The organism is Neobacillus mesonae, assembly GCF_001636315.1.
GTDB classification, from domain to species: Bacteria; Bacillota; Bacilli; order Bacillales; family Cytobacillaceae; genus Neobacillus; species Neobacillus mesonae.
On record NZ_KV440949.1, the window covers coordinates 284045 to 333702 of the forward strand.

Consider the following 49658-nt stretch of genomic DNA (forward strand, 5'->3'; position numbering starts at 1 on the left):
TCTGTAATTCCGCTTAATATCTGGGGATTTTTTAATATTTATCAGCGAGTCCACCCATTATATCTGCGGCTTTGCACCATATATCTGCGAGTTGAACCAATATATCTGCGACTTCCTGCGATATATCTGCGAATCTATTGTTCAACCATTTATCAATCAACGAGATGCAATGTCATCAGCTATTTTTCTTATAATTTCGTTGTTATCGCGGCGGATCCTAAGTGCCTCTTCTAAACTGACAGCAACAAATTTTACTTTTTCATTTGTCTTGATTTGCGCCATCCGATTTAGATCCGTGCTGATTACGGTTGCAACCGTCGCATAGCCGCCTCCGGTTACCGCATCATGTAACAAGACAATCGGCTCCACTCCGTCCGGCACTTGAATTGAACCAATCGGATAGCCAAGGTCAGTTACGTTGGACGGGTTGCTGCCAGCACCAAACGGCTGCTCCCGTTCAACAAACCGTAAGCGCTGCCCTTTATGGCGGTAGCCAATCCGATTCGCCTCAGGGGTAACCGTCCATTCTGTTTCCAGAAAGGCTTGCTTACTCTCCTCGGTTAAACGATAACTGCATAATCCTACAATCACACGGATTTCATGGGTCTTGCCGTAAGAAGGAATCAACGACTTATGAATCGCGGTCCCAGCTGGTACCCGGTGTTCCAGTAAGTCTCCAGTTTTTAACACATCCCCTGCCGCTAATGCTCTCCCTTCAAAACCGCCAATTCCAATCAAGGTATAGGTCGACCGTGAATTCATCACGAGCGGGACATCGATTCCGCCTTCTACAGCTAAATACGTCCGTGCTCCTGACCTTACGAAATCAAAAGACAGGACATCTCCGGCCCTGACCTGGAGAGTCTCCCACATAGGAACTGGATCCCCGTTAATTTTAGGCGGAATATTCCCGCCGGTTAAGCTGATTTGAGTATCCTGTTCAAATAACAGCTCCGAACCGATATACGTCATTTCCAGAACAGCCGCATTCGGATGGTTGCCTACAAGCAAATTCGCTGCCCGGAAAGCAAACTGATCCATGGCCCCTGAGGGAGGCATGCCGATTTCATATAATCCGCGTCTTCCTTGGTCTTGAACGGTTGTTTGCAGCCCTGGCTTCAGCACCTTAATCATGGTATAACCTCCTTAACACCATATCCGAAAACTTTTCCGGATTTTCCAGCACTTCTTGAGGGGTGAAGGTGATGTCTTTTTTTCGATAGATAAATGTTCCAGCTTCCACTTCAGCACGAATACCATCGTATTCCTCTCTCGTTATACTGCGGTAACGAAAAATATCACCCTGCTTCGGAAACACAATCGAGTCTTGGAAATCAGGCAAAGTCTGTTCCTTCTGATAGATTGGCGCCGGTGCTATCCCATACATTTGATAGCCGCCTGCTCCCTGGACAGGGTAAATAACAGCAAATGCCCCGCCAAAGCCAAAGGTGCGTTCCGGGGTAAACGTTCTCGGACGCACGTATTTGGGTACTTCGATTTGCTTTTCCTGTCTGACAATCTGGAAGCACCACGGCAGCCCCGGGACAAAGCCAATCATCGAGACAATGAAAGGAGAAGCATCAATTGCCTGAATAAATTCTTCCTTGCTGTTGTAACCGTTAATTCTGGCGCTATATTCCAGGTCCGTCGAATCCGGATCCTGATGGCGGTCGCGGAACCGCATCACCGCCTCATGTGTCCACGGGTCTTCAAACAACACAGGCACATCCACGATTCGCGAGGAAATTTCAATATCCAATCCTTCTATACTGTCTTCAATGACCTTCAATTCACGAATCAACTCATCCGGATGTAAGATGTCAGGATCAACCCGGACCATATAGGACGCATTGGATGGGCAAATATCAATAATGCCTTCCAGATTCCGTTCCTTCAGCTTTCTTGTAATCGCCATTCCTTTAAAATTTGCCTCTAAACTCATAGCTTCAGACAGCTGGACAAACACAAATTCATCCCCGCCATATTCATAGCGGGTAGTTAACGATGAGTTAGTCAATCTCTTTCACCTCTTAAATATATTGATTAGGGATTTCCCTTTTGAAAGGATACCCTTCAATTCTTATCAACTTGGATTCTCGACTGCCATTTGTAATTTTTTATGAATAAACGGTCGGTTTTTTAAGAATCCGCCTTGATGTCCGGTGCGAAAAGCAGTAATTTCCGATATAATGCTCAGGCTGATCTCTTCCGGTGTTTCCGCTCCAATATCAAGACCAATCGGGCTGAATAATTTAGTTAATTGCTTTGGTGAAAAAACAATTTCTTCCTCTTTAAGATGGCTTAAAAGCCTCTGGGTTCTTGTCCTCGGCCCTAAAATCCCGATATACGGGGCATCCGATTTTAATGCGAAAGCAAGTGATGCCGCATCACGTTCGAGATGATGATTCATAATCACGATATATGTTTGAGAATCCACGTTAATTTGACTAGAATCTTCTACAAGAAAATGGGCCGTTGGAAAGCGTTCCTTTGTGTTATAAGCTGGTCTCGAGTCAATCACAGTTGTTTCAAATCCAGTCGTTGTACTGATTCTTGCAAGCGGAACGGCATCATGCCCGGCACCGAAAATAAGCAACTTGGGCGGCGGCAGATGCACATCAAAGAAGACGATTTCCTCTTTGCTGTTTCTCGTTTCAAAATGAATGCTTTCGGATTGAGCTGTCTGTCGGGTCAATTTCTGTCGGGCAATCCGCACCACATGATCCCGCAAATATTCGTCAGAAAAGCTTCCAAACACGCTCTCTTTTGTGACAAGCAATGGGAGGCAAACGGAATCATCATCCTTAAGAATTTTGCACACCACCATTGCCTCTTGGTTGGCATAATGATCTGCTATCCGCTGCCATAAATCAGAGGAATCAATCGGCTCCATTAGGATTTCAACCGTTCCCGGGCACCCTAAACCAAGACCCCAGACAAGATCCTCATCCAGTTCATATTTTTTCACGATCGTTTTTCCGGTTCTGTAGATGTATTCGGCACTCGCGGCGACATCTGATTCCAAGCAGCCGCCGGAAATCATCCCATGATAATCACCAGTCGCTTCAACGATCATTTTGGCTCCTTCTCGCTTGTATGCAGACCCTTGAACAGTTACCACCGTAGCCAAAACCCCAGTATCATGATTTTTTATTTTCCCGGATAACAACTTGGTTACCTGCTGGTTCGATAGCATGAGATCTAACCTACTTTCTTTATATAAAAATGAAAAAAAGCCTAACCACCATGCCGGAAACATTGCTTTTTCTTGGTGATTTGGCTCTTGTTGTTTTTCCATATATTGATTCGCTGATATACGGTGTAAAATTGCTAATATAACTCGTAATTTCAGTAATACATTATATTAGTACAGCCCGTAACGCTCGCTCCGTATATACCTGACATAAATGCTTGCGGTATTCACTCGAAGCGAACGTATCTTCGCCCATCTCCGCATCGTCCGCAGCTAACAATGCCGCCTCTGTAATAATTTCCGGAACTGCCTTTTTCCCTAAAAGAAATTTTTCAACGCTCTCTGCCCGATAAGCACAATCACCCGATCCGGTTATTCCTATCCGGATGTGGTTTATCGTCCCGTCCACCGTTTTTCTTGCCACTGCGGCTACGCCAACAACAGCATAGCCTGAAGCTGGGTGGAAATATTTCAAATAAGAGCTTTTCCCTTCCGTCGGCGGGATGGCGAATGAGATTGCGGTGACAAGGCTTGTTTCCGGTAAGGCTGTGATGAATGGTCCAAACAAAAACTCCTGAATTGGGATCTTCTCATCTCCATCTTCGCCGGTGATATAAACAAATGCATCTAGTGCCAATGCCAGTGCCGGAAGGTCTGCCGCAGGGTCGGCATGAGCAATATTTCCGCCGATGGTCCCTTTATTACGGACCTGCAAATCGCCTATCTGCTTGATCGCATCCGCTAAAACTGGAATATGCGTGCTAATCAGCGGGTCCTCTAAAGCTTCTGCATAGGTGGTTAAGGCCCCAATAACCAGGCGGCCGCCTTCTTTTTTAACACCCTTCAATTCTTGAATTTTACTAATATCAATTAATGTGCCGGGACTTGTAATACGAAACTTCATTAATGGGACAAGACTGTGTCCGCCTGCAATAATTTTTCCCTCACCCTTACAATTCTTCAACAGTTGAATCGCTTCCGGTACCGATGCAGCCCGAACATAATCAAAGTTCGTTGGAATCATTAGCCCTTCCTCCCATCATGAATCGCTCTCCATACCTTTTCAGGTGTCAGCGGCATTTCCAAATCCTTTACCCCAAATGGCGCCAATGCATCCATTACAGCATTCACAATGGCGGATGGTGCTGCGGTTGTACCTGTTTCTCCAACCCCTTTTGCTCCCAGCTGGTTGACAGGACTTGGCGATTCCACAAAGCTTGATTCAAATTTCGGGAAAAACTTCGCCTTTGGCATCGTGTAATCCATGAATGTGCCTGATAAAAGCTGGCCTTTATCGGAGTAAACAGACTGCTCCCATAATGCCTGACCGATTCCCTGCGCTAATCCTCCGTGTACCTGTCCTTCGACGATCATCGGGTTAATAATCCGGCCGACATCGTCCACACTGACATATCGCTTCAATTCCACAACACCTGTGTCTGGGTCCACTTCAACGACACAAATATGCGCCCCAAATGGATAGACAAAATCGGGCGGATCAAAGAAGCACTGCCCTTCTAATGCTGGTTCCATTCCATCAGGGAGATTCCACGCATTATTGGCAGACCAGGCAATTTCTTTAAACGTTCGATGCTTCTCCGGCTGTCCTTTAACAGAAAAGACCCCATCGCTAAAGTCAAGATCATCAACAGTGACTTCCAATTCATGCGCCGCGATCAGCTTTGCCTTTTCTACAATGCGGTCCGCCGCAATCGCCAATGCCCCGCCGGCGACCGGCGTTGTCCGTGACCCGTACGTTCCCCAGCCCATGGAAATCATCAGCGTATCCCCGCTGACAAGCTCTATATCTTCAACTGGGATGCCAAACTTTTCGGCGACCACTTGGGCAAATGTTGTGCCTTCACCCTGACCGTGCGGGGAAGCCCCAGTAAATACCGTCACCTTGCCGCTTGGGTGCACCCGTATGGTGCTGTTTTCCCATAAACCGCCGCCAAATCCAATTGCTCCGGCAACCTTCGATGGACCTAGACCGCAAAGTTCTACATAGGTTGAGATGCCAATTCCTAACAGCCGGCCATTGTTCCGTGCATCTTCCTGTTCTTTTCGTAAAGCAGCATAATCAATGGTCTCTAAAGCTTTGGCTAGCGTACCGTGATAATCGCCACTGTCATAGTTACAGCCCATGGCATTCGTATAAGGCACTTTTGCCACGAGGTTTTTCTTACGGACCTCGATCGGATCCATACCGATTTTATCTGCATACAAATTGATGATTCTTTCAATCTGAAATGAGGCTTCCGGCTTTCCAGCACCCCGATATGCATCCGTCGGAGTGGTATTTGTATAGACCCCGATGGTTTCCGCCGCCGCATGAGGGATATCATAAGCCCCGGTAATCATTAATCCAAAATCGATGGTAGGAACGCCGGCACCCATTGTAGATAAATAGGCTCCAAGATTGGCAATGTTTTTTGCCCGGACTGCGAGAATTTTTCCATCCTTTGTTCCAGCAAGTTCTGTTGTAATCACTTGGTCGCGGGCATGACTTGTCGCCAGAAAATGCTCCTGGCGGTCCTCGATCCATTTAACCGGCTGGTTTAATTCCATTGCCGCGAGAGCGACTACAGCTTCCTCTGTATAGACCGCAATTTTCGCTCCAAAGCCACCACCCATATCGGGAGCAATAATCCGCAATTTTGTTTCCGGCACCCCAAGCGCATCGGCGTACGTCATCCGGTGAATATGGGGATTTTGCGTGGTGCACCAAATGGTTAAATCACCGCTGCCAGGATTATACTGGGCAACTGCTCCCCTTGTTTCCATCGGATTCGCGATTACGCGCTGCTCTACAAGACGCTGATTAACCACCACCTCGGCATTTGCAAAAACTTCTTCAGGAACCTCCCCCGCTTTCCAGGTAAAGGCGATGTTTTGGGGAACATCTTCATAAATAATGGGGGCTGATTCCGCCAGTGCTGCTTCTTGATGGACAACAGCCGGAAGCTCTTCATACTCCACTTCAATCAGGTCCAAAGCATCCCTCGCAACATAACGTGACTCGGCAATGACCATCGCTACTGCTTCGCCGGCATAGTTTACTTTATCAACCGCAAGCGGGACACGATCCTTCGGGATTAAATCACAGCCCGGTACTAGCCAAATCGAACGAATTGGCTTGATCTTATCTTGAACATCCTTTCCTGTATACACGGCAACAACGCCGGGATGATTTAACGCTTGATCGGTATTGATCGTTTTAATTTTCGCATGTGCCAGGCCGCTTCGCTTCATTGCAGCAAAGAGCATTCCCGGCAATTTGATGTCATCGGTAAATTGGCCATGTCCGGTAATAAGCTTAGGGTCTTCCTTTCTTTTAATTGGCTTGCCTAAAACTTTGGCCATTATACATCCCCTCCTGCTGTCACATTTTCAAGTGAAGATGTCTGCTTTTGCTGCTCCCGGATCAATTCTGCGGCATGCTGTACGGCTTCCACAATGAATTGATATCCGGTGCAGCGGCAAATGACACCATCAAGCGCATCGCGGATCTCTTCCTCTGTCGGATTTACATTTTCCTGTAATAAACCCGCTGCCGCCATCATCACCCCAGGTGTACAAAAACCGCATTGCAGCCCGTGTTTTTCCCAAAATCCCTGCTGGACAGGGTGCAGTTCTTCCTTTGATCCTAAACCCTCAACGGTTGTAATTTCTGCCCCGTCCGCCTGAAGGGCCAAAACCGTACACGATTTCACCGCTCTTCCGTCCAACATGACTGTACAGGCACCGCATTGGCTTGTATCGCAGCCAATATGCGTTCCAGTTAAATTGAACTCATCACGTAAAAGGTGGGCAAGCAAAAGACGCGGTTCGACCTCCGCGGATTTTTCCTTGCCATTTACCTTCACCTGAACAGGATATTTTTTCCCCACCAAAGAAAGCCCCCTTATACTCGATTCATTTCCTTTATCATTTCTTTTTCAGCAGCTTTGAAGAATTGGCTTAAGATAATTTTAGCGACACCCCCCATTACGCGCTGACCAACAGAAGCTAATACACCTGTTACCTGGACATCTGCCACACACGTAACTTGCGCACCATCTCCCGCCTCTTTAATGAACATGTCTGCGGTCGCATCAACATCCCCAGGTTTCCCTTTCCCTCTTACAATCAGCCTGTAGGAAGACGGCGGAATTTGATTCGTTTGCTTAACCTCCGTCGTAAACAAGCCTTTGATCGGCCCAACATTCAGACCCATTTCTGCCAGATACACCCCATCCGACCGTTCTTCAAAGGATTGACAGCCTGGAAGCGCACTTCTGAGGACTTGAGAATCCTGTATGTACTTCCAAACCACTTCTCTCGGTAATTTAAAAGAATACTTATGCTCGATTTTCAAAATTTCCCCTCCTGCTAATTAATGGAACTAAAAACCGTAACTGGTTTTGTACACTTATCCTATCTTTACTAAATCTTTCAGCCTATTATTACTAACACGTTTACAAATTATAAAGATTTTTTCTGAAGGTAAGATATACTTTAGGTAAGCAGTAAAGAAGTCAGTTTTTTACCTATTATTTTTTTCTAGTTAATAAGTAAAGAAGGAGATTATATGGCTAAAAAGAAAAAAAGTGTAAAAAAACATTGGGAGAGTTCCTTAGAATTTATTCCATTACATAAACAATTGGCTTTTTTACGAGAGAATAAACGGAAAATCAAGGCGGATCAGGAACTCTATTACAATGAAAGGCAAAATCAGATTGATGTAAAACAGTATTATCAATCTGTGACAGCTGTAAATGCTACTGGAATTGAATTATTTTATGAATATAGTAGTCTGCTAGAAAAAACGCATAAAAATCCAATTCCCTATTTTATCAGTAAAGATTTGTATTTATATACATGGGTGGATCTTTATCCAGATGGGGCGGTTAAAAGTATTTATTCGGGAGAGAGAAAAAATCCTGAAACCTTAATTATTCAAGATTTTGCAATGATTAATCAAAAATACGAAGACTTTCAACATTATCTGGAAGAGATTGAACGAAAGGAATTTGATTTATTAAAGCAATTAAAGGCATGTGAACGAAGGTTAAAACTAAATACGGAGCACATTGTCCCACAGTCCTGGTTTAGCGGTATTGAACCGATGAAGGGAGATTTACATCACCTGTTTGTTTGTGACCCCGAGTGCAATATTGTCCGCTCTAATTTTCCTTATGAGGATTTTCTTTTTTACCAGCCTGAATCTCCGGATGAACCCATTGATAATCACTGCGGATTGGCTGCTGAAGGCAAATTTGAACCGGAGTTTGGGAAAGGAGCGGCGGCAAGAGCAATGCTATACTTTATCATGCGGTATCCGAGGGCAATAAAGAAAGTGTATCTAATGCAAATTGATGTTTCCTTACTTATACGCTGGCATCGGGAGTTTCCTATCAGCTTATATGAAAAGCATCGCAATCAAGCAATCTATCGGATTCAGGGAAATCGCAATCCGTTTATTGATGTACCTGCTATAACCGAAATTATAGATTTTCCCTTCCGTAAGTAATGGCGCACTATGAATAATTTCATAGTGCGCCAATTTTTTTTTCCGTTTAAGCTGTTCCAAGATGGACTCCTAGCTCCTTCAAATATTGCCGGTATGCGATACTAACACGGTCACATACAAGTGAGAGTTCAATTTGTAAATCAAGCGGCAGTTCCTCTGGCTTCTGATTCTCAACGACCGGTTTATCTTGAGCGAAAATCGCATCTTGGTAAGCAATGACTTCTTCATCCGTGTTATCCGTATGATAGCTGAAGGACATGATGCCATAAGCAATCGATTTGTTTTCATCTACCGGACGAATAGTTAATAATATCGTAAAATATTGGTCTTTTTCTTTATCCTTTTTCGTAAAACGCACCGTAAAAGGACGCAGGATTTCATACGTATAGTAAACATATTTCGCTTCTCCAGAACCATCAGGATCCGGCTGGAAGATTGGTATTTCATCGGAATAGATTCGGCCATCCTCCCAATTCATATGATAATCGGCAATTTCCCGGTGGCTGTTTGTCCCTAATGAACCCTCATGAACAATTGCCAGGTGACCCACATCCAAGAAATTTTCAACAATTCTTGGCGGCTTGGCGTTTACTTCCTGCGGTCCCCAGATAATATTACGATAGTCTTCCGCTTCAAATTCAGGATAAGAGAACATTTCAGGCTCGTTACCTGCTAGATTTACCCAAATGAAACCGTACTTTTCCATGCAGGCAAATTTATAAGCCTTCGCTTTTTTGGGAATGGCTCGTCCCTCAGGCAGCTGTGGAATCGAAACACATTCACCGTTCGTGTTATACTCCCAGGCATGGTAGGGACAAACAAGGCAATCATTTTTTACCTCTCCTAGTGATAGGGCAGCCCCTCTGTGAATACATAAATCCCTAAATGCATGGACCCCTTCGCTCGTTCTGAAAAGAACAATTCTTTCCCCCATTAGCATCACCTGCACCGGCTTTTCGCCTACTTCACTTGCCGGACAGGCGACCAGCCAATCTTCTAATAACACTTTATCTTCAATCATGCAATGTACGCCTCCTAATCTTATCTTCCTTCATTTTATTTATCTATGATAGAAAGGTCAACTCCATTTACGAATATAATTTTATTTTTTTAAAATAATATTCGGTTTTTATGTACATTTCTTTCATTTTCAATTATAATCCTAGTGAAAATATCTAAAATGCGAACGAAGGGGATGCGGAGCTTGAATAGAAAGAATAATATCCTAATAGGGGTAGACGACAAAATTAGTTTCGGTAAGGCCCTGCTTTTAGGAGCACAGCACGTATTAGCAATGGACTTATACATTGCACCAATTATTATTGCCGGGCTGCTTTCCTTAAGTACAGAAAACACGTCCTTTTTTATCCAAATGTGCTTTTTGGCGACGGGGATTGCCACATTAATTCAAACGGGGATTGGCATTAAGCTTCCTGTCGTACAGGGTCCTTCCTATGTCCCTGTTGGCGCCATCGCAGCCATTGGCGGCAAACTTGGATTAGGGGCCATTGCCGGAAGCCTGATCCCAGGTGCCATCATCATTGCCATTTTAGGCTTTCCATTAAAGTGGTTTGCAAAGGCCGTAAGAAAATTTATTCCACCGCTTGTTGGCGGGACTGTTATTATTATTGTCGGTATCTCGTTAATGCCGATTGGTATGAATAACATTTATTATGCTGAAGGAAAAATTGGCACGAACATTTTAATTGCGGCGATTTCCGCTGGTGTACTTGTAATCTGTATGATGCTTGGCCGAAAAATGCACGGCGTTGGAACATTCTTCCGCTTGGTTTCCGTTTTACTTGCGATTGCCGTTGGAACGATTGCAGCCAGCTTTTTAGGTGCTGTAGATTTTTCACCTGTAAAAGAAGCAGCTTGGTTCTCATTGCCATCGTTATTCCCATTTGGAAAACCAGTGTTTGACCTGAGTGCTATTTTGACGATTACTTTTGTTTATTTCATTATTTTAATTGAAACAACTGGTACATGGTTTGTTGTTTCTTCTGTAACAGGCAAAGAACTAGATGAAAAACGTTTGAACCGTGCCTCATTTGGTGAAGGGCTAGGCTGTTTAATCGGTTCTCTTTTCGGCAGCACGCCGATGACAGGGTACTCCTCCAACGCAGGCTTACTTGCGATTACCGGGGTTGCCAGCAGGATGGCGATTATGGCAGGCGGCGGAATCTTAATCTGCCTTGGACTTGTGCCAAAATTATCTACAATGATTACTTGTATTCCTGAACCTGTCATCAATGGAATTTTTGGAATTGTGTGTGTAGCGATTGTGACGAACGGAATGAAGGTTATACAGCCAATTTATATTAATGACCGAAATATGATGATTATAGGCTTACCTATTCTATTAACAATTGCAGTAACAATTTTACCAAAGGATGTTTTGGCAGGTGCACCTGACTGGGCTAGCTATCTTCTTTCTTCTAGTATGACGATTGGTGCGTTGGCAACCTTGATCTTGAATTTAATTATTCGGGAGGAGAAAGAAGAGCAGGAATTTACGAATGATGCAGTGGCGGCGGGGAAATGATACAAGGATTAAAAGACCAAGTGCATGCACTTGGTCTTTTAAAAAAATTATTCTTTAGATGAAATGAATTCCTTAAAAGTAGCTTTTTCAGAAAGAAACTTATGAACTTTTCGACTAATAGATATTCCATTTTCAATTGCCCCATCCTATAAATCCAGCCCAGCCGTTTGCATAGGTTGTAATCGCTGAAAGGACTGAATTTTCAGGATCCAAAAAAATTTCATCCTCTGTAGGATAGGCTGCAGATTTTTTTCTACATTTATAGATTATTCCCCTGTTACTTGCACCAGGAATTTTTTTGTTCTTTCTTCCTTTGGATGATTGAAAATTTCCTCGGGAGCTCCCTCCTCTACGACGACTCCGCCATCCATAAAAACAATGCGGTCAGCGACATCTTTAGCAAATCTCATTTCATGTGTGACGACAACCATTGTCATTCCTTCTTTTGCAAGATCCTTCATAACCTGCAGCACTTCCCGAACCAACTCTGGATCCAAAGCGGAGGTCGGTTCATCGTATAGCATTACCATGGGTTTCATCGCAAGAGCCCTTGCGATTGCAACCCTCTGTTTTTGTCCCCCTGAAAGCTGCGATGGATAATGATTACAACGTTCCTCGAGTCCTACCTTTTCAAGCAGCTTTTGAGCTAATTCCCTTGCTTCTTCCATTTTTACTCCTTTGACAACGATTGGCCTTCCATGACATTTTCGATAGCTGTTTTGTGAGGAAAAAGATTAAACTTGAAGATAGTATTCCCGTCCCTTTTCAATCATTTACAAAGGAATTTGTATATTATTTATAGAATTAATTTATTTATCGTTTCGAAATTTTGTGTAATTTAGCTGTATTAAATTATTTATTTTCCAGTCTAAAATTATTATAAAAGGAGGCGATCGATTTTGCTTGTACTAAATGAAAAAGATATAAAGAGTGCAGTGTCGATGAGAGATCTCATTGATGCCATTGAGGAGGCTTATGTACTCTATGAGGATAACGAATTTCAGATGCCACTAAGGAGTCATGTTCAAGATAACGACAATATCCTTTTGCTGATGCCCTGTGTGGTCAAAAATTCAGTTGGAACGAAGCTCGTCACCGTTGCTCCGAATAATCGGGAGCAGCCTGTGACGCAAGCTATAGTCGTACTGAATGAACGGGATACTGGGACACCAAAAGCAATTTTGAACGGAACCTTACTGACGGGATTAAAAACAGGTGCTGTCGGCGGTGCGGCAATGAAACATTTAGCACGCGAAAATGCCCACTCCGTGGGCTTGATTGGCACCGGCTATCAAGGTTTATATCAATTAGCGGCTGCTTGTTCTGTTCGTGATATCAAAGATATTTATCTATTTAATCGGACTGCATCAAAACTACCCAGCTTTATAGATTCGCTTAAACAGGTAATTCCAGTAGAGGTAGAAATTCATATTACCAAAAATCCATTGGAATTAGTGGAAAAGTCCGAAATTATCATTACCTCTACCACATCGAATAGACCGGTTTTACCGGATGACGAAATTGCTTATAATGGTAAACTTATTATTGGAATCGGCTCCTATCAACCTCATATGCGAGAGTTCTCACACGCAATTTATAGAAATCTCGAAATCTTATATGTTGATACGCAAGACGCCATTCAAGAATCCGGTGATATCATTGATCCCCTCCAAAATAAATGGATGGACGAGTCACAAATTATCCCCTTTTCAAAGGTAATTACAAAAAAAATCACACCGATCTTCTCAAATGATCGGCCTGCCGTATTTAAATCCACGGGGATGGCACTTTTTGACCTTATTGTCGCCCATACCATTTTCGAGCGGGCGTCAGAAAAAAGGATAGGACAAATTATTCAATTATAATAAGTCTTACATCAAAAAGACATTCAACATTGAGTGTCTTTTTGATATTTTTCTGAATCATTGTACAACTCATAAAAAATCGCTACAATAAAACAAAAAATAGATATTTAATAAGATAGTTTCCTTACATAGAATCAAAAGGAAAGGAGTTACTGCACATGAAAATTCTTGAGCACATCGCCCAGGATATCGTCGAAAAAGCGAGTGGAATTTTACACTATCCTATCAGCATAACCGACAACGAAGGGATTATCATTGGCTCCACCGACAAAAGCCGGATTGGCATTTTTCATCAACCTTCACTTGAAGTAATTAAGAAAAATGTCATGGTATATTGTAAAAGTAAAATTGAAAAGAGAGTCCTGCCGGGGGTTTCTGCTCCCCTAAAGTTTAACAATAAAGTCATTGGTGTACTGGGGATTGTTGGAGAGCCAAGAGAGGTCGAGAAATACGTTCAGCTTGTAAAAAATCAAGTAGAAATGATGTGCCAGGAAGCCTTTCGAAAAGAAATGGTGGAATTAAAGGAAAAAATGATAGAAATGTTTGTCCATCAGATGATTCACTTTAACGAAAACGAGAGTCACGTAATTGACCAAATCTATCAGTCTGCAAAGCTTCTAGAATTTAACATTGATACAGATCGGGTATGCCTGTTAATCGATATAAAAAACTTTTCAAATAGATTATCGGCAAATAAGGAGGGCGACGATTTATTTGAAAGGTTCCCATTACAATATTTCCAACCGGAGGTCTTGAGTTTTTTACAGTTAATTTTTAAAGAGAATAAAGATGATATTGTTTCGTTTTTGAGCCTGGAGCGATTTATCGTCATTAAGTCTCTCCCCTACCCCCGCTCGTTTTCAGCTTTAATGGAAAGCTTGGAGGAAAAACTGCAGAAAATTAACACATTTCTAGAGACAAAATACTGGGTATCCGCAATTATTGCAGCTGGAGATGTCAGTAGCTGTTTAAGCGGTATATCAGAATCCTATCGTAATGCAGTAAAAGCGATGAGTATAGGCTTGAGATTCGAGCCTGATGCCGCGATCCATCTTTATAATAATCGGGAAATATTACTTAGAATGCTTCCAAAAGAACTGTCAAACGATTACCAGAATAAACTATTAAAGCTGGCCCACCCTTTAATCCAACAAGACAACTATGATGTTTTGGCGTCCACCTTTATCGGCTTTTGTAAATATAATATGAATTTAAGCGAAGCATCCAGAAATTTGTATATCCACCGAAACACCATCATCTACAGACTTGAAAAAATAAGTGAAATCACTTCCCTAAATATAAGCAGCTTTGAACATTGCATGCTCTTATACACAGGCATTCAGTGCTATGAGGAATGGAAAGCGGAATCCAATTTTTAAATCAGGTTCTTTTTTCTTTCCTTTTTTAGGAATAATAGATGGCTTAGCATAATCATAAACTACTTTTAATAGAAAAACTTTGTTAAAACTGCAAGAAAACAGCAAATTCTTTTGTGGTTTTTTTGTTAATTTTGCACATAGAAAGTATTTTTTTTATTGAATATAATTAAATTGTTGGATTTTTTAGAATAGTAACTTAATCCTTGAAAAGGAGGCACTGAATTAATGTAAACGCTTTCCTTAGTCAACACATTTTTCAAATCTTAAAATTATACGAAGGGATTGAGGTTATGAAAGATAATCAAGTCATTTGGTCTTCCAGGATCGGTTTTATTTTAGCTGCCATGGGTATGGCTGTTGGCACAGGGAATATCTGGAGATTCCCGCGGATGGTTGCTGAGCATGGCGGCGGATCGTTTCTTATCGGCTGGGCCGTATTTCTATTTCTTTGGTCACTCCCTTTAATTATGGTTGAAATTTTTATCGGAAGAAGAACGCGAATGGGGACAATCGGTTCATTCCGGAAGTTTGTCGGCGAAAAGTTTGCCTGGTTCGGTCCATTTATTACCATCGTTCTAATCGGAATCACCTTCTATTATTCTGTTGTTGTAGGCTGGACTTTTAAATATTTCTTCTTAGCGTTAAAAGGTACTTTTACTAGTAAAGTAAACTCCCATGAAATTTGGGACGGTTTTATCGCCAGCCCGTTAGAGACCGTCTTTTATCACTTCCTTGCCATCAGTGTTTGCGGACTTATTGTATACATGGGGGTAACAAAAGGAATCGAAAGAATGTCAAAAATATTCCTTCCATTATTATTCCTGCTAATGATTTTTACAGCCATCCGGGCAATTACCCTCCCAGGAGCGATGGAAGGTTTGTCCTATATGTTTACACCACAATGGGATTATTTAGCGAAGGCATCGACTTGGATTCAAGCTTTGTCACAATCGGCCTGGTCGGTTGGAGCCGGTTGGGGATTATATGCGACATATGCGATTTATACGAAAAAGCGCGACGATATTGCCCAAAACTCACTTACTGCAGGCCTTGGAAATAACACAGTAGAATTATTAGCCGGGATGACAATCATTCCAGCGATCTTTGCTCTAGCCCCATCGCCTGAATTTATTTCACAGGCAACCAGCTCCGGTAATACAGGGATTACCTTTATTTATATGGTCGATTTAATTAATGTCATGCCGCAAAAATATCTCTTTGGCGTCGCGTTCTTTGCCGCACTTGCCTTTGCTGCCTTTACTTCACTTGTAGCTATGGTTGAATTGGTGACAAGAAATATATCCGACCATGGCGTGAAACGCAGTAAAGCTATTGTTTTCACCGTGATAGCCATCTTCCTTGGAGGAGTTCCTTCCGCCGTTAATATGTCCTTCTTTAACAATCAGGACTGGGTTTGGGGAGTGGCCCTTTTAATTTCTTGTTTCTTATATGCCTTTACCGCTATTAAGTATGGTGTTGAAAAAATGAAGGAAGAAATTAATGAAGTAAGCTTTATTAAGATAGGAAACTGGTGGGTTTATTCTATCAAATATTTTATTCCGACTCTATTTATCATCGTTATCGGCTGGTGGTTATATCAAGCAACAACTTGGTATCCGGATACTTGGTGGAAACCATTCGAAGAAGCGAATGTAGGGACCATTGTTTTCCAGCTAATTATCGCTTTTCTTATCATTCCTTTAATGCTTCGATTAAAGCATAAATATAGAAGTTCAGTTATTGAGGAAGGTTTGAGTGAATCGGAAACTTTTACAACTTTACCTTCCCAGGATATTAAGGAGGGAATGTAAATGGGCGCATCAGCGATTATTATGATGATCCTAACATTAGGTATCTTTATGGGCGGCTTTTCAGTAATGATTTATCGAACTTTAACAGCCAAGTATGATAATAATAACTAAGGAGGAACAAAAACAGTTCAAAAATAGCTAGAAAATAATAAGCTGACCAGGAAGAGTCGTAAATCAACGACCTTTTGAGTCAGCCTATTGTTTTCTGGCTGTTTCTTTATCATAAACATTCATTAATTCATATTATTTATTGCATGTTTTATCCATCCCACTATTACACCTAAGCTGCAAGATAACAAATTCCAGCAGAGAATTAAATTAGAAGATCCCATCCACTCATATTTTTCCTCCTAAACACGAAAATGTAAATTATTTTCCTTTTGGGAATTTCTTCATACACCTCCATACAACTGCTCTTCTACCTCACTTGGTCTTATAATTAAGCACTTCATGCGGAGTTGAATTATCTATGTTAGAATTAACTACCCTAGGAAGATTAATTATCTAAGAGTTAGTATTGGGTGATTGGGGGACATATCCAATAGGACTACCTAATATTTATCTATTTTTTGTATGTGTTCAAAAAAGAATGTTAGTAAGTTCTCCTTGACTAACATTCTTCAAACAATTGCCTTTTTAAAATACTTCCCCTATATTTCAATCTGAAAAAGTAGTTTATTTATTGTAAAATGATTAAAAAACACCATAATAAGGCCTTTGACTTGTCGCATGATGAACCCATCTTATCATGGTAATAAAATCATACACTGGAAGCCTAACTGCCTTTTGTACATCTGCAGCATATGGGGGCATATCACTGCACTCCAGCAGGATCGCTCCAATGTCAGAGTTATCTTCAACTAAGGTGATAGCTGCCTTTACTACCTCCTGTCTGACTTTTTCATTATCAAATGACCCCCTGTTTTCAAGTATTGCGGAAAATTCTGGCTCTTGACTTAAATCTGATATGATTAAATTACTCGTGTCAGTGATCCCGCAGCTGCTAAATAAGCTTTCAGTTAATCCAGCTGCATAAGCGGTTAATATACCGATTTTTTGGCCAGGTTTTAATCCTGTTTTGATCCAAGGAACTTGAATCATACTTGAAAGATACACAGGTATGGCAACAGCTGTTGCTACTTTATCCTGGAAGTTTCCAAAAAAACCGCATGCTGCGCAAATAGCCCGCGCACCTTCGTCCTCTAATTCCTTAGCTGCTTTAATAATACTTTCTAACAAAGCTAAGTCCCCTGAAAGAAGATTTGACGTATGGCAATCTGGCACTACTTTTAATCTCACAGGAAAGTCATAGGTTTCAAGATTGGCAACGTTCCCAGGAATGACAGGATACCAGCAAGCATCCAAATATAAAATTCCAACTGAATAACCAGTAACATATTGGCCTTTTTTCTGGATAATAATATTACTATTCTTTTTTTCTGACCCAATATAATTGTATTCCAATTTTGAATCCCTTTTTTTTGTAGTCAATTCTACTCATCTCCTTTTTTAAAACTTCAACTAATAAATAGCATCCTCAATAATAAGTTGTTTTTCTGCAAAGCGCTCTACCCTTAATGGTGTTAAATCAATTGTTTCATATTTACCCGTACGAATAAGTTCTGAAAGACACTTTCCGACAGCAGGGGCCTGTTGCATTCCATGGCCGCTGAATCCGAAGGCAACAAAATATCCTTTCATGTTTGGATATTCACCTAAAATTGCATTATGGTCTACTGTGTTAAAATCGTATAAGCCTGACCATCCTCTTTCAATTTTAGCATTCTCAAAGTTTTTAATTCGGTTGGCAAGTACCGGCCAAATATGTTCAACAAATGCAGATCTCCTCCATTTAAAATCGATTCCCGGCTCAATTTCCTCCGCATAGCCTGAAATAAACTTCTCACCTTCATGCCGAAAATATACCCCTGTTGGGTCCATCGTCAATGGGAGATACTTTTTTAGTGGTTGTTTAATATCAAACTGAAAGATTTGTCTTGGAAGTGGTACAACGGGCAGGGGAAGACCAGCCTTCTCACTTAAAATAGAAGCCCAGGCACCGGCGCAATTCACTATAATCGGAGCAAAATATTCAGTTCCATCAATCAGTCTTGCCCCTTTAATAATATCTTGTTCGGTAATGAGGCTGTCAATTCCTTGATATATATACTCCGCTCCTAAATTTTTGGCATTTTTAATATAACCCTGCATAACGGAATAAGGGTCTAAATAGCCACTTTCAGCACAATAAAGTCCTCCGGCTAGATCTGTAATATTCAGTTCAGGGATAATATTTAATAAATCATTGTTTTGTAATAGCTGGGAATTGATCCCGTTCTTATTTTGCAGCTTTAAATGATTTTCAAATTTCCCCATCATTTTTTCTGTTGCCAGAAATAGGTAACCTCTCTGTTTAAAGTCAATTTCAACTTCTTCCCCGTCCATTGCCATGGTTTTAGAAAAATCCTTATAGATTTGCAAACTATATTTGCTAAGCTGCATATTGATTTCGGTTGTATATAGTTGTCTGAACCCACCTGCACTCCTTGGTGTTGAAGCAAATTCATAAAGACCATCCTTTTCGAAAACCAAAATTTTACCGGTAAAACCATCCTTTAACAGATGATATGCAATACTGGACCCTATAACCCCTCCGCCAATAATGATGATTTCTGCCCTATTTGACATCATGATTCCCCTTTCTATATTTTTATATTTCTATATTAAATGTACAAATTTCACTTATGGTTAGCTATGTGAATTTTTTACGGTAATTTGAATATTTTGAACTGTAATAATAGTTAATTTTCACAAGGGATTTTTCAATTATTAGAGAATTTATTATTAATGCCATTTCTTTTCGAAAGGAATTGAATTATATGGTCTTTTTAGAGAATATATCTCAGGCAATTGTAGAAAATACGACTAAAATTATCGGTTATCCTATAAGTATTACGGATGAGAATGGAACAATAATTGGATCAAATGACTTAAACCGTTTAGGAAGTTTTCATAAGGCCTCCATTGATGTGTTAAAGAGAAAAGAAACCATTTGCTACGAGTATGATGATGTAAGGAACCTCGAAAATGTCCTGCCTGGCATAGCAACTCCAATTATTATTAATGATGAACCTATTGGGGTACTTGGGATTGTTGGAAACCCGAGAGAAGTTAAAAAATATGCACTACTTGTTAAAAGCCATGTAGAATTAATGTGTCACGAATATTTAAAAAAGGAAATGAGGGTTCTAGAATCAAAAACACTTGATAATTTAATACATTATTTGTTGAATCCAACAACTACGGCTGACACTGAACAAATTATTAGATATGGTAAAATGCTTGGATATAATCTAGACTTGGATGTAAACCGAGTTTGTTATTTAATAGAAATCGTTATGCTTACGAATCATTTTTCCAGTCCAAATAATCCGATTCCCGAAAAATTATCCTGGCAATTTTTTCAGAATTTTTCTATTGATATATTACGAAATTTTTTGATAGAAAATAAGGAGGATTTACTTTCCTTTTTAACGTTAGAACAATTTATTTTAATCAAAACTATCAATCGTACTGAAACTGAAGATTTTTTTATCAAAAGAATGGAATATAATATAAACAGGATGACGCAATATTTACAAACTAAATATCAATTAACAGCCAGAATTTCCATGGGGAGCATTAAAAATGGTATTGACGGAATAAGATACTCCTATCAAGACTCTTTAAAGGTGCTTTCCGCCGGAAAGAAAACGAATATTTCTCCAGAAATTTATTATTATACTGACTGGGATATCATTCTCGAGCTTGTTGGGAATGAATTAACTCCCTACATAAAAAAAAGACTTTCAGAAAAAATGACTAAATTTATCCAACACCCTAATTTTCAAACCCTGTCAAGTACGTTTATAACCTATTGCAAATGCAATCTAAACATTAGTGAGACTGCCAGAATTTTATTTTTACATCGGAATTCATTAGTTTACCGGCTTGAAAAAATTAGTGAACTGACCTCTTTAGATATTACGAACTTTGAGCATTGTCTTCTTCTATACTTTGCAATTAAAAATTCCGGATTTAAGGATAAAACCACAAAACCTAAATGCTTATGAAGAACATATCTCGCCTTAGATTCCTATTTGAAAACTTAAAAGCATCTAAAATGCCGCTCAAGCTGTCGAAAAACACTCGACAGCCTTTAAATTCATTTACTCGCTTTAACAATTTTCTGCGGTAATTTTATTAATAACAACAATCCTGAAGGGATACTTTTGGAGAATACAAAGAAGATGTAAGATTAAATCGTTTTTCTAATAAAGAAAAATGATTTATAAATTTAGAAAAGAAAATTAAGCTAAGCTTACAAGACTTAAAAGAACTGGACCGCTTCACTATTTTAGGTATTACTATAGGAAGAAGAAAAAAAGAACCCAATAAATACTTGGGTTCACAGATTGTCAAGAAAGAGGTATTTTTTCTCGGCATTCTTTTTAATATTAAGTAAAATCGAGGTAAGATTTTATAGCATGAGTAATTTAAGAAAGATTGCTTCACATACGTTATCCTAGCTAGTTGTATGCAATATTTTACATCTTCCGGTAAGTTGCAGTTTACGTTAGAATGTCCATTCGCTTTTTATGACCACCGTAACCGTCCTTAGTTTATATACACCACCTCGGCATTTTTCGTTATGTTAGTCCTATCGGATATATGGATGCATTAACTTCAATTAATCGTGGTCCCTTTTCATTTACTGCCTCATTTAAAACTTGATCGATTTGCTCATTTGATTGAATTCTCCAAGCTTTCAATCCCATACCTTCGGCTACCTTGGCAAAATTCACATCGCCTAAATCCGTGCCGAAAGCTCTGTTCGGAAATTGTTTTTCTTGATGAGCCCGAATCGTTCCATAAATGCTGTTATTGATTACGACGATGACGGCGTCCAGATTGTTTCGTTTAAAGGTTTCCAAATCCCCAATTGTCATCATCGCTCCCCCATCTCCAGCAAATGCCCACACTGGCCGCTCTAGCAAGCTGGTTTTCGCCCCAAGAGCGGAAGCAATGCCGTAACCCATTGCACCGTTCACTGGCCCAAGGTATACACGGTCATCTGCAAACGAAATATAGCGAAGCAGCCAGTGGGAGAAATTCCCCGCGTCACTTGTAACAATTGCGTTGTTCCCGATCATTTCATTTAACTTGATAAAAACCATATTCAAGCTTGTCTTTTCAGCATTTCCCGCTTCTACCGTGAACCTGTTTTCAAATAAATTTCTTAAGTGTTTAGTGCGTGTTAAATTTTTCTCCCGAATGTTATTTCCTAATGCGCTATTTTCCTGGCAGATTTGTACCAAGGAGTGAAGCACTGCTAATTCAGAAGCAATATACCCGTTAAAAGCTGCATCGCCGCTTCTTCTAACGCTACCGCTATCAATATTTTTAGCTACTTGAATCCATCCATTTTACAATGTATTGTCCGGCAGTCATTAGGGAAGTCATGAAATTCACTTCAAATTTAAAAAATATACAATTAACCTGCTTCCCTTTCAGTTAAAGCTAACATGCTAGGAAATACAGGTTAATCGCTCCACTTATTTCAGTTTGAATTAATAGTTATCAATCTGCGCCCTTTGTAGCTTTCCGCTGTAATCCACGTAAATGGATTTCCATTCTGTAAAGACATCCAGCGAGGCGGTGCCGGAATCTCTGTGGCCGTTGCCTGTTCCTTTTGTACCGCCGAATGGAAGGTGAATTTCCGCTCCGGTAGTACCTGCATTCACATACACGAGTCCTGTGTCAAGATCCCGCATTGCTTGGAAGGCATTGTTAATATCAGCGGTATAAATAGCGCTCGATAGACCAAATTCTACGCTGTTATTTACCTCTACGGCCTCTTCTAAACTGTTAACGGAAATAATAGAAACAACCGGGCCAAAAATTTCTTCTTTGGCAATTCTCATGTCTGAGGTTACATCCGTAAAAATAGTAGGTAAATAGAAGTTTCCGCTGCCTAAACCTTCTTCGGCAGCAATTTTACCGCCTGTTAAAAGTTTCGCCCCTTCTTCTTGACCAATTTTCACATATTCATCAATTCGCTCAAGGGCAGAACGATTAATGACCGGGCCAACTTTTACAGATTCATCCAAACCATTGCCCATCTTTAGTTCATCGATACGGGACAGGAGTTTTTCCGTTAGGGTGTCCTTCACAGCCTCGTGAACAATAACTCGGCTTGTGGCGGTACATCTTTGACCGCTCGTACCAAATGCTCCCCATAAAATGCCTTCGACAGCTAAATCAATGTCGGCATCCTCCAATACGGTGATGGCGTTTTTCCCGCCCATTTCTAAAGAGGTTTTTTTTAATAATGCACCGGCACGGCCATTAATGGCGGCCCCTACTTCGTTCGAGCCTGTAAAGGAAATCAAATCAATGCCCGGATGGTCGACCATCGCATTGCCGACTTCACTTCCGGAACCATTGACAAGATTGATTAATCCTTTTGGCAGCCCTGCTTCTTGATAAATTTTTACAAATTCTTCAGCTACCATCGGCGTTTCAGTTGCCGGTTTCCACACCACGGCATTGCCGGCAACAAGAGCAGGAAGTGACTTCCACGAAGCGATGGCAATTGGGAAATTCCAAGGTGTAATCAGCCCAGCCACTCCAATTGGAACGCGGACGCTCATCGCAAATTTATTGCGAAGTTCTGAAGGAACGGTTTCCCCGAATAGGCGGCGTCCTTCTCCGGCCATGTAAAACGCCATATCAATGGCTTCCTGCACTTCCCCTCTGCCTTCCGCTATGACTTTACCCATTTCGCTGGTTAGAACTTGTGCAAGATGCTCTTTTCTTTCTTTTAACAAATAAGCCACTTTATATAACATTTCAGCACGTTCCGGGGCAGGAACTAAGCGCCAGGATTTTTGGGCTTGTTTCGCAGCCTGCACTGCTTGGTCCACATCTTCCTTCGAGGATTGCGTTACCTCAGCCAAGACTTGACCGTTAGCTGGATTTAAAACTGGAATAAATTTACCAGTAGAAGCTTCACACCATTCACCGTTTATGAAGTTTAAGATTTTTTTCATCTATAATCCTCCTAATTTTTAAAAAAATTAATTGATGGCAATTTTCACTTTCTCTTTAATTCTATTAACTGCTGCATTCAATCTATCACTGGCTACAGAGAGGGAAACCCGGAAATACCCTTCCCCGGAAGGACCAAAAGCAGTGCCCGGTGTAATAATGACCCCCGTTTGTTCAAGGACACTTGTCACAAATTCGGCTGAAGTATACCTATTCGGAACGGGAGCCCAAATAAAAAAGCTTCCTTTAGGCGGCTCCACTTCAATGCCGATCGATTGAAGGCCATTAAGCATGGCTGTCATCCGATCTTTATAAATTCGATTGTATTCAGCTACACAGCTTTGATCGCTGTTCAGGGCAAACGCGGCGGCTTTTTGGATCGGGGTAAACTGCCCGGTATCGGTGTTACTTTTAAGTATCGAAAGAGCTTTAATAATTTCCCTGTTGCCTACCACATATCCAATCCGAAAACCGGTCATACTGTAGGTTTTCGAAAGCGAACCAAATTCGACGGCAATTTCTTTTGCCCCTTCCACCTGAAGAATACTTGGTGCTTTGTATGAATCAAATGTCACCATGTTATAAGCGGAATCATGTGCAATCGGGATAAGATGTTTTCGGGCAAAATCAATCGCCTCTTTAAAAAATGGTAAGTCTACTGTTGCCGCAGTCGGATTCCCGGGATAATTTAGAAACATTAGCTTGGAGCACTTAAGAATTTCTTTCGGAATGTCTTCAAAGTCCGGCTGAAAATGATTTTCTTTTGTCAACGGCATGTTATAATACTGGCCGTTTGCTAGGAGCGTCGCCATCCGGTAAACCGGGTAGCTTGGGTCAGGAATCAATACGTAGTCACCTGGGTCAATTAAGGTTGGGACGATATGGGCAATTCCTTCCTTTGAGCCGATTAATGCCAACACTTCTGTTTCCGGATCAAGTTCTACCCCAAACTGCCGCAGATAAAAATCGGCAACCGCCTGCTTAAATTCAGAGCAGCCAACAAAGCTCGGGTATTTTAAATTTTTAGGGATTTGAGCCTCTTCAGCTAATTTTTCGATAATATGTTTTGGTGTAGGCAAATCCGGGTCACCAATACCTAAATCGATAATATCGATTCCCGACTTTATCATTTCTGCCTTTTTCTTATTAATTTCTGCAAATAAATAAGGAGGAATTTGACCGACTCTATCCGATGGAAAATTCACACGATCACCCGCCTTTTGAATGGATTCACAAGATTCAATTTCCATATATTAAATTTAATCGTTTTACTCCTTTATCACTATGGTTGATTTATACAAAAATAAATGCTTTTTTATGTTTTATTCCGTATGATTTTTACAAAAAAGAAACACAACAACATTAGTTTCAACAAAAAATCACCTAAAAAAATAGTTTCAATGCTACTATTAACCACAATGTATCACATATATTTAAATACCGGATTTGCTTCCCATTCCTCTTGTAAAAGTCCCATTCGAATAGAATCATAGTATTGACCATTGTAGTAACGACACTTTCTTAGCCTTGCTTCCATTGTCATGCCAAGCTTTTCACCGACTTTGATCATCCGCTCATTGCCTGACCAGGTGGTATAGCCGACACGGACCAACGGCATCGTTTGGAACAAGTGATTGATCCAAAACCGTAACGTTTTCGTCCCGTAGCCGCCGCTCCAATATTCCGATTTATAAATGACAATACCCATCTCAAGCCAGTTAGAAGGTTTGTGTTCCCAGTAATATCCCACCGTGCCGATGATCTCTCCGTTTACTTCCATAAGCCAACGGTCTTCTTGATTCACCCAATTTTCCTTTTTTGCGATGAATTCACTATATGGAATGGTTTTATGTTCAAAATAAGGTGCATCCCATTTTTTCCATTCAGGTGCGTCTTCCTTATAAATTAATTCCCATAAAATCGGCATATCTTTATCTGTTATAGGTCGTATAATTAAATCACCGTCTTGATACACTTACATGTTCTCCCTTTATTAAGATTTGAATTGTAACCTGGTAATTCCGTTTATGTAGATTAAAAAAATTGTTAATCGAATCGCATCCTTTTAGATGGTTAAAATTACAAATTCGACAATCGGTGCGGTAATTCCTACAAAATTAAAAACTATTATTTAAGTTTTTATTGTTATTATGTCTATTAAAGACAGTTTTGGAGATATTATTACTGATTTTGTCCTAAACAAGACTTATTAAAGACAGTTTATTAGATTTTTCAACCTGTTTTGTTCTCAAGAAGCCTTATTGAAGACAGTTTATATGATTTTTCAAACTGTATTGTCCTCAAGAAGCCTTATTGAAGACAGTTTATATGATTTTCTACCTCGTTTTGTCTTCAAGAAGGCTTATTAAAGACATTTTTTAAGATAACTAATGTCGTTTTGTCCTCAAGAAGCCCTATTAAAGACAATTCCCGGCCATTCATGAGGGGGTTCGTCCTTAAGGCGCACCCTATGCTCTATTCCAATTTAGACAATTTCCTAAACAAGTAGTTTCTTCTTTCTTGAATGTAATCGGAGATCACTTTTAGTTCTCCGTCAAATTTATCTATGTGGTCCCGTTTATAAGGGTCATCCAAGATAAAGGGACGGATCATTTCCAGCAGTTTTTCTACCCGCGGCATCATATATACTTGGGTAAACTGGTTACTCATGATTTCCTCAAGCAGCGTGCGGTATTGCCGGCGAAACGTGTCAACATCCAGCAGCCGTGCTGTAAGGGTATTAAAGCCTTTAATTGGAACATAATCCGCTTCCATCAATTTGCCATTTACATCCCGCCCCCATGTGGCGTCATAATCCCATGGAATGACCTCGAACAAACCCGTTTGCCCATTTCTGTAAAGGGCATAATTATGGACAAAGCCGTCATAATTGGAGGTAAAGATAATGCCAGCTACCCAGCGAAGATACTGGTTGACATTTACATATTTCGGAATTTCCCGTTCAAACTCCGTTGGCGGAATGGTATTAATTTTATAAATTAATTCCTGTAGTTGATATTCTGCTGACTTGGAATCCTTGCATTTTATTTCATAGCCTAATTTCAATGATTTCTTTGTTTCCTTATTTATATCACTCATCAGTGAAAAATTCGCATCGCCATCGACCGCATATAAAATACTGCCAGCTGGGAGATTTCTCCTTCTGATAAAATTTTCATCCACGGATTCAATTTCTAAGTAAACTCCCTCATCTTTCCCGTTTAATGTAAGGAACACGTGCCGTGACTGCGGCGCCAACACACCAATGTCAGAAAAAAAGTCGAACGACAGCTTATTTCGAATCATCGAGGGATCTTTATACTCAGCGTTTAGATGAATTTGACGGGAGCCCATAAATTTTTTGGGTTTATAAAAGGTAATCTGATAGGATTTTTTCGCAAAGTCGCGGATATGGGATCCCCGATAGCTAACATCAATCTCGAGCCGTTTCCCATCGATCCTTAACTGGGCAGGAATCGGTTCATCAATCCAAATATCCCGCTTTAGTTCCTTTAGATCGACCGGTTTAATGAACAGCTTATACTGTGGTAAATTAGCCGTCTCGTCCATTTTCCTCCCTCCCTCTTTCTATTCCTATGTTGGAAAGATATCAGGGTCACGATTTTTTTGCAATTTTTCTTTTTATAGGCTTCCGGCCCATACAAATACCTCCCTACATACGTAAAGTGATACAAGAAGAGTGAGTTTTTCCCAGTTAAGCAATATTGGCACTTTTCGTACTCCCTTTTCAAATTTATATGGAGGTGCAAAAAATGGACGAAGAAAAAGAGTTTTCCCCGGAGGAAATTCAAACTGCCGCAGAAGATGTAAGAACACGTGGGTTCGGTGATTTCATGTTTATGGATCCGAACCGTAACCGTATGACAACAAGAAGAAAGACTTCCAGCCGCCAGCGGCATACTTCTCGCAAAAGAACATCAAGCAAGCAAACTTCTCGAAAACAAACATCGAGGAAAAGAACTTCTAGGAAAAGAACTTCGCGGAAAATGGATTTATGTTGTACTGAATGGCGGAACACCGCACGCGGCAGACATCAAACGATGAGCTGTTGGAAAGACAACAATATGTGGGTATATAAATGGCGCAGAAGATAAGCCACAGCGGAGCTTTTTCCTCCGCTGTTTTTTTGTTCGATGATTATCTGTTGTGCGACGTAAAACGTAATGGCAATACAGCCGCAATAAATGCCGTCATCAAATGGCCGAAGGTAATTTCATTTATTTGAAAAATCCCACTGGCCCTTGCCAGTGGAATTCTTTTAACGTTTAGATGCCATTTCTCTCTTTACCTCGGCGCAGCGCCCTGGAGTTGGGAATAGTTTTCCGGCATTCAATAAATAATCAGGATTAAAGACATCACGAATATCGGTCTGCGCTTTGATTTCCTCATCCTTAAAAACAAAACGCATTTCTTCCTTCTTTTCAATACCGACCCCATGTTCACCAGTAATCGAACCGCCTACATCAGCACAAACTTTTAGGCAGGCACTACCCGCTTGAATCGCCTTCTCCGTTTCACCAGGAATTCGAGAGTCAAATAGAACGAGCGGGTGAAGATTTCCGTCGCCGGCGTGGAAGATATTCGCAATCCTTAGGCCGCTCTCCTCACTAATCTTTTTGATTCTTGTCAATACTTCTGGCAGCCTGCTTCTTGGAATGACTCCGTCTTGAACTAAATAATCTGGGGATATCGCTCCCATTGCGCCAAAACCAGTCTTCCGGTTTGCCCACCATCTGCCCCTTTCCGCTTCATCACGGGCAGCTTTCACTTCGCGGACATTGTACTTTCGGCAAACATCCAAAATTAACTCTATTTGGCCGTCAATTCCGGCGGCAATTCCATCAACCTCGATTAACAAAACGGCCTCTATGTCTTTAGGATGACCGACAGGGAAGGCTGCCGCTTCCACACCTTCGATTGCTGTTTTATCCATCATCTCGAGCGCTGCCGGAACAATTCCGCTTGAAATAATATCGGATACCGCCTGGCTTCCATCTTCAATTTTGTCAAAATAGGCCAGTACGGTTTGCTTTGCTTCGGGATTTTTCAAGATCCTCACCGTTATTTTCGTCACGATTCCCAGTGTACCTTCCGAGCCTGTTAAAAGACCGAGCAAATCATAGCCGGGGGTATCAGGAATGCCATTGCCGCCGATTTCAATAATCTCCCCATTTGGCAGGACAACCTCCAACCCTAAAATATGGTTCGTGGTTACCCCGTATTTCAAACAATGAGCCCCGCCGGCATTTTCAGCGACATTACCGCCTATCGTACAGGCATATTGGCTCGATGGATCAGGAGCGTAATAATATCCTTTATCGGAAATCGAATTTGTCAGCTTCAAATTTACAAAGCCAGGCTCCACGACCGCACGGCGATTCTCTAAATCTACTTCTAACAGCCGCTTCATCCGCACTAAACTGATGATGACTTCGTTATTCAACGGGATAGCGCCGCCGCTTAGTCCTGTGCCGGCGCCGCGGGCAAGAAATGGCAGATTATTCGCCGCACAGTATTTAACAATCTCGGAAACCTCCTCGGTATTCTTTGGAAAAACAACCGCCCTTGGAAGATGCCGTTCAATCGTAAACCCGTCGCAGTCATACGCTAGTAAATCTTCCTCTTTATAAAGAATCGCATTGGGGCCTGATACAAGTTTTGCGAGATTGATAATATGAATATCGTTCGTTTTCACTTTATTTCTTACCATCACGTCCGCCCCCAAGTTCCTCTTCTTTTTGATAGGCCCAGTCTAGCAATTGGATTGTATGAACTATTTTTTGATTCCTGCCATACTTTTGCACACCAACAGCCATCTGCAGCATACAGCCCGGGTTGCCCATGGAAATCATTTCAACATCATCAGGGACATTTTCCATCTTACTTTCCAGCACGGCACCGGCCATTTCTGGATTTGTCAGGTTATAAATCCCGGCACTCCCGCAGCAGCGGTCGGCATTCGGCATATGCACCATTTCCACGCCCGGGATATGAAGCAGAAGATCACGCGGTTCTTCCCTAATTCCCTGTCCATGGGCAAGATGGCAGGCATCATGGTAAGTAATCCGCGTCTTTAATTCAGCTTTTGGCGCTTCGTAACCTGTATCATAGAGAAATTTGGAAATATCCTCGACTTTTGCAGAAAACTCCTTTGCTCGTTCCTGCCACTCCGGCTCGTCATGGAATAATTCCGAGTATTCCTTTAACATACAGCCACAGCCGGCCGCATTGACAATTACCTTTTCAGCGCTTTCAAAAGCCTCAATATTTTTTTTCGCCAGCTTCCGCCCCATCTCACGGTCACCGGCATGCACATGCAGGGCACCACAGCAGGTTTGATTTTTCGGAATCACCACATCATTGCCATTGCGGGTTAACACACTAATCGTGGACTCATTGATCTCGCTAAACATGACATCCATAATGCATCCAGATAACATCGCCACTTCCCGCTTACTTTCACCCTTCGCCTTGATCACTTTTTCATTTTTATATTTTTTCCTTACAGGTGTCTTCACCTCAGGCATAATTGATTCCATTTCCACCAAATGGTCAGGCATGATGTTAATTAGACCGACTTTTCGCACTAATTTCTGCAGTCCGCTCTTTTGATAAAATTTCAGTAAACTTCCTGCAGCATGAAGCCGCTCATGGTGTGGAAATAAGGTCTCGAGGAAAAATTTGCTCGTCATTGCCTTCCAGCCAGTCAACGGCATTGCCTGTCTTACTTGTCCTCGTGCTTCTTCAATTAAGCCGCCGACATCAACACTTGCCGGGCAGGCAGTTGTGCAGGCACGGCAGTCAAGGCATTGAAATACCGGGTCAGCAAATGCTTCATTGACGAACAGTCTTCCTTCCGCAACCGATTTGATCAAATGGACGCGGCCGCGCGGTGAATGCTGCTCTTGGCCCAATTGTTCGTATGTAGGACAGGCCTCCAAACATAAACCGCAATGAACACAATCAGCCCACTTGTTTTCCTTTGGCGGGTCGCTCCATAAATAATTGCCTAAGCCTTCCTTTGTGCAGGCAGGTTTCTGTTCGATATTTGGTATCGCCATCGTTAAATTCCCCCCACAAAACGTCCGTAGTTCAGGATTCTTTTTGGATCAACTTTTGCTTTAATGCCGTCTAATAAGAAAAAATGAACCGGTTTTTTGCCCCATACTTCGATTTCGCGTCTTAATGTCAAAGGCAAATGGGTAATTACCGCATAACCACCCATATTTTCTGCGAAATTCCGTAATGTGGTAATTGCTGAAGCCACATCATCATTTGCACCGGACAAATACACTTTACATAGGCCCGTACCAAGCCCGCCATGTGCTTCTACTTTAAGATTGTAGGAATCTTGAATAAGCTGACTTTCCCTGATGACCTGCAATACATCTATATTCTTGACACCGATTTTTACAGATGCTCTTGTCGTTTGTTCACTGTCGTTTTGCCGTCCATTTGGCGGGATGTCAGCTAGGTTTTCCCAAAACTTGCGGGCAGCTAGATCTTCTAAAATAGAGATGGATGCATTCTCAGGTTTCTTTTGCTTCACATACTCCACCTGATAACGGACAGAGCTTGCAACATCCTCAAAACTAATCGCGAGTGTATAGGCGCGGTTTCCTGTTAATTTTTCTGCCAAAGCAGGATTAATCAATTCTAGTGCAATTGGTTCCATGACTGAATCTAGTAAACTGATCGTAAATGTGTGAATTTCTTTGAGGTTTCCATCTGGGAAGGATAATAGCATTAAACTTTCGGATTTCTGTACGGGGCGCAGCTTGATGGTGATTTCTGAGATGACTCCGAGTGTCCCCATTGAGCCGATAAATAATTTGTTCATATCATAGCCGGCTACATTCTTGACTGTTTTGCCGCCGGCGCGGATAATAGTGCCGTCCGGATAGATCATTCGAAGACCAATTACCATATCGCGGGCAGAACCATAACCGAGCCGTTTCGGTCCGAAATCATTGGCAGCGATTATTCCGCCAATCGTGGCCTCTTTAGGTAAAGCGGGATCTAGAGGGATCTTTTGATTGTGCTCTGCTAAAAACTCTTGTAATTCTTGAAAGGTAGTTCCGGGTTTAACGGTGACAATCATATCCCCAGGTGAATGCTCAACCACACCTTTATACTGCTCCAAAGACAGGAGGATATCGGCAGACTCTTCGATTCCGCCGAAGCCTCTTTTAGTCCCGCCTCCCATAATGTTCACTTTCATTCCATTCTCATTGGCATATTTCAGTATTCCGACGATTTCCTGTTCCGTCTTCGGAAAAACGGTTATGTCGCCATTGTTTCCTAACAGAGGACTGTTCAGGGTGCCGCCTGATATCTGTTCCTCAGCTATGAAGGAACTTAGCCCTGTTAACAATTCCGATGTAACCACGCGCCTCTCCTCCTCTTTCTTTCTTAACCTTTTAAATTTTCAGACTATGTAACTTCTAATAAAGCGGCAGAAAGATACTCTGCCGCTGGTTAAATAAAATTGGAAATAATCTATTATTATTGTATAAAAATATCCCCTTCTATGCAAGGAAGAAAAGCCAGTCTTTTCCTTTACTCAACTGTATAATCAATTTCAATCAAGTCCCATGGCGTTACAATGCCTAATGGTTTTTCTTCAGGGCGCCCATTTTCAGTAATGATCACACACTCTAATTTCTGCTTTTTCTTATGGGATTTCTCAAAGATATTTTCTACTTCAAAAATATTAATCTCCTTCGATACAAAATCGATTAGATGTGCTTTTTCAAATTTCATTATATCGGAAATACGATTGTTCGCTAAATTTACCGAACCGTTTTTCATATTCCGTGCCAGCCATTTGACGATTGAACTGGAAGTTAACAGTCCGATGCATTTATTATTTTGATAGACCGGAAATTTAGAATAACCGTGATCTTTAATGGCTGAAGTTACCTTTAATATTTTATCGCGATCATCAAAGTAAACAACATCCTTTGAGGCAATCGATAATGCATAATTTGGCTGGCTTAAAATATTGGCGATTTTTTCAATGTGGGTGACGACTTTCTCATTTGGTTCCGCAATATAAAAGCCGACCTCTATTTTTTCATGAACAATCGCATTTCTCAGTTTTGCATACTGTTCTAAATCCTTCTTAAAGGTCTCAATCACCTGATACCTTTTAGCCCCTACCTTTACCAATACTACAAATCTATCATCATTAATTTTCACAAGCCCCCGTAAGGCATCATGAACCTGATTGTATGCTACTTCAAAACGTTCGGAAAGTAGCTGTTCTTGATTTTTAACCGATTCCATGTTTCTCTCCTGCAAGCTTTTTTTATTTATTATATAACCATTTATTTCAAAGGAAAAACAAAACCTTTTTCCTCTCCCTTTTTTTCTCTTTATTTATAGTTTGTGCTTTTATTGATTCGCAATAATGGAAACGATTTTGTCCTCTATGATTTTCCCTTTGTCCTCGTCGAGTAAATTATTTAACAATACGGAGAAAATCACTCTTTGTCCACTTTTCATATCGATATATCCGGATAATGAACTAACTGTCGAAAGGGTTCCTGTCTTAGCCTTTACCTTTCCTCTTAGATCTTCAGTCTTCATTCGATACCGTAGTGAACCGCCAGTCATCTTTTCCGGTTCACCGGCTATAGGCAGCGAATGAAGATAGGCAGGGAACCAAGTCTCCTTCTGGACTGCAAACAGCAGCTGCGAAATTTGATTTGCTTGAACGCTGGTTACATGAGAGATTCCAGAGCCATCTCGTAATACCATTGTGTCGGTGTTGACCCCCAGTCTATTCAACTCTGATTTTAAAACAGATAACCCTTTCTTCCAAGAACCTTCCCCTTTCACCACTTTCCCCATTTCCTTTGTAAGGATTTCCGCATGCGTATTATTACTTAATTTCATAAACGGAACAACCAATTCTGACAAGTGCATGGAGCGGTGATTCGCAATCAATGTTGCGGTGTCAGGCACCAATCCGGCTTTAATCTTACCTTCCACCTTAATACCTTGTTCTTCCAAGGCCTCTTTAAAAAGAGTTAATGCAAAGCGTGTCGGGTCCCAGACGGCTGCCCATTCGGTAACATTTTTGGTAGTAATAGGGATTGTACCATCTACCACTAAAGTGTTTTTACCGTGTTGACGTTCGATGGTAATTTTCTTTTTCTCTTCTTTCCCGACAGTTAACGCACGGTTAATCACCTTGACATAGTCCGTGTTAGGGGTAATCTCAACAGCTGGTCGATTGCCAATATGGTCCACCGGCTTGATTTCCACCTTCACAGCACCTGCATCAAAGTCAGTAGTCGGGGAAGCTGTCAAGGCAGAAATCTGCGCACCGTAATAGGTGGTTTCATCACTCCATGGCAGATCAACGGAATAGCGGACATCATCATACCAGGAATCGTCGCCAATCAAGTTTCCAGCAATTCTTGTAATGCCCTGCTTCTTGACATCCATCGCCATTTTGTCAAAATCAGCTTTCATTAATGTGGGGTCACCTTTCCCTTTTAAATAGAGATTCCCCTTCAGGATTTTCTGTTTTATCGGGCCGTCCATATACACCTCGGTAGGAAAGGTGTAATCCGCACCGAGTACATTTAGTGCTGCGGCGGCTGTGAACAGCTTCATATTGGAAGCAGGCCGCAGACGGACATCCCCTTGATGGTTATAGATCAGTTTCCCATCTACGGCATTTCGGATACTAATTCCGGCAATCGCTCCCTGAAGCCCAGGTTCATTTTTTAATAGGGAATCCAGCTGCTGTATCCAAGTCCTATCAGTTACATTTGCATTGGCAAAAGAACCTATTGAGCAAGGGGCTAAAGATGCCAGCATGATCAATAGAAATATCGTGAAATATTTACTGCTCTTTAACAATCCTCTTCCTACTTCCTTTCCTAATAAAATTCTGTGCAAAAAAATAAAGCGGTGATTATCGCTTTACAACGGTAATATTGTTTTTTAAGTATGCCCAATTTTGCGGTGCCAGAAAACTTAATTCCCAATAGGTAGTCCCAGACAGCTGATAAAGATCGACCAGTTTATACATTTCTATATAACTTCGAATATCCTCGAACCAGACAATATGCTCCGTTCCGCCTTGCCAATAACGATACCACGGGGCTTTAGAGGTGTTGTTGAATTGGATTGGCGCTCCTACGCTAATCGCCCGGTTTTGAGCGGCAAGTACCGGCAGCACCGTTGTCTTAAAAGTTGGAACTATTTTGTCATGACCATAGAGAGGCAATGCAATTTGCATTTTTGTATGAGGGATTTGGGTAAGCGAATATTGTATTACCTGCTCCATCCAGTTGACCGGTGAAATTGGATCAGGCGGACCGCCGGCATACCCAAAATCCATTGTCATGACGGCTGCGATGTCCGCAATCCTGGCAATCGCCGCATAATCATATGCTCCGATAATCCGATTGGTCGGAATATCCGCTGTTTTAGAGGGAAGATTCACATGAAGAATCAGGCTTCCCAGCGCCGTTTTTAATTCCCTTAAAAATAAAATAAAATCCTGGCGTCTCGCCGGCGGTATAAATTCAAAGTCAATACTGACACCGCTGAACCCCCGCTGTGCTGCTAAGTTGACAAGACTGTCAGTTAAGTTCTTACGACGAGCCGGATTTTCCAGTACCTGTCCAACCAGTTCCGCACTAAAGTCACCATGCGCAACATTTTGGACGACTAATAAGGGTTTAATATTCAATTGCCGGCTTCTAGATACAATTGCACGGTCATCCATAAGATTAAAAGCCCAGCCTTCGCTTGTTATGGAATAAGCAACAACGGCTATATATGTAAGCTCGTTAGCGAGTGAATTAAGAGTTGCAACGTTCGCACTAATTGTTGATGGTATCATAAATCCTAGTGTACCAATTGCTAGTTTTAATGGAGATGGAATCGTGATAATTTGTCCAATCCTTAGATTGTTCGGATCAATTCCCGGATTAGCCTGGATAATCGTGGAGGGTGCGATATGAAACTGCTGTGCCAATTTCCAGATTACATCGCCTGATTTGATTTTATAAGTACGATTTGGCAGCATGTTATCCGGAATATATAAAGCAAGGCCTGGTATAATACTTGTGGAGGTTAATCCGTTAATTTCTATAACCGTTTGAATGGAAACACCATACATTGAAGAAATCTTCCATAATGTGTCGCCGGAACGAACCACATGAACTGCCATAATACCACTCTCCTTTATAACAATTTATGGCGGAGAGCAGTGAATATACTATAAGAGTGAAAAATGAAAAACGAACTTCGAAAATAACAGTGTAACCCTTTCAACAAAAAACCCTGAATTCACCAAAGTGAACCCAGGGTTTTTGCATTATTTTTGTGATTCATCAAAATTATAGAAGAATTTAGCTGTAATGGACCCGTCCGGATTTTCCTTTACATCGGTTACATGAATTCCCGAATCAGCTGGTACGTTGCTATAGCCTTTCCAGAAATAGTAGGAACCAGAATGAACATTTCCGGACACCGGAGTAATTTTGCTGCCGGTTTTAAAGAAGTCTCCGGCGTCGCCCCGATTGACATTCTTTTCTAGATCATATTTTCCATCAGCCTGAAGGACTGATAATCCGTAATGCGTAACCAAGGTCCCGTTGCTTGCTGTTTGCGACTGGTTGTACTGGAAGCGTTTGTTCATCCAGTTTTCGACGTTATTCGGACGGAATCCGGCAGTTTGATAGAGTGATAACACATTTTCATCGACATGCCATGCGACCAGTCCGTGTGCATCGGCACCTTGTCGGATCAACCCTTTGTTAAAGCCTTGTTGCTGGACATTTTCAAATAAGAAATACTCTGTACCGTTTGAACCTGGCACTTCCATTTTAATAATCGCATTGCCAGAATCCGCTGCATTCACCGGCGGCAATGTGATTGTTTGAACGCCATTTTCCGGTTTTACTACAATGGGTTCTGCCCAGCCAAGGAAGATTTTTGAATATGGATCAAAATGGGTTGGCGAGTTTCCGGAATAAGCAGCAGCGTTTGGATATCTCATCCATGAACCGCCTGACATCATTGAATAGTTACCAGTTCCTTCTGAAGTATAAGCCGTATCATAGAAATCCGGAAGTCCAAGTGCATGACCGAATTCATGGGCAAACACACCGGCTTGTCCAGGGAATGGGCCTGTTTTCGATGCTTCATCATAACCGCCAGTCGCCTGATTGTAACCTGCAACATTCCCTCCAATTTCCGGCTGAATATTATAATTATTCACAAGAACACCATCAAGTGTATGATCCTTAATGAACTGGGCGTACCATGTGGTCCATTCCTCATCAGTCTCCACGCCATCTTGGTTCAAATCAGCTGCAGGCTTACCAGTTTCATAATACTTTCCGTAGTATAAAGCACTTAAAGCATTCCACTTATGGGACCAGATTTGTGCTGGGTCACTGCTAAATTCCGCACCAGTTCCTTCATGAACAATAAACACGTTTGGAACTTGTCCTTTAACGGCATATTTTGAATAATCTACTACACTATCAGCAGCTTTGAATAAATCAGTAACCAATTCCCCAGTTCGGGCATCTCCATTCACGTTGCCATTCACTTTCTGATCTAAATAATAGGATGCACCTTTCGGCAATTCAACCCACACTAAATCAGTATTTTCTTTCCTGACTAATTTTACTTTTCCATAACTGGATTCTTTATAAATATTTTGCATTGTGTTATTAGTCGGCGCTTTTTCGCCTTTATATTCTGCATATTGTTTGAACTCTTCTAATTCATAAGGATTATAGTGATCTCCAAATATTAAATCCTCAATTAATTTAGGCGGTACTTGTCCAGGATAGTCTCCTAACGGTTCATCACCTTCTTTAAATTTTGCTAGTATAACAAGTACTGGTACTTCTCCATTGGCAGATTGATATTTTACATGATTATTACCGGCCTGCTGAAATTTAGTTCCCAGCTGCTTAGCCGCTTTTTCCGCCGGGTCTTTCTTGGATAAGTCTTTACCTAACTCCTTTGCTTTATCAGTCAGTTCAGGTGAAGCGCTTACATAATGTGCCAAGCTTAATTCAGATGATTTCGTTACCGCGGCAGCCTTTGTTTCAGACCCGTCCAGCTGTCCTCCTGCAAAAGCCACGCTCCCAGCTAAAGCGAGGGCAAATGCTGATTTTGATAGAACCTTTAACAAACAAAACACCCCTTTTATTTTTATAATTCAAATTTATCAGAATATTATTTCCCAAAACAGAATCTAAGTACCTACTTTTTAAAATTATTTCGAAACCCGTAATATAGGTACAAAAGCCTGATTTTCCATTTCACTTAGGTCTATAATCACAAAAAAATAAAAGGACCTTTATCATAGGCCCCTTTAAATTTCATATTCATCTTCATGCCAATATTTTTTGAATCTTGCACGGTAGCATGCATCACATGTTGGAAATGGATGATCCCACGGGAGTTTTTTACCGCAATTTTTACATTTTTTTACGAACTTTTTAATATCGGTTTTGAGCCTTTCCTGAACTTTATCGCTAATTTCCTCACGGAGGCGTTCCCAATAAATCGCTTCTGTCCTCTCATCCAAGCGGTAAAGAAATAGCAAATGAAGCCCGACCGCCTTATAGCTGAGCTCTAATTCCTCGAGACTGCCTTCTTTCACTGGCGGTTCAGGTAATGGTTCATTATGAATAATTGCGTATATCGTCTCTTCCCATTGCCGGGTTAAAACTCCTTCATTTTTCGAAAAAGGCAGGTGTAAAAAGCCGTACAAATCCATTAATGACAATCTCGCCTCTATTTCCGTCCCGGCAATCTTTTGATAGAGTGAACGTTCCTCCGACAGCGACGCTTTCTTTGTTCCTTTGGGACTTTCAAATTTCTCCCATAGTTCAAAAAAAGTTCCTAGGTCATGGTAATATCGCTGAAACCTTTCAAACACGGAATTCGTCGGTGCGATAGCAAATGTTTGAACCGGACGGTCTTCCTGTGTGAGTAAGTCACGCATTTTTTTAATATCGCCGGTAAAGGCAACCTTACCGACATCATAGATGCCTTTACGACCGGCGCGGCCTGCAATTTGCTTTACTTCCTGTGAAGTTAACAGCCTTCTTCGGGTGCCGTCGAACTTCTCATTTTCTAAAAATACAATACGGCGGATCGGCAGGTTTAAACCCATGCCAATCGCATCTGTCGCGACAATCACTTTGGTCTTCCCTTTGTTAAACAGTTCAATTTGCTTTTTCCGGGTTTCAGGCGGCATACTGCCATAAATCATACTTGCCGCATGACCGTCATTTTGCAGCCTTGAGGCCATTTCGAGAACACGGCGTCTCGAGAAGCAAATAAGAGCATCACCTTTTTTCACACGTTTGATATCAAATTTCTTTGACTCCACCTCCAGCGGCGTATCACGTGTATACTCATTTATGTCAATGTCAGCATCACCCAATAGCTCTAACAGCATACCCTTTGAGTTTCGGCTTCCAATGATATGCACTTCTTGGGCGCTCGCTTTGGTAATTGCCTTATACCATGAAAATCCGCGGTCCTTATCAGTTATCATCTGTGCTTCATCAATAACGACCACTTGGTAATATTCCTTTTCATGGAACATTTCCACTGTACACGAGATATGGTTAGCGTCTGGGACGACTTTTTCCTCCTCACCCGTTTTTAAAGAACAAGGTGTTCCCTCAGCATTTAGTTTATCGTACACCTCTAGCGCTAAAAGTCTCAATGGTGCCAGATATAAACCACTTTCCGCCAGCATCATCCTTTCTAAGGCATGATGTGTTTTACCAGTATTTGTTTCTCCAATATGCAGGACATAGCGGACATTCCGTTTCGATGACGGATTATATTCCTCACCGAAAATGTCCTGCATCATTCGTTCTTCTTCTTCACGTTTGCGCTGAAGCTCGGCTTGCTCTTTTGCATAGCGTCTTTCCCGCTCTTCCAGGTCGTTTTCAAACATTTCTCGGTGAATAGCTTCATCAAACGGAATCTTTGCCAGTTTAAGCAGGTCAGAAACATATTCTTCTTGGATATCCTCAAGGAAGATTCCTACAATATCATAAAGTAAATCAGCAATACTGCCTTTAATAAAAGAAACCGACAGCTTCTCATGAAAGGTTTCGAAAAAATGAACTTTAAATTTTTCGGGAAGCTCCTTATAAACCATCTCTGGTATTAATTGCGATAAATAATCTGCTATTAACCCTTCATACATATAAAAATAGGTTTCGTATTCAAAATAACTTCTACTCCAGCCGAGCGTTTTTTGAATGTCCCCGGTAAGTTCATCAAAAAAACCGGCAACTGTTTTATAGCCAGCAGGATTGAAAGAACCTTCCTCTTCCAATTTCTCCTCCAAGGCGAAAGTATCCACAGATTTGAATTTAACATTGTTTTCAAAATCAGAGGCTAACTGTTTCGCTGTAAAATAGCGAACATATAAATAGAGCAGTTGATACTGTTCCTCAATCATAATGTTGGCTGCTTTATCTATTTCCTCTTCGAGACCAATTCTTGTTTCCGCAAGCAGTTTCTCTTGCTGCCGTTTTATGTAGTTTTGTTTGGCTTTTTCGTAACGTTCCGCCCACTTTTCTTCCTGACCATCAAAGGTTTCCTTTACCCAGAAAAGAGTGCCAAACGGCTGATAAAGCCGCATCTCATCACGAAATAACTTATTAATCAGCTTGCGGTCTACTCCCTGGACCTCAAATCCTTTTTCACTTAAAAATTGCTTCTTCTCATTTTTCGGTACATCGTTCGTTACTTTGTTCAGCCATACATTAACCCATATTTGATCAACATAATGGCCGCGGTCATTAAGATATTGGGTAAAAGAGGGCAGCACGGCCTTTGTTTCTAAATAATAATCAATATCCTGAAATACCTTGTTTTTTGTTTGTTCTATAGCTTGAGGGTAAACCGAAAGTAGTTTGCTCATTATATTCCCTCCTCTCTATTCCATATTTCATTATATCATTACTACCAATTAAGAATAAACGTTCTGTTATAGGTTATGGAGTTCGCAATATTGATCGACTAAGTCTTCAATTTTGTCCATTTCCGGAAATTTTCCGGTGAATTGGAATTTTATTTCTTCTATAAATTCTTCTTTATTATACACATGGATCGCTCCATTCTGCTGGATTACACTATATTCTGGTACAAAACGATATCCGCTGCGTTCAATAGCACCCATAATAATAGCCTCCTTATCCGGTTGATTCTTAAAAATAGTATCACTCAATTACATGAGTCTAATCCAAAACAAAATGAAGAGGATGGCAATGGTGCCATCCCCCTTATCATTTAGGCAGTCGTAACTGCTTGTTCATTCTTTGATTCGTGACGAATTGTCGCTTGTGCGGCGGCAAGGCGTGCGAGCGGTACACGGTATGGTGAGCAGCTGACGTAGTCTAGGCCAATTCTATAGCAGAAGTCAATCGAGCTTTTTTCTCCTCCATGCTCACCGCAAATACCTGTTTTTAAAGAAGGCTTGGTTGCGCGGCCGAGCTTCACACCCGTTTCCACCAATTTTCCCACACCATCTTGGTCAAGTACGGCAAACGGATTATCTGGCAGGACTTTGTTTTCAATATAGGCTTGCAGGAATTTGCCTTCTGCATCATCACGGCTATAGCCAAATGTCGTCTGTGTTAAATCATTTGTTCCAAAAGAGAAGAAATCCGCTTCTTCCGAAATTTCATCCGCCGTTAATGCCGCACGCGGAATTTCAATCATTGTTCCAATCGTGTAGTCAAATTGTTTTCCTGTTTCTTCTTGCACACTAACAGCCGCATCCACTACTAATTGACGCATTTGTTTTAATTCATTGACATGACCAACCAGCGGAATCATGATTTCAGGCTGTACGGCCAAACCTTTTTCCGCTAATACCGCGGCCGCATAGAAAATCGCTTTCGCCTGCATTTCGTAGATTTCCGGATAAATCATCCCTAAACGACAGCCACGGTGTCCCAGCATTGGGTTGAATTCATCCAATTGGCGAACCTTTTTCAGTAATAGTTCTTTTTGCTTTAATTCTTTTGATTGCGGCTCTAAAATTTGTAGTTTTGTCACTTCAACCAATAATTCCTCTTTATCCGGTAAAAACTCATGAAGCGGCGGATCTAGTAAGCGGATAGTGACTGGGAATCCCTGCATGGCTTCAAAGATGCCTTCAAAGTCACCTTGCTGCATTGGTAACAGCTGTTCCAGCGCTTCCATTCTTTCGCTGTAATTTTCCGCCAGGATCATTTTTTGGACAATTGGAATACGTTTTAAATCCATAAACATATGCTCTGTACGGCATAAACCAATCCCGCAGGCACCAAACTCAAAGGATTTCCGAGCATCCTCCGGGTTATCAGCATTGGCACGGACGCCAATTTTCCGTTCTTCGTCAGCCCAGACAAGCAATTGCTGAAATTCTTCCGAAAGTTCAGGGTCAATCATTGGGATTTCCCCAAGCATAATTTCACCAGTAGATCCGTCTACGGTAATAATGTCACCGTGACGAATAACCTTGTCTCCAACCACGAATTGTTTTCCCTTCATATCAATCTTTAATGCTTCACAGCCGCAAATACATGCTTTTCCCATCCCACGTGCAACTACTGCGGCATGGCTTGTCATACCACCTCGGCTTGTTAAGATTGCCTGTGACGCGACCATGCCATGGATATCATCCGGTGTTGTCTCTGGTGATACAAGAATCACTTTTTTACCTTCATTACCTAATTGCTCCGCTTCGTCAGCATCGAAAACTACTTGGCCGGTGGCAGCACCAGGTGATGCCGGCAGCCCTTTTGCTAAGATTGTTTTCTGTGCCGAGTCATCTATCCTGCGGTGCAGCAATTGATTTAGTTGATCAGGATCAACGCGTAAAAGCGCCGACTTTTTATCGATGATTCCCTCTTTTTCCATCTCAACAGCGATACGGATTGCCGCTTGAGCCGTACGTTTGCCGTTTCTTGTTTGGAGAATGAAAAGCTTGCCCCGTTCAACCGTAAATTCAATATCCTGCATTTCTTTGTAGTGCTGTTCAAGCCGGTGGCATGTATCCGCGAATTGCTGAAAAACTCCCGGCATCTCTTTTTGAAGAGTAGCGATTGGCTGTGGAGTACGAATTCCAGCTACCACATCTTCACCTTGGGCGTTGATTAAATATTCCCCGTAAAGGACCTTCTCACCGGTAGACGGATTTCTTGTAAAAGCAACACCTGTGCCTGAGTCATCCCCCATATTTCCGAATACCATACTTTGAACATTTACTGCGGTCCCTAAATGATTGGGAATTTTATTCAAACGGCGATAAACAATTGCACGCTGGTTATTCCAAGAATTAAACACCGCATTAATCGCAAGGAAAAGCTGTTCCTTTGGATCTTGAGGGAAGTCCTTCCTGGTATGCTTCTTGACAATCTCTTTGTAACCGCCGATAACTTCCTGCCAGTCCTCAGCAGTCATTTCCGGATCGGCGTAATAGCCTTTTTGCTCACGTGTTTCTTCTAAGAATTGTTCAAAGAAATACGTGTCAATTTCTAGTACGACATTACTAAACATTTGAATAAATCGGCGGTAGGAATCGTAAGAAAAACGAGGATTATTCGTCAATTTTGCCATTCCAACAACCGTTTCATCGTTCATCCCCAGATTCAAAATCGTGTCCATCATGCCAGGCATGGAGAAAACGGAACCGGAACGAACAGAAACCAGCAGTGGGTTTTTCGGGTCACCTAATTTTTTACCCATCTTTTCTTCTAAAGCAGCGAGCGCATCTAAAGTCTGTTTTTCTACTAATGCAGGAATGGATTTACCAGATTCATAGTATGCGTTGCAAGCTTGTGTTGTAATCGTAAAACCAAAAGGAACAGGCAGACCGATTTTTGTCATTTCTGCTAGATTTGCACCTTTTCCGCCGAGCAATTCCCGCATATTACCGTTTCCTTCATGAAACAAATACACAAATTTATCCATGTTTATAAGCTCCTCTCTTTTTTCAACACGTCTAAAATTAATCCAGCTGTTTCCTCTACTGCTTTATTAGATACATTGATGACCGGACAGCCAACACGCTTCATAATTTTTTCAGCATAATCGAGTTCATCAAGAATTCGCTGAAAGCTTGCGTAGTTTGCCTGCGAAGCAAGCCCTAAGGCCTTAAGTCGTTCCTTGCGAATTTCATTTAATTTGTCGGGTGAAATAATCAAGCCAATGCAGTTTTTCCTTGGTATTTGAAAAAGTTCATCCGGCGGCGGAACCTCTGGAACAAGCGGTACGTTGGCAACTTTAAACCGCTTATGTGCCAGGTACATTGACAATGGTGTTTTGGATGTCCTTGACACACCGATCAAGACGATATCCGCCTTTAAAATTCCCCTTGGATCACGACCGTCATCATATTTTACGGCAAATTCAATGGCTTCAATTTTTCGAAAGTATTCTTCGTCTAATTTCCGCATCAGTCCTGGCTGATGATGCGGTTCCTGATTAAACTTATCCGTGAAGGCACTCATTAACGGACTAAGCAAATCAACCGCGGCTATTCCCTCTTCACCCGCCCTTTTATCCAAGTATTCCTTTAAAGCCGGAATTACAATGGTATAGGCAATAAGGGAGTTTCCCCTTTTCGCCAGTAATATTACATCTTCTATATCCTCAATATCATCTACATATGAATTGCGGCGAATCTCTACATGTCCGCCGTTGAACTGTGTCGCTACTGCTTTCACAACAAGCTCGGCTGTTTCACCCACCGAGTCGGATATTACATAGACAACTTGCTTCTGTTTCAAAATGGCAGCAACTCCCCTTAGTCTGATTTCTCTTCCATGATTTCTAAATAAGCTCTAGTGATGGTAGTTTTCGTTATCCGTCCAACTAGTAAATATGTATTTTCCTGTTCGTCCACTTCCTTTACGACTGGTAAGGAGTCAACGTGATAATTGATCATTTTCTTTGCTGCATCAAACAAGGTTGCTTCCGGTTCAATGGTGATGATATTTGGCATTCTAGTCATAATGACACTTACAGGTAATTCTTGGAGGTTTCGATTACCGATTGCAGCTCTTAATAAATCCTTCCGTGACACCACACCGGCTAAATGTCCTTCCGAATCAACAGCATAAAGGGTGCCAACATCTTCTAAAAATAATTGCACAATCGCATCATAAACAGAGGTTGATTTTTCAACCACAATTGGATGTGCCTTGAAATCCGCCACTTTTTGGTGGATATATCTTTCTGCCTGCTGCTTAACCCCCAATTTTTCATTAAAAAAATAGCCTACCCGGGGTCTTGCATCTAAATTGCCGGACATTGTTAAAATGGCTAAATCAGGTCTTAATGCTGCTCTTGAAACAGAAAGCTTTTCGGCAATTTCTTTTCCTGTGATAGGTCCATTTCTTTTAACAATTTCTAGGATTTCATCCTGTCGCTTTGTAAGTTTAATTATTACCACCCCCTAAAGTTTAATAATTATATACCATTCTATGTGTTAATTATAAATGTGTTATACTTATTTGTATATAGTATATTACAATTAACGAATATCGGAAACATTAAATTTGACAAAATAGCTATAAATTTTTGGGGATTTTCACAAAAAACCCCGCCAGCACGGTGCATGACGGGGTTTATACTTGGCAATTTGGACAATAGAAGGTTTTTCGGGATGAAATGGTTTCCATTATGATTGTGGCACTACATCTGCGGCAAGTCTCTCCTTCACGATCATATACCTGACATAGATGATAAAAACTGCCTGTTAGTGTGTCTCCTGTAAAAAATGGATTTTCCATATAGCCTCCATGTTTAATGGCCTCTTGGATAATGATTTTAATTGATTTATACAGTTGAACTCGGTCATTTTCGCTAAGGTCATCTATATCATTTATAGGCTTTATCCCAGCGTGAAAACATATTTCTGCTGAGTAGCAATTTCCAATCCCTGCAATAAACTCTTGATCAAGCAAGGTTGTCTTTAAGCGCCCGTGTTTCCCAGCAATCCTCTGCGAAAAATGCTGCTGAGTGAAATCATCCGCTAATGGTTCCGGCCCTAAGTGTGCAAGCTTCTGTTCAGCCTCCTTTGGCGAATACACATGAAGATAGCCAAGCCGTAATCCAATAAAATAAAGGTGCTGCTCACCAAAGGACAACCTTACCTGAATCGTTCGTTTCGGCTTATCCGCTTCCGGCCCATAAAACATCCAGCCCCCCAGCATTAAATGCAATAACAGAATTTGGCCATTCTGCAGGTGGAAAAGTAAATGCTTTCCTCTGCGTTGAATGGTTATAATTTTTTGATGTTCCACTGTTTTCTTAAATAGTTCGGGGTTTATATTGATTGATTTTTCCCTGTTTACTTGAATATCTGTAATGGTTTGACCGCCAATTCTTTGATTTAGCAGGATTTTATAATTTTCCATCTCCGGAAGCTCAGGCAAATGTACATCCCCCTTTCTATTTTTTATCTTACCCGTTAAACATAAAAAAATTTTTAAAAGAAAAAACCAAGCTTTAATGAAAGCTCGGTTAAAATGGTTATCGGGGATACTTAACTTATTCCTCATTACCTTTAAATCTTTCTAATAATTGATAAGGCCGTACTTTAAAAGCTTCATATGGAACACAATACCCTTTCATCGCATCTTTTACTCTTGGAATAAATTTTCCCCTTTTAATATATTGCGACAGGTTTGTTTCATTGATTTTAACAAAAGAGACTTCTGTTGTTTCTTCGGAGGTTGTTAATTCCCCGCCTGCTGCTTTTCCAAGAAAAACAATTGCCACTGTATTACCATTGGAGTAAACGCCTGAGACCCCAAATAGTTTAACCCTAATTCCCGTTTCCTCAAGAATCTCCCGTATTAACGCCTGATCAAGCGTCTCCCCCTCATCAACACCGCCTCCGGGGAGTTCCCAAGTATCTGATCTCCACTGGGTTTTCACCAGCAGAGTTTCCTTTGCCTCATTGGTAATATATCCGCTGACTGTAACAATCTGTTTAGGAATAGTATAGGAACCGTTTGAAGTTAAAAAAGACTCACGGAATTCCGAATAAAGTGAGCCTGACTTTTGTGGTTGGATTTGTAATTGTTGGTACATTTTATCCTTTTTAACGAGTTGTTCAATTTTTAAATATTCTTCGCGGTTTGGATACTCCCAAATTACAGTAATTTCATTGTTGTCATCAGTTACCCAGCTGCCAATTAATCTGGCACCGCTTTTTATCTTAAGTGGAAGAACATAGTCATGGAATAATTGATTGAATTCCTTTATCTTAGCCGGTTTCATCCGATATTCTTCTCTTAAATAAATCATAATGATCCTCGCTTTGTTGTTTTAATTAAGAATTGATACTTCATTTTATACAACTAAGCAAAATAGTTTCGAAAGCTAGAACAAAAAAACGTCTTCCTGCGAAAATAGGAAGACGTTTTTTATAAAATACAGGGGCAGTAGGAATCGAACCCACACTGAAGGTTTTGGAGACCTTAGTTCTACCTTTAAACTATGCCCCTATAAAAGTGGAGGGGGACGGATTCGAACCGCCGAACCCTGAGGGAGCGGATTTACAGTCCGCCGCGTTTAGCCACTTCGCTACCCCTCCATATATGTATTAAAGCGGAGGAAGAGGGATTCGAACCCCCGCGCGGTTTAACCCGCCTGTCGGTTTTCAAGACCGATCCCTTCAGCCGGACTTGGGTATTCCTCCATAAAGCAATTGGTAGCGGCGGAGGGGATCGAACCCCCGACCTTACGGGTATGAACCGTACGCTCTAGCCAGCTGAGCTACACCGCCATATTAAATTTGTCTAAGTAATTTTAGACTGCCAAACTTCTATTTTTGAAATAGAAGCTCTTTATTCAGAGCAATGACTTTAAATAAGTCGGGAAAACAGGATTTGAACCTGCGACCCCCACGTCCCGAACGTGGTGCTCTACCAAGCTGAGCTATTTCCCGATAAAAGGATAATAACATCGACATTGAAATGACTACTCAGCATCATAAAGAGCGGAAGACGGGATTCGAACCCGCGACCCCCACCTTGGCAAGGTGGTGTTCTACCACTGAACTACTTCCGCATTATAAAATGAATTTGGTGCGGGTGAAGGGACTCGAACCCCCACGCCTTGCGACACCAGATCCTGATTCTGGCGCGTCTGCCAATTCCGCCACACCCGCGTACTCAAAATGGTAACGCTTTTTTTCAAAATGAAGAAATAGTTCATTCCCTCAAAACTAGATAATACAGAAGAAGTTTAGTAAGAATGAGTTCGCTAATCATTATTGTCTAGCTCCAGCGTCCAGCAACTAGTGTCCTTCGGTCTTTTCCCAACGATAAGTCAACATCGATTCGCTTCGCTCATCGTGTTTCCTTTATCTCAGTCAAAGCCCTCCAGGCCATACGTTGCTAACCGGCCGCTTACGCTTTTCGATTTTGGTTAAGTCCTCGATCGATTAGTATCAGTCAGCTCCACATGTCACCATGCTTCCACCTCTGACCTATCAACCTGATCATCTTTCAGGGATCTTACTAGCTTGACGCTATGGGAAATCTCATCTTGAGGGGGGCTTCATGCTTAGATGCTTTCAGCACTTATCCCGTCCGCACATAGCTACCCAGCGATGCCTTTGGCAAGACAACTGGTACACCAGCGGTGCGTCCATCCCGGTCCTCTCGTACTAAGGACAGCTCCTCTCAAATTTCCTGCGCCCACGACGGATAGGGACCGAACTGTCTCACGACGTTCTGAACCCAGCTCGCGTACCGCTTTAATGGGCGAACAGCCCAACCCTTGGGACCGACTACAGCCCCAGGATGCGATGAGCCGACATCGAGGTGCCAAACCTCCCCGTCGATGTGGACTCTTGGGGGAGATAAGCCTGTTATCCCCAGGGTAGCTTTTATCCGTTGAGCGATGGCCCTTCCATGCGGAACCACCGGATCACTAAGCCCGACTTTCGTCCCTGCTCGACTTGTAGGTCTCGCAGTCAAGCTCCCTTGTGCCTTTACACTCTGCGAATGATTTCCAACCATTCTGAGGGAACCTTTGGGCGCCTCCGTTACATTTTAGGAGGCGACCGCCCCAGTCAAACTGCCCACCTGACACTGTCTCCCACCCCGATCAGGGGTGAGGGTTAGAATTTCAATACAGCCAGGGTAGTATCCCACCGACGCCTCCACCGAAGCTGGCGCTCCGGCTTCTCAGGCTCCTACCTATCCTGTACAAGCTGTACCAAAATTCAATATCAGGCTACAGTAAAGCTCCATGGGGTCTTTCCGTCCTGTCGCGGGTAACCTGCATCTTCACAGGTACTATAATTTCACCGAGTCTCTCGTTGAGACAGTGCCCAGATCGTTACGCCTTTCGTGCGGGTCGGAACTTACCCGACAAGGAATTTCGCTACCTTAGGACCGTTATAGTTACGGCCGCCGTTTACTGGGGCTTCGATTCAGAGCTTCGCGTGAGCTAACCCCTCCTCTTAACCTTCCAGCACCGGGCAGGCGTCAGCCCCTATACTTCGCCTTGCGGCTTCGCAGAGACCTGTGTTTTTGCTAAACAGTCGCCTGGGCCTATTCACTGCGGCTCATCGAGGCTATGCACCTCAATAAGCACCCCTTCTCCCGAAGTTACGGGGTCATTTTGCCGAGTTCCTTAACGAGAGTTCTCTCGCTCACCTTAGGATTCTCTCCTCGCCTACCTGTGTCGGTTTGCGGTACGGGCACCTTTTATCTCGCTAGAGGCTTTTCTTGGCAGTGTGGAATCAGGAACTTCGGTACTATAATTCCCTCGCTATCACAGCTCAGCCTTTACGATGAACGGATTTTCCTATTCATCAGCCTAACTGCTTAGACGCGCATAACCAGCAGCGCGCTTACCCTATCCTCCTGCGTCCCCCCATCACTCAAACGATAAAGAGGTGGTACAGGAATATCAACCTGTTGTCCATCGCCTACGCCTTTCGGCCTCGGCTTAGGTCCCGACTAACCCTGAGCGGACGAGCCTTCCTCAGGAAACCTTAGGCATTCGGTGGATGAGATTCTCACTCATCTTTCGCTACTCATACCGGCATTCTCACTTCTAAGCGCTCCACCGGTCCTTACGGTCCAGCTTCAACGCCCTTAGAACGCTCTCCTACCACTGACATCGTAGATGTCAATCCACAGCTTCGGTGATACGTTTAGCCCCGGTACATTTTCGGCGCAGAGTCACTCGACCAGTGAGCTATT

The 49658-nt window shown here is 41.8% G+C and carries 36 protein-coding genes, 7 tRNA genes, 1 rRNA gene and 1 pseudogene (1 of these 45 cut by a window edge); 7 read left to right on the top strand and 38 right to left on the bottom strand.

All coding sequences use genetic code 11. The features are described from left to right. Positions 1-156 precede the first annotated feature (156 nt). The 7 genes from A6749_RS01320 to A6749_RS01350 all read right to left on the bottom strand — a co-directional run bounded on the left by A6749_RS01320 (position 157) and on the right by A6749_RS01350 (position 7550). The gene (locus A6749_RS01320) at positions 157-1134 is read right to left on the bottom strand and encodes a 5-oxoprolinase subunit C family protein (protein ID WP_066383970.1); all 978 of its coding nucleotides are present in this window, start codon (positions 1132-1134) and stop codon (positions 157-159) included. Beyond that, positions 1127-2017: a 5-oxoprolinase subunit B family protein gene (locus tag A6749_RS01325; RefSeq protein ID WP_066383973.1), complete on the bottom strand. Its 891-nt coding sequence runs from the start codon at positions 2015-2017 to the stop codon at positions 1127-1129. The genes A6749_RS01320 and A6749_RS01325 overlap by 8 nt, the downstream gene beginning before the upstream one ends. Positions 2018-2083: 66 nt before the next feature. Next, a complete protein-coding gene (locus A6749_RS01330; RefSeq protein ID WP_084797597.1) occupies positions 2084-3298 on the bottom strand; it encodes an XdhC family protein in 1215 nt (404 codons plus the stop codon). A gap of 61 nt (positions 3299-3359) precedes the next feature. After that, entirely contained in the window at positions 3360-4217 is an 858-nt protein-coding gene (locus A6749_RS01335) for an FAD binding domain-containing protein (RefSeq protein WP_066383980.1), read from the bottom strand. Further along, on the bottom strand, positions 4217-6556 hold the full coding sequence (locus tag A6749_RS01340; RefSeq protein ID WP_066383988.1) for a xanthine dehydrogenase family protein molybdopterin-binding subunit: 2340 nt from the start codon (positions 6554-6556) through the stop codon (positions 4217-4219). Before A6749_RS01340 ends, A6749_RS01335 begins: the two co-directional genes overlap by 1 nt. Next, the gene (locus A6749_RS01345; protein ID WP_066383992.1) at positions 6556-7083 is read right to left on the bottom strand and encodes a (2Fe-2S)-binding protein; all 528 of its coding nucleotides are present in this window, start codon (positions 7081-7083) and stop codon (positions 6556-6558) included. Before A6749_RS01345 ends, A6749_RS01340 begins: the two co-directional genes overlap by 1 nt. A 14-nt stretch (positions 7084-7097) precedes the next feature. Further along, entirely contained in the window at positions 7098-7550 is a 453-nt protein-coding gene (locus tag A6749_RS01350) for a CoxG family protein (RefSeq protein WP_066383997.1), read from the bottom strand. Between the two features lie 213 nt (positions 7551-7763). Between A6749_RS01350 and A6749_RS01355 the strand changes: the two genes are divergently transcribed. Next, on the top strand, positions 7764-8705 hold the full coding sequence (locus A6749_RS01355; protein ID WP_066383999.1) for an endonuclease I family protein: 942 nt from the start codon (positions 7764-7766) through the stop codon (positions 8703-8705). A gap of 46 nt (positions 8706-8751) precedes the next feature. On the opposite strand, the gene A6749_RS01360 is transcribed toward A6749_RS01355, so the two are convergent. Beyond that, positions 8752-9726, bottom strand: coding sequence for an aromatic ring-hydroxylating oxygenase subunit alpha (locus tag A6749_RS01360; RefSeq protein ID WP_066384001.1), 975 nt, complete (start codon positions 9724-9726; stop codon positions 8752-8754). Positions 9727-9900: 174 nt separating this feature from the next. Here A6749_RS01360 and A6749_RS01365 point away from each other — a divergent pair, with 174 nt between their 5' ends. Beyond that, positions 9901-11250, top strand: a complete 1350-nt coding sequence (locus tag A6749_RS01365; protein ID WP_066384004.1) for a uracil-xanthine permease family protein — start codon at positions 9901-9903, stop codon at positions 11248-11250. Between the two features lie 266 nt (positions 11251-11516). On the opposite strand, the pseudogene A6749_RS01370 reads toward A6749_RS01365, so the two are convergent. After that, positions 11517-11992: pseudogene (locus tag A6749_RS01370) on the bottom strand (amino acid ABC transporter ATP-binding protein); the annotation flags it as partial. 157 nt (positions 11993-12149) lie between these two features. Here A6749_RS01370 and A6749_RS01375 point away from each other — a divergent pair. From A6749_RS01375 to A6749_RS01385, 3 genes are all read left to right on the top strand, one after another. Beyond that, positions 12150-13115: an ornithine cyclodeaminase family protein gene (locus A6749_RS01375; protein WP_066384008.1), complete on the top strand. Its 966-nt coding sequence runs from the start codon at positions 12150-12152 to the stop codon at positions 13113-13115. A gap of 158 nt (positions 13116-13273) precedes the next feature. Continuing rightward, a complete protein-coding gene (locus A6749_RS01380; RefSeq protein WP_066384012.1) occupies positions 13274-14494 on the top strand; it encodes a CdaR family transcriptional regulator in 1221 nt (406 codons plus the stop codon). 290 nt (positions 14495-14784) lie between these two features. Continuing rightward, the gene (locus A6749_RS01385; RefSeq protein ID WP_066384015.1) at positions 14785-16305 is read left to right on the top strand and encodes a sodium-dependent transporter; all 1521 of its coding nucleotides are present in this window, start codon (positions 14785-14787) and stop codon (positions 16303-16305) included. Between the two features lie 693 nt (positions 16306-16998). Here A6749_RS01385 and A6749_RS01390 read toward each other — a convergent pair. Together A6749_RS01390 and A6749_RS01395 are read right to left on the bottom strand one after the other, a co-directional pair. Next, positions 16999-17796 (bottom strand): aspartate/glutamate racemase family protein, encoded by a 798-nt coding sequence (locus tag A6749_RS01390; RefSeq protein ID WP_084797598.1) that lies wholly within the window; start codon positions 17794-17796, stop codon positions 16999-17001. Positions 17797-17826: 30 nt separating this feature from the next. Beyond that, a complete protein-coding gene (locus tag A6749_RS01395) occupies positions 17827-18993 on the bottom strand; it encodes an NAD(P)/FAD-dependent oxidoreductase (RefSeq protein ID WP_066384018.1) in 1167 nt (388 codons plus the stop codon). Positions 18994-19184: 191 nt separating this feature from the next. Here A6749_RS01395 and A6749_RS01400 point away from each other — a divergent pair, with 191 nt between their 5' ends. Next, positions 19185-20417: a CdaR family transcriptional regulator gene (locus tag A6749_RS01400; protein WP_066384021.1), complete on the top strand. Its 1233-nt coding sequence runs from the start codon at positions 19185-19187 to the stop codon at positions 20415-20417. A 576-nt stretch (positions 20418-20993) separates the two neighbouring features. Here A6749_RS01400 and A6749_RS01405 read toward each other — a convergent pair. From A6749_RS01405 to A6749_RS01425, 5 genes are all read right to left on the bottom strand, one after another. Beyond that, positions 20994-21662, bottom strand: a complete 669-nt coding sequence (locus tag A6749_RS01405; protein ID WP_066384025.1) for a thiamine pyrophosphate-dependent enzyme — start codon at positions 21660-21662, stop codon at positions 20994-20996. 252 nt (positions 21663-21914) lie between these two features. Next, on the bottom strand, positions 21915-23396 hold the full coding sequence (locus A6749_RS01410) for an aldehyde dehydrogenase family protein (protein ID WP_066384029.1): 1482 nt from the start codon (positions 23394-23396) through the stop codon (positions 21915-21917). A 27-nt stretch (positions 23397-23423) separates the two neighbouring features. After that, complete coding sequence (locus tag A6749_RS01415) at positions 23424-24599, bottom strand: LL-diaminopimelate aminotransferase (protein ID WP_066400616.1); 1176 nt, start codon at positions 24597-24599, stop codon at positions 23424-23426. A 218-nt stretch (positions 24600-24817) separates the two neighbouring features. Continuing rightward, on the bottom strand, positions 24818-25369 hold the full coding sequence (locus A6749_RS01420) for a GNAT family N-acetyltransferase (protein WP_066384032.1): 552 nt from the start codon (positions 25367-25369) through the stop codon (positions 24818-24820). Between the two features lie 500 nt (positions 25370-25869). Continuing rightward, the gene (locus A6749_RS01425) at positions 25870-26964 is read right to left on the bottom strand and encodes a CotH kinase family protein (protein WP_066384039.1); all 1095 of its coding nucleotides are present in this window, start codon (positions 26962-26964) and stop codon (positions 25870-25872) included. A 203-nt stretch (positions 26965-27167) separates the two neighbouring features. Between A6749_RS01425 and A6749_RS01430 the strand changes: the two genes are divergently transcribed. Then, entirely contained in the window at positions 27168-27509 is a 342-nt protein-coding gene (locus A6749_RS01430) for a CotG/ExsB N-terminal domain-containing protein (protein ID WP_066384046.1), read from the top strand. A 164-nt stretch (positions 27510-27673) separates the two neighbouring features. Here the strand turns inward: A6749_RS01430 and A6749_RS01435 are convergent, their stop codons facing one another. The 22 genes from A6749_RS01435 to A6749_RS01540 all read right to left on the bottom strand — a co-directional run. Next, entirely contained in the window at positions 27674-29125 is a 1452-nt protein-coding gene (locus tag A6749_RS01435) for an FAD-linked oxidase C-terminal domain-containing protein (protein ID WP_066384048.1), read from the bottom strand. After that, entirely contained in the window at positions 29112-30476 is a 1365-nt protein-coding gene (locus A6749_RS01440) for a (Fe-S)-binding protein (protein ID WP_066384051.1), read from the bottom strand. Before A6749_RS01440 ends, A6749_RS01435 begins: the two co-directional genes overlap by 14 nt. A gap of 2 nt (positions 30477-30478) precedes the next feature. Further along, positions 30479-31804 (bottom strand): FAD-binding oxidoreductase, encoded by a 1326-nt coding sequence (locus A6749_RS01445; protein ID WP_066384054.1) that lies wholly within the window; start codon positions 31802-31804, stop codon positions 30479-30481. 170 nt (positions 31805-31974) lie between these two features. Then, on the bottom strand, positions 31975-32703 hold the full coding sequence (locus A6749_RS01450; RefSeq protein ID WP_066384057.1) for a CBS domain-containing protein: 729 nt from the start codon (positions 32701-32703) through the stop codon (positions 31975-31977). Positions 32704-32811: 108 nt separating this feature from the next. Further along, positions 32812-34290 carry a D-alanyl-D-alanine carboxypeptidase/D-alanyl-D-alanine endopeptidase gene (gene dacB, locus A6749_RS01455; RefSeq protein ID WP_236719612.1) on the bottom strand — a complete coding sequence of 493 codons (1479 nt, stop codon included), beginning with the start codon at positions 34288-34290 and terminating at the stop codon, positions 32812-32814. Positions 34291-34345: 55 nt separating this feature from the next. Continuing rightward, positions 34346-35611, bottom strand: coding sequence for a LysM peptidoglycan-binding domain-containing protein (locus tag A6749_RS01460; protein WP_066384059.1), 1266 nt, complete (start codon positions 35609-35611; stop codon positions 34346-34348). A gap of 147 nt (positions 35612-35758) precedes the next feature. Then, entirely contained in the window at positions 35759-37594 is a 1836-nt protein-coding gene (locus A6749_RS01465; protein ID WP_066384061.1) for a M6 family metalloprotease domain-containing protein, read from the bottom strand. 183 nt (positions 37595-37777) lie between these two features. Beyond that, positions 37778-40360: a DEAD/DEAH box helicase gene (locus A6749_RS01470; protein ID WP_066384069.1), complete on the bottom strand. Its 2583-nt coding sequence runs from the start codon at positions 40358-40360 to the stop codon at positions 37778-37780. Positions 40361-40426: 66 nt separating this feature from the next. Then, on the bottom strand, positions 40427-40618 hold the full coding sequence (locus A6749_RS01475) for a YbxH family protein (protein WP_066384072.1): 192 nt from the start codon (positions 40616-40618) through the stop codon (positions 40427-40429). Positions 40619-40728: 110 nt separating this feature from the next. Further along, positions 40729-43398, bottom strand: a complete 2670-nt coding sequence (gene ppdK, locus A6749_RS01480) for a pyruvate, phosphate dikinase (RefSeq protein WP_066384077.1) — start codon at positions 43396-43398, stop codon at positions 40729-40731. A 2-nt stretch (positions 43399-43400) separates the two neighbouring features. Continuing rightward, positions 43401-44216, bottom strand: coding sequence for a pyruvate, water dikinase regulatory protein (locus A6749_RS01485; RefSeq protein WP_066384081.1), 816 nt, complete (start codon positions 44214-44216; stop codon positions 43401-43403). 17 nt (positions 44217-44233) lie between these two features. Further along, a complete protein-coding gene (locus A6749_RS01490; protein ID WP_084798023.1) occupies positions 44234-44875 on the bottom strand; it encodes a helix-turn-helix transcriptional regulator in 642 nt (213 codons plus the stop codon). 181 nt (positions 44876-45056) lie between these two features. After that, positions 45057-45866: a bifunctional DNA-formamidopyrimidine glycosylase/DNA-(apurinic or apyrimidinic site) lyase gene (gene mutM, locus A6749_RS01495; protein ID WP_066384087.1), complete on the bottom strand. Its 810-nt coding sequence runs from the start codon at positions 45864-45866 to the stop codon at positions 45057-45059. Positions 45867-45981: 115 nt separating this feature from the next. After that, on the bottom strand, positions 45982-46743 hold the full coding sequence (locus A6749_RS01500; RefSeq protein WP_066384096.1) for an NUDIX domain-containing protein: 762 nt from the start codon (positions 46741-46743) through the stop codon (positions 45982-45984). Between the two features lie 129 nt (positions 46744-46872). Continuing rightward, positions 46873-46943: transfer RNA gene (locus tag A6749_RS01505), tRNA-Trp, on the bottom strand. Positions 46944-46950: 7 nt separating this feature from the next. After that, positions 46951-47032 (bottom strand) — tRNA-Tyr (locus tag A6749_RS01510). Positions 47033-47047: 15 nt separating this feature from the next. Continuing rightward, positions 47048-47137, bottom strand: a tRNA-Ser gene (locus A6749_RS01515). 10 nt (positions 47138-47147) lie between these two features. After that, positions 47148-47224, bottom strand: a tRNA-Met gene (locus tag A6749_RS01520). 88 nt (positions 47225-47312) lie between these two features. After that, positions 47313-47386: transfer RNA gene (locus A6749_RS01525), tRNA-Pro, on the bottom strand. A gap of 50 nt (positions 47387-47436) precedes the next feature. After that, a tRNA-Gly gene (locus A6749_RS01530) sits at positions 47437-47508 on the bottom strand. Between the two features lie 15 nt (positions 47509-47523). Next, positions 47524-47608, bottom strand: a tRNA-Leu gene (locus A6749_RS01535). Between the two features lie 256 nt (positions 47609-47864). Continuing rightward, a 23S ribosomal RNA gene (locus A6749_RS01540) occupies positions 47865-49658 on the bottom strand; it runs 1142 nt beyond the window's last position.

Coding starts and splice junctions, on each gene's coding strand:
- A6749_RS01320 (WP_066383970.1), bottom strand. CDS start 1,134: ATGATTAAGGTGCTGAAGCCAGGGCTGCAAACAACCGTTCAAGACCAA.
- A6749_RS01330 (WP_084797597.1), bottom strand. CDS start 3,298: ATGGAAAAACAACAAGAGCCAAATCACCAAGAAAAAGCAATGTTTCCG.
- A6749_RS01335 (WP_066383980.1), bottom strand. CDS start 4,217: ATGATTCCAACGAACTTTGATTATGTTCGGGCTGCATCGGTACCGGAA.
- A6749_RS01340 (WP_066383988.1), bottom strand. CDS start 6,556: ATGGCCAAAGTTTTAGGCAAGCCAATTAAAAGAAAGGAAGACCCTAAG.
- A6749_RS01355 (WP_066383999.1), top strand. CDS start 7,764: ATGGCTAAAAAGAAAAAAAGTGTAAAAAAACATTGGGAGAGTTCCTTA.
- A6749_RS01360 (WP_066384001.1), bottom strand. CDS start 9,726: ATGATTGAAGATAAAGTGTTATTAGAAGATTGGCTGGTCGCCTGTCCG.
- A6749_RS01365 (WP_066384004.1), top strand. CDS start 9,901: ATGCGGAGCTTGAATAGAAAGAATAATATCCTAATAGGGGTAGACGAC.
- A6749_RS01380 (WP_066384012.1), top strand. CDS start 13,274: ATGAAAATTCTTGAGCACATCGCCCAGGATATCGTCGAAAAAGCGAGT.
- A6749_RS01385 (WP_066384015.1), top strand. CDS start 14,785: ATGAAAGATAATCAAGTCATTTGGTCTTCCAGGATCGGTTTTATTTTA.
- A6749_RS01395 (WP_066384018.1), bottom strand. CDS start 18,993: ATGTCAAATAGGGCAGAAATCATCATTATTGGCGGAGGGGTTATAGGG.
- A6749_RS01400 (WP_066384021.1), top strand. CDS start 19,185: ATGGTCTTTTTAGAGAATATATCTCAGGCAATTGTAGAAAATACGACT.
- A6749_RS01410 (WP_066384029.1), bottom strand. CDS start 23,396: ATGAAAAAAATCTTAAACTTCATAAACGGTGAATGGTGTGAAGCTTCT.
- A6749_RS01425 (WP_066384039.1), bottom strand. CDS start 26,964: ATGGACGAGACGGCTAATTTACCACAGTATAAGCTGTTCATTAAACCG.
- A6749_RS01430 (WP_066384046.1), top strand. CDS start 27,168: ATGGACGAAGAAAAAGAGTTTTCCCCGGAGGAAATTCAAACTGCCGCA.
- A6749_RS01435 (WP_066384048.1), bottom strand. CDS start 29,125: ATGGTAAGAAATAAAGTGAAAACGAACGATATTCATATTATCAATCTC.
- A6749_RS01440 (WP_066384051.1), bottom strand. CDS start 30,476: ATGGCGATACCAAATATCGAACAGAAACCTGCCTGCACAAAGGAAGGC.
- A6749_RS01450 (WP_066384057.1), bottom strand. CDS start 32,703: ATGGAATCGGTTAAAAATCAAGAACAGCTACTTTCCGAACGTTTTGAA.
- A6749_RS01460 (WP_066384059.1), bottom strand. CDS start 35,611: ATGGCAGTTCATGTGGTTCGTTCCGGCGACACATTATGGAAGATTTCT.
- A6749_RS01470 (WP_066384069.1), bottom strand. CDS start 40,360: ATGAGCAAACTACTTTCGGTTTACCCTCAAGCTATAGAACAAACAAAA.
- A6749_RS01475 (WP_066384072.1), bottom strand. CDS start 40,618: ATGGGTGCTATTGAACGCAGCGGATATCGTTTTGTACCAGAATATAGT.
- ppdK (WP_066384077.1), bottom strand. CDS start 43,398: ATGGATAAATTTGTGTATTTGTTTCATGAAGGAAACGGTAATATGCGG.
- A6749_RS01500 (WP_066384096.1), bottom strand. CDS start 46,743: ATGATTTATTTAAGAGAAGAATATCGGATGAAACCGGCTAAGATAAAG.